General features: G+C 61.5%; 43 protein-coding genes (1 of these 43 running past the window's edge). 24 read left to right on the top strand and 19 right to left on the bottom strand.

All coding sequences use genetic code 11. The features are described from left to right. The 7 genes from uvrB to B071_RS0109045 form a co-directional block, all read left to right on the top strand. On the top strand, positions 1-182 hold the final stretch of the coding sequence (gene uvrB / locus B071_RS0109080; protein ID WP_018526785.1) for an excinuclease ABC subunit UvrB. It extends 1,801 nt beyond the left edge of the window; 182 of the gene's 1,983 nt are visible here — the last part of the coding sequence; its start codon lies beyond the left edge, outside the window; it ends in the stop codon at positions 180-182. 298 nt (positions 183-480) lie between these two features. Continuing rightward, entirely contained in the window at positions 481-2,010 is a 1,530-nt protein-coding gene (locus B071_RS0109070) for a DUF445 family protein (RefSeq protein ID WP_438829670.1), read from the top strand. Next, entirely contained in the window at positions 2,007-3,110 is a 1,104-nt protein-coding gene (gene murG, locus B071_RS0109065; RefSeq protein WP_018526782.1) for an undecaprenyldiphospho-muramoylpentapeptide beta-N-acetylglucosaminyltransferase, read from the top strand. The genes B071_RS0109070 and murG overlap by 4 nt, the downstream gene beginning before the upstream one ends. A 15-nt stretch (positions 3,111-3,125) precedes the next feature. Continuing rightward, positions 3,126-3,602 carry a CvpA family protein gene (locus tag B071_RS0109060; RefSeq protein WP_018526781.1) on the top strand — a complete coding sequence of 159 codons (477 nt, stop codon included), beginning with the start codon at positions 3,126-3,128 and terminating at the stop codon, positions 3,600-3,602. Between the two features lies 1 nt (position 3,603). Further along, positions 3,604-4,803: a DNA polymerase III delta subunit-related protein gene (locus B071_RS16830; RefSeq protein ID WP_018526780.1), complete on the top strand. Its 1,200-nt coding sequence runs from the start codon at positions 3,604-3,606 to the stop codon at positions 4,801-4,803. Beyond that, positions 4,804-6,012 carry a two-component system sensor histidine kinase NtrB gene (locus B071_RS0109050; protein ID WP_018526779.1) on the top strand — a complete coding sequence of 403 codons (1,209 nt, stop codon included), beginning with the start codon at positions 4,804-4,806 and terminating at the stop codon, positions 6,010-6,012. Then, positions 6,009-7,364: a sigma-54-dependent transcriptional regulator gene (locus B071_RS0109045; protein ID WP_018526778.1), complete on the top strand. Its 1,356-nt coding sequence runs from the start codon at positions 6,009-6,011 to the stop codon at positions 7,362-7,364. The genes B071_RS0109050 and B071_RS0109045 overlap by 4 nt, the downstream gene beginning before the upstream one ends. Before the next feature lie 121 nt (positions 7,365-7,485). Here the strand turns inward: B071_RS0109045 and B071_RS0109040 are convergent, their stop codons facing one another. Both B071_RS0109040 and asd read right to left on the bottom strand, forming a co-directional pair. Beyond that, positions 7,486-8,853, bottom strand: a complete 1,368-nt coding sequence (locus B071_RS0109040; protein ID WP_018526777.1) for an aspartate kinase — start codon at positions 8,851-8,853, stop codon at positions 7,486-7,488. Then, positions 8,850-9,902, bottom strand: a complete 1,053-nt coding sequence (gene asd / locus B071_RS0109035) for an aspartate-semialdehyde dehydrogenase (protein ID WP_018526776.1) — start codon at positions 9,900-9,902, stop codon at positions 8,850-8,852. The genes B071_RS0109040 and asd overlap by 4 nt, the downstream gene beginning before the upstream one ends. 57 nt (positions 9,903-9,959) lie before the next feature. Between asd and B071_RS16825 the strand changes: the two genes are divergently transcribed. Further along, positions 9,960-12,716, top strand: a complete 2,757-nt coding sequence (locus B071_RS16825; protein WP_083914750.1) for a helicase C-terminal domain-containing protein — start codon at positions 9,960-9,962, stop codon at positions 12,714-12,716. Here the strand turns inward: B071_RS16825 and B071_RS0109025 are convergent. Then, on the bottom strand, positions 12,713-12,979 hold the full coding sequence (locus B071_RS0109025) for a co-chaperone GroES (RefSeq protein ID WP_026245115.1): 267 nt from the start codon (positions 12,977-12,979) through the stop codon (positions 12,713-12,715). The genes B071_RS16825 and B071_RS0109025 overlap by 4 nt on opposite strands. A 371-nt stretch (positions 12,980-13,350) precedes the next feature. Between B071_RS0109025 and B071_RS0109020 the strand changes: the two genes are divergently transcribed. The 6 genes from B071_RS0109020 (at position 13,351) to B071_RS0108995 (ending at position 23,324) form a co-directional block, all read left to right on the top strand. Then, positions 13,351-14,229, top strand: coding sequence for a sigma-70 family RNA polymerase sigma factor (locus tag B071_RS0109020; protein WP_018526773.1), 879 nt, complete (start codon positions 13,351-13,353; stop codon positions 14,227-14,229). 142 nt (positions 14,230-14,371) lie between these two features. Next, positions 14,372-17,041 (top strand): pyruvate, phosphate dikinase, encoded by a 2,670-nt coding sequence (gene ppdK, locus B071_RS0109015; RefSeq protein ID WP_018526772.1) that lies wholly within the window; start codon positions 14,372-14,374, stop codon positions 17,039-17,041. 166 nt (positions 17,042-17,207) lie between these two features. Continuing rightward, positions 17,208-19,406: a SpoIID/LytB domain-containing protein gene (locus B071_RS20180; RefSeq protein WP_026245113.1), complete on the top strand. Its 2,199-nt coding sequence runs from the start codon at positions 17,208-17,210 to the stop codon at positions 19,404-19,406. A 96-nt stretch (positions 19,407-19,502) separates the two neighbouring features. Continuing rightward, the gene (locus tag B071_RS0109005; RefSeq protein WP_018526770.1) at positions 19,503-22,217 is read left to right on the top strand and encodes a valine--tRNA ligase; all 2,715 of its coding nucleotides are present in this window, start codon (positions 19,503-19,505) and stop codon (positions 22,215-22,217) included. Between the two features lie 7 nt (positions 22,218-22,224). After that, a complete protein-coding gene (locus B071_RS16820; protein WP_018526769.1) occupies positions 22,225-22,794 on the top strand; it encodes a chromate transporter in 570 nt (189 codons plus the stop codon). Further along, on the top strand, positions 22,791-23,324 hold the full coding sequence (locus tag B071_RS0108995) for a chromate transporter (protein WP_018526768.1): 534 nt from the start codon (positions 22,791-22,793) through the stop codon (positions 23,322-23,324). The genes B071_RS16820 and B071_RS0108995 overlap by 4 nt, the downstream gene beginning before the upstream one ends. Here the strand turns inward: B071_RS0108995 and B071_RS0108990 are convergent. Next, on the bottom strand, positions 23,319-25,190 hold the full coding sequence (locus tag B071_RS0108990; protein ID WP_018526767.1) for a histidine kinase N-terminal 7TM domain-containing protein: 1,872 nt from the start codon (positions 25,188-25,190) through the stop codon (positions 23,319-23,321). The genes B071_RS0108995 and B071_RS0108990 overlap by 6 nt on opposite strands. A gap of 20 nt (positions 25,191-25,210) precedes the next feature. After that, complete coding sequence (locus B071_RS0108985; protein WP_018526766.1) at positions 25,211-26,419, bottom strand: PP2C family protein-serine/threonine phosphatase; 1,209 nt, start codon at positions 26,417-26,419, stop codon at positions 25,211-25,213. A 127-nt stretch (positions 26,420-26,546) separates the two neighbouring features. Here B071_RS0108985 and B071_RS19640 point away from each other — a divergent pair, with 127 nt between their 5' ends. Next, positions 26,547-27,710, top strand: a complete 1,164-nt coding sequence (locus tag B071_RS19640) for an ROK family protein (RefSeq protein ID WP_018526765.1) — start codon at positions 26,547-26,549, stop codon at positions 27,708-27,710. Here the strand turns inward: B071_RS19640 and B071_RS19150 are convergent. From B071_RS19150 to B071_RS0108950, 5 genes are all read right to left on the bottom strand, one after another. After that, the gene (locus tag B071_RS19150; RefSeq protein ID WP_157703109.1) at positions 27,604-28,416 is read right to left on the bottom strand and encodes a YihY/virulence factor BrkB family protein; all 813 of its coding nucleotides are present in this window, start codon (positions 28,414-28,416) and stop codon (positions 27,604-27,606) included. The two genes, B071_RS19640 and B071_RS19150, sit on opposite strands and share 107 nt — an antisense overlap. An 87-nt stretch (positions 28,417-28,503) precedes the next feature. Continuing rightward, on the bottom strand, positions 28,504-29,988 hold the full coding sequence (gene gnd, locus B071_RS0108965) for a decarboxylating NADP(+)-dependent phosphogluconate dehydrogenase (RefSeq protein ID WP_018526762.1): 1,485 nt from the start codon (positions 29,986-29,988) through the stop codon (positions 28,504-28,506). A gap of 82 nt (positions 29,989-30,070) precedes the next feature. After that, positions 30,071-31,597, bottom strand: coding sequence for a decarboxylating NADP(+)-dependent phosphogluconate dehydrogenase (gene gnd / locus B071_RS0108960; RefSeq protein ID WP_018526761.1), 1,527 nt, complete (start codon positions 31,595-31,597; stop codon positions 30,071-30,073). 10 nt (positions 31,598-31,607) lie between these two features. Then, positions 31,608-32,651 (bottom strand): PfkB family carbohydrate kinase, encoded by a 1,044-nt coding sequence (locus B071_RS0108955; RefSeq protein ID WP_438829673.1) that lies wholly within the window; start codon positions 32,649-32,651, stop codon positions 31,608-31,610. A 77-nt stretch (positions 32,652-32,728) separates the two neighbouring features. After that, complete coding sequence (locus tag B071_RS0108950; protein ID WP_026245110.1) at positions 32,729-33,598, bottom strand: MurR/RpiR family transcriptional regulator; 870 nt, start codon at positions 33,596-33,598, stop codon at positions 32,729-32,731. Positions 33,599-33,928: 330 nt separating this feature from the next. On the opposite strand from B071_RS0108950, the gene B071_RS0108940 reads away from it, so the two are divergent. The 3 genes from B071_RS0108940 (at position 33,929) to B071_RS0108930 (ending at position 37,325) form a co-directional block, all read left to right on the top strand. Further along, positions 33,929-35,005: a Bug family tripartite tricarboxylate transporter substrate binding protein gene (locus B071_RS0108940; RefSeq protein WP_018526758.1), complete on the top strand. Its 1,077-nt coding sequence runs from the start codon at positions 33,929-33,931 to the stop codon at positions 35,003-35,005. Between the two features lie 102 nt (positions 35,006-35,107). Then, a complete protein-coding gene (locus tag B071_RS0108935; RefSeq protein ID WP_018526757.1) occupies positions 35,108-35,617 on the top strand; it encodes a tripartite tricarboxylate transporter TctB family protein in 510 nt (169 codons plus the stop codon). Positions 35,618-35,777: 160 nt separating this feature from the next. After that, entirely contained in the window at positions 35,778-37,325 is a 1,548-nt protein-coding gene (locus tag B071_RS0108930; RefSeq protein ID WP_018526756.1) for a tripartite tricarboxylate transporter permease, read from the top strand. A gap of 53 nt (positions 37,326-37,378) precedes the next feature. On the opposite strand, the gene B071_RS18480 is transcribed toward B071_RS0108930, so the two are convergent. The 5 genes from B071_RS18480 to B071_RS0108900 form a co-directional block, all read right to left on the bottom strand. After that, complete coding sequence (locus tag B071_RS18480; RefSeq protein ID WP_157703108.1) at positions 37,379-38,182, bottom strand: substrate-binding periplasmic protein; 804 nt, start codon at positions 38,180-38,182, stop codon at positions 37,379-37,381. A gap of 1,190 nt (positions 38,183-39,372) precedes the next feature. Beyond that, positions 39,373-41,457, bottom strand: coding sequence for a chemotaxis protein CheA (locus B071_RS0108915; RefSeq protein WP_051075280.1), 2,085 nt, complete (start codon positions 41,455-41,457; stop codon positions 39,373-39,375). A gap of 2 nt (positions 41,458-41,459) precedes the next feature. After that, the gene (locus B071_RS0108910) at positions 41,460-41,771 is read right to left on the bottom strand and encodes an STAS domain-containing protein (protein WP_018526752.1); all 312 of its coding nucleotides are present in this window, start codon (positions 41,769-41,771) and stop codon (positions 41,460-41,462) included. 7 nt (positions 41,772-41,778) lie between these two features. Continuing rightward, a complete protein-coding gene (locus tag B071_RS0108905) occupies positions 41,779-42,201 on the bottom strand; it encodes a response regulator (RefSeq protein ID WP_018526751.1) in 423 nt (140 codons plus the stop codon). Further along, the gene (locus tag B071_RS0108900) at positions 42,198-43,454 is read right to left on the bottom strand and encodes a hybrid sensor histidine kinase/response regulator (RefSeq protein ID WP_040587972.1); all 1,257 of its coding nucleotides are present in this window, start codon (positions 43,452-43,454) and stop codon (positions 42,198-42,200) included. The genes B071_RS0108905 and B071_RS0108900 overlap by 4 nt, the downstream gene beginning before the upstream one ends. Positions 43,455-43,782: 328 nt before the next feature. Between B071_RS0108900 and B071_RS0108895 the strand changes: the two genes are divergently transcribed. Then, positions 43,783-44,649, top strand: a complete 867-nt coding sequence (locus B071_RS0108895; RefSeq protein WP_018526749.1) for a YitT family protein — start codon at positions 43,783-43,785, stop codon at positions 44,647-44,649. A 30-nt stretch (positions 44,650-44,679) separates the two neighbouring features. On the opposite strand, the gene B071_RS0108890 is transcribed toward B071_RS0108895, so the two are convergent. The 3 genes from B071_RS0108890 to B071_RS0108880 all read right to left on the bottom strand — a co-directional run bounded on the left by B071_RS0108890 (position 44,680) and on the right by B071_RS0108880 (position 51,338). Beyond that, positions 44,680-47,136, bottom strand: coding sequence for a PAS domain-containing hybrid sensor histidine kinase/response regulator (locus tag B071_RS0108890; RefSeq protein ID WP_018526748.1), 2,457 nt, complete (start codon positions 47,134-47,136; stop codon positions 44,680-44,682). Positions 47,137-47,138: 2 nt separating this feature from the next. After that, positions 47,139-49,670, bottom strand: a complete 2,532-nt coding sequence (locus B071_RS0108885) for a response regulator (RefSeq protein WP_018526747.1) — start codon at positions 49,668-49,670, stop codon at positions 47,139-47,141. Between the two features lie 84 nt (positions 49,671-49,754). Next, positions 49,755-51,338, bottom strand: coding sequence for a xylulokinase (locus tag B071_RS0108880; RefSeq protein ID WP_018526746.1), 1,584 nt, complete (start codon positions 51,336-51,338; stop codon positions 49,755-49,757). A gap of 211 nt (positions 51,339-51,549) precedes the next feature. On the opposite strand from B071_RS0108880, the gene B071_RS0108875 reads away from it, so the two are divergent. The 5 genes from B071_RS0108875 (at position 51,550) to B071_RS0108855 (ending at position 56,294) form a co-directional block, all read left to right on the top strand. Next, positions 51,550-52,269 (top strand): FadR/GntR family transcriptional regulator, encoded by a 720-nt coding sequence (locus B071_RS0108875; RefSeq protein WP_018526745.1) that lies wholly within the window; start codon positions 51,550-51,552, stop codon positions 52,267-52,269. 63 nt (positions 52,270-52,332) lie between these two features. Next, positions 52,333-53,340: a sialic acid TRAP transporter substrate-binding protein SiaP gene (locus B071_RS0108870; RefSeq protein ID WP_018526744.1), complete on the top strand. Its 1,008-nt coding sequence runs from the start codon at positions 52,333-52,335 to the stop codon at positions 53,338-53,340. Positions 53,341-53,435: 95 nt separating this feature from the next. Beyond that, positions 53,436-54,005 (top strand): TRAP transporter small permease, encoded by a 570-nt coding sequence (locus tag B071_RS0108865; protein WP_018526743.1) that lies wholly within the window; start codon positions 53,436-53,438, stop codon positions 54,003-54,005. Beyond that, positions 54,002-55,291 carry a TRAP transporter large permease gene (locus tag B071_RS0108860; protein ID WP_018526742.1) on the top strand — a complete coding sequence of 430 codons (1,290 nt, stop codon included), beginning with the start codon at positions 54,002-54,004 and terminating at the stop codon, positions 55,289-55,291. Before B071_RS0108865 ends, B071_RS0108860 begins: the two co-directional genes overlap by 4 nt. A 79-nt stretch (positions 55,292-55,370) precedes the next feature. After that, positions 55,371-56,294 carry a dihydrodipicolinate synthase family protein gene (locus B071_RS0108855; RefSeq protein ID WP_040587960.1) on the top strand — a complete coding sequence of 308 codons (924 nt, stop codon included), beginning with the start codon at positions 55,371-55,373 and terminating at the stop codon, positions 56,292-56,294. A gap of 103 nt (positions 56,295-56,397) precedes the next feature. Here B071_RS0108855 and B071_RS16810 read toward each other — a convergent pair whose 3' ends face one another. Beyond that, positions 56,398-57,345 (bottom strand): ATP-grasp domain-containing protein, encoded by a 948-nt coding sequence (locus B071_RS16810; protein ID WP_018526740.1) that lies wholly within the window; start codon positions 57,343-57,345, stop codon positions 56,398-56,400. Between the last annotated feature and the right edge of the window lie 326 nt (positions 57,346-57,671).

Here is a 57,671-nt window from a genome sequence, read left to right as displayed (position 1 = left end):
AGATTCGGGACGAGGAGAAACAGCTGGAGATCCTCAAGGGAAGTTATAATATACTGGTGCCCACGCAGCGGAACAAACTGATCAAGCTTCTGGAGAAGGAAATGCTGGAACACGCGAAAAACCTGGAGTTCGAACAGGCNGCTNTGCTCCGGGACGAGATAGAAAAGCTGAGGAACATGTGAAGGGGCTGGTCTTCCGGGCCGTTGCCGCTCTCTTTCCGGGAGTTCTGCCCAGAGTGCTGGCTGGAGTGCTGNCGGGAGTGATGGTTCTGGCCCCGGCGGTATCGCTCGTCTCGTGCAGGGATACACGGCCGGATCTGGAGCTTCCCCAGACGTCGGTACTGGTCAATCGTGACAGCGTGGCCCTGGTATCGGTGGAGTACGCCCGGATGCACCGGGAACCATCGATCGAGAGCCTCGTCATGGTGCACAGTCGCATGGGCGATATCCTCTTCGTTTCGGACCGCACTCCCGACGGACAGTGGTTCCTCCTGGTGGACCAGGGAAGAAAGAGCCAGGGAAGAGAAAGCCAGGAAGAAGCCGACCAGAGAAAAGAAGGCTGGGTTCACCGGGGGGATGTGGCGCTCTACATGAGCGAGGCCCAGGCGAACAATGCCCGACGCCAGTTGCGGCGACCCGGCGAGGAGTGACGGTTCCCGTGATCGCGACGATTTTTCCCTGGGCTCTTCCCGTGGTGCTGGGGGCAGCCATCGGGTACCTGACCAACAGTCTGGCCATTCGCATGCTCTTCCGGCCCCTGAGACCCGTTATGGTGTGGAAGATCCCCCTGCCCTTTACGCCGGGCGTGATACCCCGGCAACGGGGCGAGCTGGCCCGGAGCATCGCCCGCATGGTTTCCCGGGATCTCCTGTCCCGGGAGGTGCTGGACCAGCGGTTTTCGGCGGGGTCCTTCCGGTCGGGGCTGGAGGGCGCGCTCTCCCGGGGGGTAGGGGCCCTCTCTTCCATGCCCCTGGTCAGGGTGACAGAGAAAATTCGGGCAGAACAGCTCCTTCGGCAGCTCGACAATCGGGCCATGGAGTTCCTCGAGGGCGATGCCGGCCGCTCCCTGCGCGAGAACCTCGCCCGGCGAGCCGCCCGGTGCCTCTCGGCCAGNGCTGCGGATATCGCCCCCCTTCTTCTGGAGGAGTTCTCCGGGGTCAAACCCCTGGAGAGGATCTCNCCGGAGAGGGCGGGGCTCCTGGTGGACGCCTGNTGGCCCGATGTGGCCCGGGCAGCGGAAGCGCTTCTCCAGCGCCAGNAGGTCCGGCACGAGCTGGCCCGGCGTGTGGAGGGGCTCCTCTCCTTCGCNCTGGATCAACTCAATCCCCTGCAGCGTNTGCTGGTGGTGACGGTACAGTACGACCGNCAGCTGGCAGAGATGNCGCCCCTCCTGGTAGAGCGGATTATCGGAGAGACCCAATCCTTTGTGGAGAGCGGGGCCTGNCGGGAAATGGCGAAGGGGGCCCTGATCCGGTGGGTAGAAGAACACAGGGGGAGCACCGGCAGNGATCTTCTCCCGGGAGATTCGGNCGCCGAGGTTTTCCTCGTTCTCGGTGAGTCCCTTGAAGAGGCCCTNGGGGATTCCGATCGTCTGGCCTCGTGTCTGGAGCGTCACCTTCAGGCCCTTCCCGGCCGTGTCGCTCGTCCTGATCCCGTGGCCGGCAGGGAGACTCCCTGGGTCCGGGCCCTTCTCGCCTGGATCGGGCGTCGCGGGCAGGTCCCGCTGGGAGAGGTTTTTCCCGTACTCCACCGGCGAGAGAGGCTCATCAGCCGATGGGGAGCCCGGAGGATTCAGGGCCTTCTCCGAAGCGTGACCCGGGAAATCCTGGACCACCTGGACGTGGAAGAGCTGGTGGTGAGCCGTATCGACAGCCTTGAGGTCGAGCGGGTGGAGTCCCTGCTGATGGACATCATCCGCAGGCATTTGCGCTGGATAAATGTTTTTGGGGCCTTCCTGGGGGCGGTGATAGGTGCTTCCCAGGTTCTGCTCCGTCTTATGGAGGTTGTGTGAGCACCATTGTCTTTACCGGTGGCGGTACGGGGGGCCACGTTTACCCGGGACTTGCCGTGTACCGGGAACTTCCCCGGGAGCAGCAGGAGCGGGTTCTCTGGATCGGATCCCGTCGGGGGATCGAGCGGGGGATCGTCGGCGACCAGGGCATCCGCTATCGGGCTATTCCCACGGGCAAGCTGCGCCGGTATTTTGATCTACAGAACTTCCTCGATCTCTTTCGGGTAGCGGCGGGGTTCTTCGTGGCGTTCTGGATTCTCAAGCGCGAAGGGGCCCGCCTGGTTTTTTCCAAAGGGGGCTTTGTGGCCGTCCCCGTGGTCGCGGCAGCCCGCGTGGCCGGGGTGCCCGTGGTGATCCACGAGTCCGATGCTGACCCTGGTCTGGCAACCCGGCTGACGGCACCGCTGGCGCAGGTGATCTGTCTTCCCTACGAGGAATCGATCCAGGCCTTCTCTCCGTCCCTGCAGAAACGGGCGGTGGTTACGGGGAACCCCGTGCGGGAAGAGTTTTTTTCTGCTTCTGCGCGGGACGCGCTCTCCCTGGCGGGGCTTCACGACGAGGGAGGGCCCGTGGTGTTTGTTACGGGAGGTTCTCTGGGTGCCCGTCAGTTGAACCAGTACGTGGGGGAACAGATCGGGCCGCTCACGGAGATGGCCACGGTGATACACCAGACGGGAGAGCACGGAGCTGATATGATCCAGGAGATCGCTGCCGCGGCCCGGCCGGGCCGGTATGCGGGGTTTCCGTCCCTCTCCGGGGAGTTTGCCCCCCTTCTGCGGAGAAGCGATCTGGTGATATGCCGGGCCGGGGCGGGGGCAATCTGGGAGCTGGCCGTGACGGGGACCCCGGCGGTGCTGGTTCCCCTCAGCTCGGCCTCCTCGCGGGGCGATCAGGAACGGAACGCCGCACGCTACGCTGCCTCCGGAGCCGCCCTGGTCTTCTCGGAAGACCAGGGCGGCTCCGAGGCGTTGCTTCTGATGGTGCAGACCCTTCTCCAGGACCCCGCCCGGCGGGAGTCCATGGCCCGGGCTGCCCGGGCCTTTGCCGGAGACAACAGCGCCAGGAGCATTGCGGGAATAATCGGGCNCATTATAGAATAGCTATGGAGAGGAGCAGTGGTGGATTTATCGGGTCTTGATATCGTCTTTTTGATCATCATCGTCTTTCTCGCCCTTCGGGCAGCCTTCCGGGGGTTTGTCCGGGAGTGTCTGTCCATGGCTGCCGTCATCCTGGGGATCGGAGTGGCCGTGATCTTTTCCGGGGTCGTGGCCGTCTACGTTCAGCCCTGGACCGGTTCCGGCGCCTGGTCGCAGGTGCTCTCCTTCCTGGGGCTCTTTCTCCTGGTATATCTGGTGGTAAAGATCTTCGAGAGCGCCCTGGACCGTCTCGTGGAGAAGATCCATCTGGAAAGTCTGGATCGCGCCCTGGGATTCTTCCTGGGGATCGCCGAGGGGATTCTGCTTTCCTTTGTGCTGGTGNTGATCCTCCAGCTCCAGCCCGTCTTCGATGCCCGGGCGATCATCGCAGAGAGTCTCATGGCTCAATTTCTCCTGCCTCTGCTCCCCTACGCAGAGCGGCTGATCAGCGGATAGGATGTTCGAAAACGCGCTCGGCCTGGAGACCGTCACCGGTGAGCTCGCCCGGGAGATTAGCCGGGGTGAACTGCCTCCGGCGATCCTGCTGGCGGGGCCTCGCTACGGGGGGAAATCAACGCTGGCTCTGGAGATTGCCCGGGGGCTCTCGTGCCGTCAGGGGGGGGACTGGAACTGCCGGTGCCATTCCTGCGGCCTCCATCGAACGCTCTCGCATCCGGGGCTGGTCTGTGCCGGGCCCCGCTATTTTGATCTGGAGATCGCCGCCGCCCTGGAAGCCTACCGGCGGGAACCCCGGGGGGGCACGCTCTTCCTTCTGATCCGGGCGGTCCGCAAGGCCACCCGGCGCTTCGATTCGGCCCTCTGGAGCGAGACCCGTCTCAAGAAGATACTGCCTGCCCTGGAACCGGTAGAGGCGATCCTCCAGGAGATGGAGCCNCCCCCGGGGTCGGTGGAGGTCCCGCCGGAGGGTGTTTCCGGGGCCACGCTCAAGAAACTCGAGGCTGCCCTGGTCCGGTTCCAGCGGGCTCTTCCCCACGANCTGGTCCCGGTGGATCTGGTGCGGGCTCTGGCGGCCTGGTCCCACGTGAGCAGCTCCGACGGTGTGAAGGTGGCGATCATCGAGGAGGCCCATACCCTTCAGGAGAGCGCCCGGAACAGCCTGCTCAAGCTTCTGGAAGAGCCCCCCCGGGGGGTGTATCTGGTACTCACTACCTCGCAGCGCAGCGCCGTGATCCCCACGCTTCTCTCCCGGTTNCGCACCTATTACCTTCCTGACCGTCCCCGGCATGTCCAGGATCGGGTGCAGGAAATGATCTTCCGGCAGAACTCCGGTGAGTATCCCTCGCTGGCCTCCTTCTTCCGGGCTTCCGGGGGGGGAGATGCCGCCCTGCGTCGTGATCTGGTGGAGCGGGCCGTGGACTGCGCCCTTCGGGGGGAGGTCGAGGGCGAACTTCTGGAGGCTCTTGGCAGGGAATACGCCCAGGGGAGCGCNGCCACCAGCAGCCATCTCTTTTTCGAGGAGTTCTCCGAGGTCGCCCGGGACCGCCTCCGAAGAGCCTCCCCCGGNGAGCTGCCTCGCCTGCAGCGCTGGGGACCGCTCCTTCGTGCCTATCGTTCCCGCATAGAGATCAGAAACATGCATCCCGTAACCACCATCACGGGATTTCTGCTGGCCATTCAGGGAAGTCAGGGGGCGTAAATGCGCGGCTTGGTGAAGCGGGCTCTGGAAAAAATATCGAAACTGGACAACGAGCAGATTGAACAGCTCCTGGTGGTGATGGCCGAGGAGAACGAGCGTCTTGCCGTGACTCTGGACTCCATGAGCGACGGGGTATTAATCACCGATCCCGCGCATCGTCTGGTCCTGGTCAACAAGGCGGCAGAGCGNATGATCCCCCTGGCCACGGGCAAGCCCATGGGAGAACGCTTCCTCTGGGACGTGATTCTGGATCGGGATATCGCCACCTTCACCGAAGCGATCCTCTCCCGGGAAGATACCGCATCGGATCAGGAGTTCGCCCTGGATCACGGAGGGGACACCCGCATTCTGAGCTGCAGCATTCTCCCCATGGTGAAGGACGGCCACGTGAGGGGGAATATTCTCCAGGTGGTGGATATCTCCGAGAAAAGAACCCGCGAGGCCCGGCTCCGGCGGGCCGAGAGNCTCGCCAGCCTTACCACCCTGGCGGCAGGTGTGGCTCACGAGATAAAAAACCCCCTGGGATCGATTGGTATCCACGCCCAGCTTCTGGAGAAGAGCGTGGCCTCCCTGGATTGTTCCGATTCCAGGGTCATGAAGGAATATCTGGAAGTCATCAGCGAAGAGATCGAGCGGCTGAACCGCATCGTGGTGGACTTCCTCTTTGCGGTGCGCCCCATGGATACCCAGCTGGAGCCGGCCGACCTGAACCAGCTCTTGGAGGAACTCCTTAATTTTCTGCGCTACGAGCTGGAAGAAGGGGGNATCAAGCTGGAACGCGATCTCGACCCGGGGGTCCCCGAGCTGGATCTGGACCGACGCTACTTCAAGCAGGCCCTTCTGAACATCGTGAAAAACGCCATGAGCGCCATGCCCCAGGGGGGCACACTGCGGGTCATTACCCAGGTCCGGGGAGACGAGGCGATGGTTCGTATCAGCGATACCGGCCTGGGGATGTCCCCCGAAGTCCTGGAGAAGATCTTCGAGCCCTATTTTACTACCAGGGATTTCGGCAGCGGGATCGGACTGACCCTGGTGTACAAGGTGGTGAAAGAACATATGGGCGATATCTCTGTCCACTCCCGGGAGGGCCAGGGTTCCACCTTCAGCATAACCCTGCCCGTGCCCCAGCGGGAGCAGCGGCTGATCACCTGGGACGGCCAGCCCGTCCCCGGGGTCGACGAGCCAGCGGGAGGTTCCGGACCATGAAGTTCAACGTTCTCATCGCCGATGACGAAAAAAACATCCGGACAGGCCTGGGCAAGGCCCTGGAGATAGACGGCTACGCCGTCTTCCTGGCAGCCGACGGCCAGGAGGCCCTGGAAATTATCGAAGGCGAAGAGGTCGACCTGGTGATCGCCGACCTGAGAATGCCCCGCCTGCCGGGAGAGGAGCTGCTCCGCCGGGTTGTCCAGAACTACCCCACCGTGCCGGTGATCATTCTCACGGGCCACGGGACGATCGAAACCGCCGTGCAGGCCATGCGTGACGGGGCCTACGACTTCCTGACCAAACCGGTATCGCTGGATCGGCTCTCCCTCCTNGCCCAGCGGGCCCTCTCCTCGCGGGAGCTGGTACTACAGCACCGCCAGCTGCAGCAGGAACTCGAGCAGCACAGAAAGACCTCGGAGATCATCGGAAAGAGCACCGCCATGCAGCGCCTCNTGGACGTGATCCGCCAGGTTGCTCCCACCAAAGCCTCGGTTCTCATCACCGGCGAGAGTGGCGTGGGAAAGGAGCTCGTGGCCGATGCGATCCACCGCCTCTCGGACCGGGCAGAACGGTCGCTGATCAAGGTTCACTGCGCGGCGCTCTCGGAATCCCTGCTGGAAAGTGAGCTCTTCGGACACGAAAAAGGGGCTTTCACCGGTGCGATCGGACGGAAACGGGGGCGTTTCGAACTCGCCAACGCCGGAACGATCTTTCTGGACGAGATCGGAGAGATTAACCAGAGTCTGCAGATCAAGATTTTGCGGGTTCTCCAGGAGAAAGAGTTCGAACGAGTGGGCGGGGAAGAGACGGTGAGCGTGGACGTCAGAATCGTCTCGGCCACGAACCGGGACCTGCGCAGGGAGATCGAAAAAGGGGCCTTCCGGGAGGATCTCTTCTATCGCCTGAACGTGGTGAACATCCATGTCCCCCCGCTGCGGGAGCGGAAGGAAGATATTCCCCTGCTGGTGGCCTCCTTTGTGAAGGAGTTCGCCCGGGAAAACAACAAGGCCGTGGAGGGGGTCGATGTACGGGCCCGATCGGCCCTGCACGGCTACTCCTGGCCGGGGAATATTCGGGAGTTGCGTAACAGCATAGAGAGCGCCGTGGTGATGTGCAAGGGATCGATTATCACCCTGGAGGACCTGCCCCCCGCTATCAGCCAGGTCGAGGATGGGGGGGATTCCGTCCGGGTTCCCCTGGGGAGCACCATGGCCNGGGCCGAACGGGAGATCATNCGGGCNAANCTGGCTCACCACAAGGGAAACAAGACGCGCACCGCCGAGACCCTCGGTATCGGCAGNAAAACCCTGCACCGCAAGATCAGCGAGTACGGTCTCGACCAGGAGTAGGGGAGGGGCTGACCGGCTCTCCTTCAGGGGGAACCCGGCGCCCCGGTGCGGCTCGGAGGGTTTTTCCAGGAGGGCAGCCCTTCAGGAGAGCTGCCTTTCAGGAGGGCCTCCCGGCCTCTCTTCAGGCCGGGGTAAAGAACCGCCGGTGGATCTCCTTCATGACCGGGTCCAGCTGGTCCTGGGGAATTACCAGGGAGAGGTTCGTCTCGGAGGAGCCCAGGCTGATCATCTCTACCCCGGCGGGTTCGGAGAAGACCGAGGCCACAGAATCGAAAACNTCGCGTATCCGNTCCGGACTCTTCCACATACCCTCTCCCACCAGGGAGAACACCGCCTTGTCGCGGTCGACCTGGACAGACCCCAGAATTGCCAGCTCCTGGAGGAGTGCCGGTGGCGGATCGGGGAGGTCCAGGGAGACCGACACCGAGACCTCGCTGGTGGCGATCAGGTCCACGCTCACCCGGTTCGTCTCGAAGACGCGGAACATGCGGCTCAGGAATCCCCAGGTATTGAGCATGCGGCTTGAAAAGACGGTGATGATCGTCACGCCCCGGCGACCTGCGATCGCGCGGAGNCCCGCCCGGGAGGGGCTTCGCAGGATTCTCGTCTTGGGCCCCCCGGGGTTGTGGGTGTTGCAGACCAGCACCGGGATATCCCGTTCAACCGCNGGAACCAGCGTGGCCGGGTGAATCACCCGGGCGCCGAAGTAGGCAAGTTCGGCAGCCTCGCTGTAGCTGATCTCGGGAATGGTCCGGGCCGAGGAGACCACCCGGGGATCGGAGGTCATGATGCCGTCCACGTCGGTCCAGATCTCGACCTGCTCGGCCTCCAGGGCCGCTCCGAAGATGGTGGCGCTGAAGTCGGAACCGCTCCGGCCCAGNGTGGTGGTTACCTCATCGCTGGTGGAGCCGATGAACCCCTGGGCGATGTAGAGGTGNCCCGGACGGGGTGAGACGCGGGATGTGATNCGCCGGGTCGTCTCGGCCAGGTCGGGCCGGGCAGCGCCGAAGTCGGNGCTGGTGAGCACCAGTTCCCGGCTGTCCAGCAGGGTCGCCGGGATGCCCCGGGCCCGGGCCGCNGCAGCGATTATGGTGGTAGAGAGAAGTTCTCCGAAGGCGAGCAGGGNATCCCGGGAGCGGGGGCTCGCCTCGTGGACCAGCCCCATGCCCTCCACCAGCACGGCCAGGTCATCCAGGAGTTCCTCGAGCCGGGCCTTCCAGGGCNCGGCCTCGTCCGGATCAAGCGAGCTGGTTGCCTGTTCCAGGGCCTCCCGATGGGACGAGGTGAGTTCTTCCAGAAGGGCCTGGGCAGTCGCAACCTGGCCCTCCACCGAGGCCCGGGCGATCCCGATGAGGGTATCGGTGACCCCGGCCATGGCAGAACTCACCAGCAGGGGCGCCTGGTCCAGGCGCTCCTCGGCGATCTTCAGGGTGTTTCCTATCCAGTGAGCGTCCTTGACGCTGGTACCGCCGAATTTCAGGACGATCACGGGCGGTCGTCCAGAAGGCCCTGGGCCAGGAGGGCCTCGGCGTTGAGGATCGCCGCCCCGGCGGCGCCGCGCACGGTGTTGTGCCCCAGGATAACCATCCTGATGCTCCCGATGGGGTCCCTGCGAACCCGCCCGATCACGGTGGACATGCCCTGGTTNCACCAGACGTCCCGCGCGGGCTGGGGCCGGTCCTGATNGGGAAGAACCACCAGGGGCTGGCTGGGTGCCGAGGGAAGGTTCATCTCCTGGGGAAGGCCCCGCCAGGACGAGAGGGTCCGGATGACCTCCTCGGGCGAGGGGTCCACCCCCGAGGGGAACTTGACGGTCACCGTTTCCAGGTGGCCGTCCACCACGGGTACGCGGGTACAGGTAGCGCTCACACAGAAGGGCGCGGGAGTAATTCCCTTGTCCGTGAGCGTTCCCAGAATTTTCTGGGCCTCCTGCTCCACCTTTTCCTCCTCCCCCCCGATGAAGGGGACTACGTTCCCCAGAATGTCCAGGGAGGGAACGCCGGGGTATCCGGCCCCGCTTATCGCCTGGAGGGTTGTAACCTGCACCCACTCGATCCCGTAGGTCCGGTACAGCGGCGCCAGAGCCATGGCAAGAAACATGGTGGAGCAGTTGGAGTTTGTGATGATCGCCCCGCTGCGGCCCTGGCGGTGGATCAGCTCGAAATGATCGGGGTTGATCTCGGGGATGACCAGAGGTACATCGGGGGCCATGCGGTAGTTGCTGGAATTGCTGATTACCACGTGGCCGGCTCTGCTGTAGCGATCCTCCACCTCCCCCGCCACGGAACTGTCCAGCCCCGAGAAGAGCAGGGGTGCCGTGAGGGTAGAAGAGGTATCCTGAACGGTCATGGTGGCAACCGCAGGAGGGATCGGGACATTCTGTTTCCACGAGGTGGCTTCGTGGTAGGGCTTGCCCGCGCTGCGGGGGCTCGCCACGAGCTCGACGATCTCAAATTGCGGGTGATCCTGCAAGAGGGTGATAAACTTCTGTCCTACGGTGCCCGTTGCACCCAGGATCGCTACGGGAGTTCTCTTCATGGGCTGATCGTATGGCAGGTGAAACTCTACTGTCAACAGAGGTGCCAGGGAACAGCGATGTCAGACAACAGAGGTGCCAGAGAACAGCGATGTCAGACAACAGAGGTGTTAACAGAGGCCCGAAAGGTGGTACACTTCTGGTCAGTGAGTTCACAGATTCAGGACCGCCTTGGGGTCGCCGCCCAGATGGCGCTGCGCACAGAAATACTCCGCGCCCAGGGTCAGGAAATTGTATGTATCGGCCACCCCGACCGGACGGGGCGGATCGCGCGGATAGAGGTCTGCGCCCGGGGTAACTACTCCAGCGTTGCCGCTGCGGGAATCGATCTGTGCGAACCGGGCGACATGATTATCCATAACCANCCCTCGGGGAATCTCAGCCCCAGCGACGCCGACGTAGCCGTCTCGGCCAGGCTCGCCGGCTACGGGGTGGGNTCGGCGATTGTGGACAACCAGGTGAGCGCCATCTACGTCCTGGTAGAGCCCGTNCCACCCCGGGAGATTCGGCCCATCGATGCTGACGAACTCCAGGATATCCTCGCTGACCAGGGGGCGATGGCAGCGCTTTTGCCCGGCTTCAGGGAACGGCCCAGCCAGAAAGAGATGCTCCNTCAGGTTGCCCGGGGGTTTAACGAATCCCTGGTGGTGGTGGCCGAAGCGGGTACGGGCGTGGGCAAGTCCTTCGCCTACCTGCTCCCGGCCGTGGCCTGGGCTGCCCAAAACGGAGAACGGGTCGTGATAGCCACGGCCACCATCACCCTCCAGCAGCAGCTCCTTGAACGGGATCTGGTGCTGGTGCAGCGGGCCCTGGGGACAGACCTCAAGACAGCCCTGGTAAAGGGGCGGGGGAACTATCTCTGCCACCGCCGCCTCGACGAGCGTCTCGAGGAGGCCGAGCTTTTTGATGACCGGGAGACGATCCAGGCGATCCGGGAGTGGTCCCTGACCAGCCCCGAGGGGTCCAGGAGCGATCTTCCCTTTCACGTGAGCGACGAACAGTGGAACCGGGTGAACAGCGAGGCCGACACCTGCTGTGCCCTGCGCTGTTCCCGCAGGGAGGGCTGTTTTGTTCTCCGGGCGCGGCAGCGTGCGGCCGGNGCCTCCCTGCTGGTGGCGAATCATCACCTCCTCTTCAGCGATCTGGCGGTGCGCAGCGCCGGGGTGGGGTGGGACGCCACGGCGATTCTTCCTCCCTTTTCCAGACTCGTCCTCGACGAGGCGCACAACCTCGAGCGGTCGGCCACATCCTTCTTCTCGCACCAGACCAGCGGTATTGCCCTGCTTCGGCTGGGCGCCCGGGTGCTGCGAACCCGCCGGGGGCGGCGGTTCGGGCTGCTGGAACGGGTGGTTCCCCTGGGGGCCTCCGCTCAGGGAATCGCCAGAGCCGAGGCATCTCTCCAGAGAGTGCGCGACGAGGCCTCGCGTCTGAACGCGGGGCTCCTGGCCTTTCTGGGAACAGAGAACTCCTGGCGCCTTGTGGAGAAAGAGGNCGATCGTCTGGCGGACCATCTGGGCGGCGTCCTCTTTGATGCCCAGAAGGCAGTGCTGGCCGTGGCGGAAGATCTGGCCTCGATTATCCGGGAGATTCCCGAGAACCTTCGGGAGGAGCCCCCCCTGATAGAACTGGCCTCGACGATCCGGCGTTTTGAGGAGGTCTCGGCCCTCTGCGAGCGGTTCGCCGCAGCGGAGATCGAGGCAGACTGGATCCTCTGGATGGACCGGCGCCGGGACAGCCGGGGGGAACCCTTCGTGGCGCTCTGCAGCACTCCCCTGGATATCCGCGAAGTCATGGAAGAATCGCTCTTTCAGCCCCACGAGACGGTTGTTCTCACCAGCGCTACCTTGAGCGTGAACGGAAGCTTCCTCTTCTGGGGCAAACGCCTGGGCGTACCCCTCGATCAGGGAGAATCCCTGCAGGGACTCTTCCCCTCGCCCTTCGACTATCCGAACCGGGTGATGCTGGCCGTCCCCTCCGACGCGCCCGCCCCGGAGAGCCCCGACTACGGCCGTTATCTGACGGTGTTGATCCCCCGGTTAATCAACGCTTCCCGGGGAGGGGCGCTCGTGCTTTTTACCTCCTATCGACAGCTCGAACTGGTGTACCAGGCCGTGGCACCCGATCTGGAAGCGCGGGGGTTCTCCTGTTACCGTCAGGGGAGCGAGGACCGGTCCCGCCTGCTGGAGCAGTTCCGCTCCGATCTGGCCAGTGTGCTCTTTGCAACCGACAGCTTCTGGGAGGGGGTCGATGTGCCCGGAGAATCGCTGCGACTGGTGGTTGTCTGCCGCCTTCCCTTCAGGGTTCCCACAGAGCCGGTGCAGCTGGCCCGGGCCGAAGCGGTGGTCGAGGCAGGGGGGAACGCCTTTTTCGAGCTGAGCCTGCCCCAGGCNGTAATGAGGCTGAAGCAGGGCTTCGGGAGGCTCATGCGTCAGGCCGACGATTACGGAGCTGTGGTGGTGGCCGACGCCCGGATGGTGCGCAAGCGCTACGGCTCTTTCTTCTGGGANAGCCTGCCCCCGGCACGTCCTCTGGTCGCTCCGGGCGAGGAGGTCGTCGAGGAAGTGCAGTCCTTTCTGGGAGCGCACGGGTCTGCAAAGGATGCTTCTTCTTCCGTGAATGCCCGTTCTCCCGCGAAGGCCCGGGGAGGAAGGCAGCCAGACGATTCGGCGCAGCCCGGCACCCCGATGCAGCCCGGCACCCCGATGCAGCCAGACGATCCTCTGCGGCCAGACGATCCGGTGCCGCTGGCGGCGGAGCAAAAAAAATCCCTCCGTGAACCGGAGGGATACGAAAAACTGGCTCCTCAGGAGGGTTAGGAGACCACTGCCAGGATATCACCCATGGAAAGAATCAGGTGATCCTCGCCGTCGATCTTGATCTGGGTTCCGGCGTACTTGTCGAACATGACACGGTCTTTCTCTTTTACCTTGATCTCGTCCTTGTCGTCACCCACGGCGACAACCACGGCGATCTGGGTCTTCTCCTGGGCGGTCTCGGGAATGAAGAGCCCTCCCTTGGTCTTTTCCTCTTCCTTTTCCATCTTCACAAGCACTCGATCGCCTAACGGTTTAACAGTCATGCTGTCCTCCTGTAATTCTATGTGTGTATAATTCTGTGGAGAAAATATCCGCTCCGAAATATACCGACGGACCGACGCGGGGTCAAGAAAAAACGGTTCTCTACCGGGTTTTCTCCGATAGAGGGGCGAAATCACCCCGGTGAGACCGCTTTTTCCCACCCCGGGGGNCAGAGTGGGCCAAAAAAACCCGCTTTTTTACCCCGNACCGGGGCATGTGTCAAAATGCCCCATCGCCGGAATTAGAGGTCCCCGGGGCAGGAGTGGCTCCTGCTTCTGTAACTCCTTTCTGTGAATAAAATTACGTGCCATATTCCTGTTTTCTGATAAATTGGCATGGAAATTGCTTTATATCTTTCAGGAGGCAATAGGATATGACAGCAACAGCAAGAAAGAATACGACCTTGAACACCGCTCCTCGTGATGACGAGAACGTGCTCTCCATATATCTGAAAGAGATCAACCGCATACCTCTCCTCACCCGGGAAGAGGAAGTGGAACACGCCCGGCGCGTAGCCGCTGGCGACGAGGCCTCCAAGGAGGTGCTGATCAACGCAAACCTCCGCTTCGTGGTGAACGTGGCAAAAAAATACCAGAACCAGGGCCTTCCCCTCTCGGATCTCATAAGCGAGGGTAACATCGGTCTTATGAACGCCATTGACCGCTTCGACGTAGAGAAGGGGTATCATTTCATCTCCTACGCCGTCTGGTGGATTCGCCAGGCGATCCTCAAGGCGATCTGCGAGAAATCGCGCATGATCCGGTTGCCCCTGAACCGGGCTAACGAGCTGGTGCAGATCGAGAAGGTTCGCAAGGAGATCACCGGCACCAGGGGAGAGGAGGCGGAGCTGCGCGAGATCGCCCGTACTCTGGATATGACCCCCGAGCACGTGGCCGATCTGGTGGGAATCTCNCGGGACATGATCTCCCTGGAGACACCGGTNTACAACGAAAAAGACTCCTCCATGCTGGGGGACTTCATCGAGGACAAGCAGTACGTCCAGCCCGAGGCACTCATGATCGAGCGGGCGCTCAAAACCGATATCGACAGGGTTCTTACCACCCTCACCGAGAAAGAGGCCGATATCATACGCTTCCGCTTTGGCCTGAACGGACGAAGCCCCCTCTCCCTGAAGGAGATCGGCGATCGTTACGGCCTTACCAAGGAACGCATCCGCCAGATCGAGAAGAAGGCCCTGCGGCAGCTTCAGAATCCCCGGCGGGCGCAGTATCTGGAATCCTACGTGGCCTGATTCCGGTTCTCCGGCGGGCCAGCCGAACACACCGGGAACCCCCTGTCAAATCAGACGTTGACAGCAGGGGTTCCTTTCGTTTACTGTTGCAATTGTATCAAGCGTTTTGTGCAACCATTACATTCCAGGGGGAAATTTTTTCATGGCAGAGAAGAACGTCTATTTTTTTGGTGGTGGAAAGGCCGAAGGCACCGCAGACATGCGGGAGCTCTTGGGCGGAAAGGGAGCAAACCTGGCGGATATGTCCAGCGCGGGTGTTCCCGTACCGGCAGGGTTCACGATTTCTACGCGGGCTTGTGCAGCCTACTACGAGAACAACAAGGAGCATCCCGAGGCCCTGAAGAAAGAGGTGGCAGAGCACCTGGCCCGCCTGGAAGAACTCATGGGCAAGAAGCTCGGCGATGGCACCGATCCCTTGCTGGTCTCGGTTCGATCGGGCGCCGCTGCCTCCATGCCGGGAATGATGGACACCGTCCTGAACCTTGGAATGAACGATAAAGCTGTCGAGGGGCTGGCCAAGGTCTCCGGCAACGAGCGCTTTGCCTGGGACGCCTACCGCCGCTTTCTCCAGATGTTCGGCGACGTGGTAAAGGGCTGCGACCACGAGAAGTTCGAGGAAGCCCTCAACTCCGTCAAGGCGGCAAAGGGTGTGGAAGAGGACCTGGACCTGGACACGGAGGACCTCAAGAAGGTCGTCGAGAAGTACAAGGCCGTCTACCGCGACCACGTGGGAACAGACTTNCCCCAGGACCCGGTGGAACAGCTCTGGGGCTCCATCAACGCCGTGTTTGACTCCTGGCACAACCCCCGGGCCGAAAAATACCGGAAACTCAACAACATCAAGGGCCTCATCGGAACGGCTGTGAACGTCCAGTCCATGGTCTACGGAAACCTGGGGGACACCTCCGGAACGGGTGTGTGTTTCACCCGCGACGCCTCCACGGGAGAAAACTACTTCTACGGTGAGTACCTGATGAACGCCCAGGGCGAGGACGTGGTGGCCGGTATCCGGACACCCCAGCCCCTGCAGACCCTGGCTGACGCCAACCCTGAGATCTACAAGCAGCTCGACGACATCCGGTCCAAGCTCGAGAAGCACTACCGGGACATGCAGGATCTGGAGTTCACCATCCAGCAGGGAACCCTGTACATCCTCCAGACCCGGAACGGAAAGCGCACCGGTCTTGCCGCAATCAAGATCGCCGTGGACATGGTCGCCGAGGGGCTNATCACAAAGGAAGAGGCCGTGAACCGGGTAACCCCGGAGCAGCTCGATCAGGTGTTCCACCCCATGATCGACCCCGCAGCCCGCAAGAGCGCCCGCGTTATCGCCAAGGGACTCAACGCGTCCCCCGGTGCAGCGGCCGGTGAGATCGTCTTCACCGCCGACGAGGCCGAGGACTGGGTAAAGAACAAGGGCAAGAAGGTTCTTCTGGTTCGCCGCGAGACCAGCCCCGAGGATATCGGTGGTATGCACGTGGCCGAGGGAATCCTCACCTCCACCGGAGGAATGACCAGCCACGCCGCCGTTGTGGCTCGTGGAATGGGCAAGCCCAGCATCGTCGGGTGTAAGGCCCTGCAGATCGACCACGCAAAGAAAACCCTCACCATCGAGGGCAAGGTCTACCAGGAAGGTGATTTCTTCACCATGGACGGTACCGCCGGTGAGGTCTTCGAGGGGNCGCTTCCCCTGATCAAGCCCGAGCTCAAGGGTGAACTCGACGAGTTCCTCGCCTGGGCCGACGAGATCCGCGCCACGGCGAACCGCCCCGGTCTGACCGACCAGGTCTTCAAGATCCGNACCAACGCCGACACCCCCGGTGACGCNNCNGTTGCCCGCAACTACGGAGCCCAGGGAATCGGNCTGTGCCGGACGGAGCACATGTTCTTCGAGGAAGACAAGATCGCGATTTTCCGGGAAATGATCGTTGCCAAGGATGTTGAGTCCCGGAAGAAGGCCCTGGCCAAGCTGATGCCCCTGCAGAAGAAAGACTTTGTCGGCATCCTGGAGGCCATGGCTGGCCTGCCCGTCACGATCCGGCTCCTGGATCCCCCCCTTCACGAGTTTGTTCCCCACGAAGCTGCCCAGATCGAGCAGCTCGCCAAGAACACCGGCGTGAGTGTGGATGAGCTGAAGCGCAAGATCGAGTCGCTCCACGAGCTGAACCCCATGCTGGGTCACCGCGGGTGCCGTCTGGGCATCACCTATCCCGAGGTATACGACATGCAGGTCGAGGCGATCATGTCCGCCGCTGTGGAAGTTGCCAAGAAGGGAATGGAAGTGGAGCCCGAGATCATGATCCCCCTGGTGGGCACGGTGAAGGAGCTGTCGATCCTGAAGGCCAACGCCGAGAAGGTGATCGCCCGGGTCTTTGAGGAGGCAGGTGCTACCGCTCCCTACAAGATCGGTACCATGATCGAGATTCCCCGGGCCGCCCTCACGGCGGACGCGATTGCCCAGGAGGCAGAGTTCTTCAGCTTCGGGACCAACGACCTGACCCAGATGGCCTTCGGCTACAGTCGGGACGACGTGGGAACCTTCCTGCCCCAGTACGTGGAGGACGAAATCCTGGAGGATGATCCTTTCGCGGTGCTGGACCAGACCGGTGTAGGCCAGCTGGTAGAGATCGGTGTAGAGCGCGGCCGGAAGGCCCGCCCGGACCTGAAGGTCGGTATCTGCGGCGAGCACGGTGGAGAGCCCAGCTCGGTAGAGTTCTGTTACCGGACCGGTCTCAACTACGTGAGTTGTTCCCCGTACCGGGTGCCCATCGCGCGCCTTGCGGCGGCTCACGCGGTGCTGAAGAACCGCTGAGACTATTCGTCTTAATCCTTCGTAATCAGGGGGCAGGTATTCCGCGAGGAGTGCCTGCCCTTTTTCTTTTTTCCGCTGCCCGCTATGATCGGCCGGGTGTAATCGGTTNGCCATCACCGGCTACGGCAGGCCGGTGGCAATCACGGCGTCAGGAGATGTCCCGTTTATGAGATATGTGTGTTCCTTTGTGGGTTTCCTCTTCGGGGCGGGAGCGTCCCGGTTCATTTTTCTGGTCGCCGGAATGGTCCTGGCGGGCGCATCCCTGCTTTCTGCCTCGGAGCAGGGCTACGCCCGGTGGTATCAGGGCGATCGGGAAGGAGCAATTCGGGATATTTCCCTGCTTCTGGAAGAATCTCCCCGGGATCAGGAGCTGCGTTTGAGCCTTCTGGTTCTGCTCTGCGAGGCCGGGGAACGCACCCGGGCGCTGGAGGTCGCCGCCGATCTGGAGGCGCCCTACCAGGAAGAACGCCGTCTGGTGGAACTTCTCCTGGGGGCTCCCGGGGCGAATAGTCCTGCCTCCCCCTGTGGCGAGTCGGACCCNGGGGGAGATAATTCCCCCGATTCGGGGCAGTGTTTTTTTCTGGAAGGGTTGGCGGCCTTTCTCGCGGGGCAGCCGGACCAGGCTCGCCAGGCCCTGGAGGAGGCGCTGGCCCGGGAAGAACACCTGCCCTACGCCCATTTTCTGCTGGGCCACATCCACCTGGAACACCTGGAATGGACTCCCGCCGCCGAGGCGTTCCAGAGGGCCCTGCGTCAGGATGCGAACCTGACAGCAGCCTTCAGGCCCCTGGCGCTGGCAGATTACGCTCGGGGTGAACGAGCCCGGGCCTACGAACGCCTCCAGCGGGCGGCGATCGCCCTCCCCTGGAACGAGGAGATCGGGGAGCTGCTGACCCGGTGGGAAGAGGAGCACCCCGAACTCGCCCTGGCGCGAACGACCGGTGCAGCAGAGCGCAGAACCATCGCCGAGCCGCCCCGGGTGGCGGTGCGTCAGGAAGAAAACCTGGAGATCCCCCGGATTCGGATCGCCCTCGCCGAAGGGCTCCGCGCCGTTCATCTCAAGACGGGGGGGGATTTCCGGATTTTCCCCGTTCCTTCGGACCTCGTCTATTATCCTGCGGCGGAGCGGCTGGAAATACTCGGCGAGGTTCTGGCCGGAGAACCCCTGGCTCGGGGAAAGGGGGGGATGGTGCTGGAGGTCTCCCTGGATTCCCGGGGGGAGGAGCTGGTGCTCCAGGAGGAGGGCGCGCAGGAACCCCTGTTTCGGGGCGCGGGTCCCCTGCGTCTGGTCTACGATGACCCGGGGAGTACCACGATCGTCTTTGACCTGGCCTACGGCGAGGGACAGTTCTCGGCAGGTCGCGAGGATCGAAGCTATCGTGGCGACATGGAACTCTTTCCCCGGCCCGGCGAGGCCAGGGGGGGCTTCACCCTGATCAACGACCTCGATACCGAGGAATATCTCCTCTCGGTGGTGCCCTCGGAGATGCCCGCCTGGTGGCCCGAGGAAGCGCTCAAGGCCCAGGCTGTGGCGGCGCGGTCCTACACGCTCCACGGGCGCAGCCGTTTCCATCACCGGGGCTTCGACCTTCAGAGCTCCGTGATCTCCGCCTATTATCGGGGTGTCGCGGGGGAACATCCCCGGACGACCCGGGCGGTGGAAGAGACCGAGGGCTACGTGCTCCTCCGGAACGGACGCGTGATCGATGCGGTCTACAGCGCCAACTCGGCAGGGTTCACCGAATCCAGCGAGAGTGTCTGGGGGAGCGTAACCTCCCTGGTGAGCGTGGTTGATCCCCAGCTTTCTCTCGACGGGGAGTATCGTTCGCCCGGAGAGGTCTTGCGGTGGATACGAAGCAGACCGGAAAGCTACTCCTCCCACCCCGATTTTGCCTCGGCCAGCGCCTACCGGTGGACCCTGGCGGTATCGCGTCGGGAGATCGAGGCCAGAAGCNCCGCGGCAGGAGCCGATATCGGTTCGCTTCGCCGGGTTCTGCCGGGATCGCGGGGGACGAGCGGTCGGGTGGAAACGGTACGGCTCGTTGGTACCCGGGGCGAAACCGAGGTTCGGCGCGATGCGATCCGCTCGCGCCTGGGAGGGCTGCGGAGCAATCTCTTTGTGGTGATCCCCTTTTTTCTGCCCGGAGCAGGCGAAGCGGAGAACGCCGAGGGAGAGGAGGNCGGGGAGGGAGANGAGCCGCTCCCCGAGTACTTTGTCTTTCAGGGTGCGGGCTGGGGCCACGGCGTGGGGCTCTGCCAGACCGGAGCAGCCGGGTTTGCTGCCCGGGGAGGGTCCTTCAGNGAGATCCTTGCCCACTACTACCCCGAGAACGAACTCAGCCGCCGCTACGGGGGTGCTGACTGAGGCGGTCCGATTTGTTACTATGGCACCCACACAGAACCCAAACTATCAACCGAGAGTGCAAACCATTCAGGCACCCCGCAGGCACGAGGAGAATCTATGAAGGCCGTTGAGCTGAGCAAGGTGTTTCACGCCGATGACTTTGAGGACCGCATCTACCGGATGTGGAAAGAGAACAACTACTTTGAACCCTCGGGAGACCAGGAGAAGGANCCCTTCGTCATCGTGATTCCCCCTCCCAACGTCACGGGTGTACTGCANATGGGGCACGGCCTGAACAACAGNATCCAGGACACCCTCATCCGGTACTGGCGCATGCAGGGGCGTCCGACCCTGTGGGTTCCCGGGACAGATCACGCCGGCATTGCCACGCAAAACGTGGTGGAGCGTCAGCTCCTGAAAGAGGGAACGAGCCGGGAGGAACTGGGCCGGGAGGCCTTCCTGAAGCGGACCTGGCAGGTCAAGGAAGACCACCACGCCACGATCACCCGGCAGCTGGAAAAGATCGGCGCCAGTTGCGACTGGAACCGGGAGCGCTTCACCCTGGACGAGGGGCTGAGCAAGGCCGTGCGGGAGGTCTTTGTCCAGCTCTACGAGCGCGATCTGATCTACCGTGGCGAATACCTGATCAACTGGTGCCCCTGTTGCGGAACGGCCCTCTCGGACGACGAGGTGGAACACGCCGAAAAGCAGGGCAACATCTGGCACCTGCGGTATCCCGTGATCGGCGACGGAACCGACGCGCCCCAGGGGGTGGCCGACGGGAGTGCCGGTTGGATCGAGGTGGCCACCACGAGGCCCGAGACGATGCTGGGCGACACCGCCGTGGCCGTCCACCCCGAGGACGANCGCTACGCCCATCTGGTGGGCCGCTCGGTACTCCTGCCCCTCTGCGACCGNCCCATTCCCGTTGTGGCCGATTCCTACGTAGACCGGGAGTTTGGCAGCGGCGCGGTAAAGATCACCCCCGCCCACGACCCCAACGACTGGGCGATCGGCGAGCGCCATAACCTGGAGCGNATCAACCTCCTGACGGCCTCGGCCCGAATGAACGAAAACGCCCCCGAGCGGTATCGGGGCATGACCGTCACCGAGGCCCGTGNCGCCGTGGTGGAAGACCTGGAATCCCGGGGNTTCCTCGTTCGCATCGGCGAGCACACCCACCAGGTGGGGCACTGCTACCGGTGCAGCACCGTGGTGGAGCCCTGGGGGAGCACGCAGTGGTTTGTCCGCATGAAGCCCCTGGCCGAGAAAGCCCTGNGCGCCTGGCGCGAGGGAAAGGTCCGGTTTTNCCCTCGCCACTGGGAGAACACCTATTCGCACTGGCTCGAGAACATTCGCGACTGGTGTATCAGCCGCCAGCTCTGGTGGGGCCACCGCATCCCCGTGTGGTACGACGATGCCACGGGCGAGGTGATCGTGAGCCGCACGGACCCCACCACAGATCCCGCCTACCAGGGGCGGACCCTGCGTCAGGATCCCGACGTGCTGGATACCTGGTTCTCCAGCTGGCTCTGGCCCTTCAGCACCCTGGGGTGGCCCGAGAAAACCCCCGATCTGGCAGCCTACTACCCCACCACAACTCTGGTGACGGGCTACGATATCATCTTTTTCTGGGTGGCCCGGATGATCATGGCGGGCCTCGAGTTTATGGGAGAGGTTCCCTTTCGGGATATCTACATCACCGGGCTGGTCCGGGATGCCCAGGGCCGCAAGATGTCCAAGAGTCTTGGGAACGGTCTGGACCCCCTGGACATCGTGGCAGAATACGGGGCCGACGCCCACAAGTTCACCCTGGCCTACCTGAGCGTGCAGGGTCAGGATATACCCATCGCATCGGAGAGCTTCCAGCTGGGGAGCAAGTTCGCCAACAAGATCTGGAACGCCAGCCGATATCTCCTGATGAATCTCGAGGGACGCACCCTGATCCCCCGGGAGGAGATCGCCCTGCGTGACCTGGATCGCTGGATTTTCTGCCGCCTGAACCAGGCCGTGAAGACCGTTGAATCGGCCATGAAGAACTACCGCATGGACGAAGCGGCCCGGGCGATCTACGATTTCTTCTGGAACGATTTCTGCGACTGGTACATCGAGGGAAGCAAGCTCAGCCTCTACTCCCGGGACGGAGGCGAACAGGACCGGGGCGTCTCGCTCCTCCTCTACGTCCTGGAAGAGGCCCTGCGCATGATGCACCCCTTCCTGCCCTTCATTACCGAGGAGATCTACCAGAAGCTCCCCCGGGAGCTCACCCCCGCCAGGGCCGTCATCACGGGGCGCTACCCCCAGGTGCTGGCCGAGAGGGAAACGCCCCGGGCCCGCGCCGCAGCGGCGGGATTTGGAGCCCTCCAGGAGCTCGTTCGGGGAATCCGGACGATGCGGAGCGAGTTTACCATCCCCCCCAACACCAAGTTCGATGTCTACGTCTCCACCGCACCGGAGCGTCCCGAACTGGCCGGGTTCTTCCAGGAGAACCGGGATCTGGTGGTCCTCCTGGCGGGAACGGGCGGGATCGAAATCGGTACCGACGCCGAACGTCGCCANGGAGCCGTCACCGTGGTGGGAAGCGGTTTCGAGGCCTACCTCTCCATCCTGGACCTGATCGATGTGACCGCCCAAAAGGCCCGGGTAGAGAAGCAGATCGCCAAAGCGGGGAAGGCCCTGAAGCAGGCCGAGGGAAAACTCCAGAGTCAGGGATTTCTCGCCAAGGCCCGGCCCGAAGTGGTGGAGGCGGAACAGCGCAAGGCCGGGGACCTGCGGGATCAGCTCGCACGGCTGGAAACGGTTCTGGCGGAACTGACCCGGGGCACGGCGTAGTTTTATCGTGCTCCAGGAGAAGTCCGACGCACCGGCCCGGCCCGTCTCGGTGCCGCGCCTCTTTCTCAGTTTCCTCCGTATCGGAGCCTTCACGATCGGCGGGGGCTACGCCATGGTNCCNCTGATCGGTCACGAGCTGGTGAAAACCAGGGGGTGGCTCCGGGAAGAGACCTTCGAGGAACTGCTTCTGGTGGGGCAGTCCGCACCGGGCCCCATAGCGGTGAATACGGCCCTTCTGGCAGGTTATCGTCTGGCGGGAATCCCCGGGGCACTGGCCGGTGTTCTGGGGACGATCACCGCGCCCTTCTTCATCATCCTGATCGTGGCAGCCTGGGCCACGGAGTTCCTTCATCTCCCGGCGGTGGCCTCGGGCCTGGCGGGAATCCGTTCCCTCGTGGTCTCCCTGATGGTTCTGGCCGCCTGGCGGATGGTTCGCAGGAACCACGGAGCTCCCGTGATGATCGCTACGGGCGGTCTGCTGGCGCTCCTGATCCTGACCGATCTCAGCCCCTTTCTGGTGGTCCTGGGGGCGCTTCTTGCGGGCGCCGCTCTGGGGGCCCTGCGGGGGCGCTCGTGACGATCCTGACGCTTTTGGGGCAGCTCTTTTTCTCCTTTTTCTCCGTCGGGTGGGTGAGCTTTGGCGGGGGCTACGCGATTCTTCCCGTTATTCAGTCCGTGGTGGTGACCGGTCGGGGCTGGCTTACCACGGGGGAGTTCGTCGACCTCATCGCGATCTCCCAGATGACCCCGGGGCCCGTGGCTATCAACACCGCCACCTTTGTTGGGTATCGCATGGCGGGAGTCCCCGGAGCGGCCCTCGCCACGGTGGGGCTCATTACCCCTCCCGCGATCGTCTCGTCCGTGCTCTGTCTGCTGATGCGCCGCCACCGCGATACCGCCGTGGTTTCGGGGATGCTGGCCGCTCTCAAACCCGCCCTGATCGCCCTGATTCTCTACTCTGCGGTGGTGGTGGGCCAGGTGGCCTTCACCGGATACGCGACGGTTCTGGTCGCCCTGGCGGGGCTGGCGGTCCTCTTCTTCTCGGGGATACACCCCCTCTGGGTCATCCTGGCCTCGGCTGGAGCAGGGGTCTTTCTGGGGCTATAGCGCCGCCCGGGGCAGCTCCATCACGAAGGTTGTGGCCTCACCGGGCTCGATATACTCGATATACAGAGCCCCTCCGTGCCTTCGGGTAACTACGTCCCTGGCGATACTCAATCCCAGACCCGTCCCCTTACCCGTCTCCTTGGTGGTAAAGAAGGGCTCAAAGACCTTTTCCCGCAACTCCCGGGCTATGCCGGGGCCGCTGTCCCGGAAGGAGCAGCGGATCATCCCCTGGTCTGTAGCGCAGGTCTCTATCCTGAGNGAACCCGGGTAGGCNCCCCCCGCGCGGTAGACCTCCTCAACGGCGTGGAGCGCGTTCAGCAGGAGGTTCAGAATCACGTTGCTTATCTCGCCGGGAAAGCAGAGGATTCGGGGAAGGGGTCGATCGTACTCTTTCTGGACATTCAGCTTTCCCCGCAGGGCCGGTGCGGCCAGTTCCAGCGTCGCCTCGATCAGCTCATTCAGGTCTGCCTCCTCGGGCTCNTGGTCGGGCAGNGGGCGCGAGAGCCGGAGCAGACTCTGAAGGGATTCCCTGATGCGGGAAAAGCCCTGCTCGAAGTCCCGGAGGATGATTTGGCGCTCCTCTTCTATCTCCTGGCGCTCGGCCTCCTCCAGCGCCTCGGGAGGGACCAGGGGGAGTAACTCCGAGAGATACCGGCTCATGGCCAGGAACCCGCTCTGGAGAAAGGTGAGGGGGTTGTTCAGGTCGTGGAGCATGCCCGCCGTGAGCTGCCCCATGGTGGCCAGCTTGTCCTGGCGCATCAGGGTCAGCTGGAGATCCTGGACCCGCTCGTTGCGCTCCTCCAGCTCCACCAGGGCGGTGCGCCACTGTTCGCTCAGACGAACCCGCTCGGTAATATCGTGGATCGTTACGATCGTTCCCACGGTCTTTCCGGTCTTCTCCTGAATAGGGCAAACCCAGACCTCCAGGGAGAGCTCCTTTCCATCGCTCTGAAACAGAGTCGTCTCGAAGTTATAGCGTTCCCGCAGGGGTACCCCCTCGAGAAACTGCCGTATTTCCCGGTTCTCCCGCCAGGGGGTTCCGATGATCCGGGGATGGCTCACCTGCAGAATAACCTCGGTGGCCTCGTTGCAGTCGATGATGTTGTCNTCCAGATCGATCACCAGGACACCGCTGGCGATATCGCGCAGAACCAGCCGGTGCGCGATGGGGGTGATACGAAGCAGCCCGAAGCGGTGGACCCCGACGAAGAAAGCGAACCCCGAGAGGGCAAACCCGATGGGGGTAAAATCCTTTCGCAGCCAGGGCAGGAACTGGAAGGTGTAGAGAAGATTAAGGGTAATGGGGATGAGCGAGCCCAGGACTACCGCCGATGACTGGTTCCGGTAGAGCGCCTTGCCACCCCCCCAGCTCCCGATGATCAGCACCGCCCCGGAGACGAGCAGGACGTAGACGTAGACCCCGTTTATCCAGAACCAGGGGCCGTAGGACCCCCGAACCGTTAAAAACGGCCCGCCGTGAAAAAAGTGGAGATCTTTCCAGAAGATGCTATGAAAGGGGTGTGTAAAGATCAGGAGAACCGAGATGGCGGGCAGGAGAAGAAGCAGATAGGGCTTCCGCGATGCCACGAGGTGCTCGAACCCCGCGTAGGCCAGGGCAAAGATAAACCAGGTAATAGCGATAAGNGGATAGAAGACATGGGCTACCTGTACCCAGAACACCGAGGCCACCTGGCTGGTAGAAAAGAGCTCGAGCATGTTCCCCAGAAGAAAGCAGGTCACGGCAATCAGGTAGCCCAAGAGGGCCCGGGAGATCAGTTTCCGACGGTAGGGCCAGACCGCGTGAGCCGCCAGGATCAGCAGGCAGATCGCCACGGGCGCCACGGCGACAAAGACGATGTAGTCCATTCGTGACTCCCCGGTGGTGTCTAGAGCGGCCCCAGGCTGATGATCTTCGCCGAGAGCAGGGTAAAGTCATCGTGGAGTTGAAGATCCTGCGATTGCCGGTCCAGCAGAAGATCGGCCCGCAGCAGGCCTTCCACGGCAGCGATGAACCCCTCCGATCTGTTCTCGGCCCGGATAAAGAACGCTTGCAGCCGTTCCTGGTGATACCCGCTCTTTTCCAGGGTCCTGTCGTCGAAAAGTCCGTCGGTAAAGAGCACGACCCGGTCCCGCTCCTGGAGGGAGAAGGAGCTTTCGGGGTATTTCCAGGGCCCCTCCATGCCCAAGGCGGGCCCGCAGGCGGGGTCAAAGAGGCAGGTCCTGCCCCGCAGGATAAAGGCCGGGGGATGGCCGGCGTTCGCCTGGAGAGCCTCCCCGGTCCGGAGGTTCAGAACGAAGGCGATGAGCGAGACGAAGACGTCGGACTGGTCGGGCAGCTGCTGCACCANGGCGTCGTTGAGACGGGAGAGGAACCGGGCCGGCGAGAAGGATTGGGGATCCATCCTCTGGACCTCCTCCCGCGTGAGCAGCTTGACGATTCCCGTGATAAAGGCTGGCTTGATGCCATGGCCCGCCACATCCCCCAGGAGGAGAAGGTAGCGGTCCTGGTCCAGGGGGATCGCATCGTAATAATCACCCTGGACGTGCATACCCGGCCGGGGATAATCGGCCCGATCGAGGCGAAACCGGGAATCCCGGGGCGGGTCGAGGCGCAGGTAGCTCTGCTGAAACTCGCTGGCCGTGCGCAACTGTTGCTGGATGTGATTATAATACTGCTCATTGTTGCGACGGGTCTGGACGTACTCGAGAAAGCGCTCGAGCTCCGCCTCCAGNAGCGAGGGGTTCCAGGGTTTCTGGAGCAGCCCCAGTATNGATGCCGTTACGGCCCTGCTGATCTCTTCCATGTCGGAGTAGGCCGTGAGCAGNACCAGCCCCAGCCCGGGATAGCGCTGGCCGATGGTCAGGAGGAGATCACTCCCTTTCATGGAGGGCATGCGGAGATCGGAGATGACCAGGCTGTATTGCGAAGAGTCCTCCTCCAGGAGTTCCAGGCAGGCCTGACCGGACTCGACGGTATCGAGGCGGATGTTCCGGCTCTTGAGCCAGGGACGCAGATCCCTGCGAAAGGCCCGCAGAACCTCGGGTTCGTCGTCAACGTAGAGAATCGCCTGACCTCGCGCCTCTTTGCCGTTCACAAAAGCCTCCTTGCTCGGGTTCACAGCTGACCCTGGTCCACCTGTAAACGGTACACCCGGATATAATCTATGGTCAAGAGATTATCAAAATCTGGAATATTTCGAATAACTAGGGTACCATGGGGCCATGTCGTTTCTTGTGGCTATCGATATCGGGGCGGGCCAAAGCACCAAGGTGGCGCTCTGCCTCACGCCCCACGAGATCATCCGGGAGGGTGAGTTTCCCGTGGACCGCTACGGCGGGGGATGGAACAGCTATTGTACGGGCCTGATCGCCACGGTTGACCGGCTCGTGGCCGAGGCCGGCCTGGCCCGGGATGGCCTCGAGGGGATCGGGATCGCCACGGCGGGAATCCTTTCCCGGGACGGGTCCTTTCTGCTGGTCCATAACATACCCTTTCTCCAGGGTCATAATCTCTGCACCTGTCTGGGCAGTTACTACGGTGTGCCCGTGGCAATCGACAACGATGCCAATGCAGGAGGGCTTGCCGAGTGGAGCGTCTTGCAGGTGGAGCTTCTCTACTGGGTCTTTGGCGGGGGCTGGGGCGGAGCCTGGATCTCCCGGGAGGGGGAGGTGCAGTACCCCGCCACAGACTGGTCCGGTGACGATAGCGAACTGCACCCCACGGCAGAGCCGGGCTATTCCATCGGCCTGGAAAAAATCATGCTCCGTCAGGTCTTTCTGGAGGTGGGAGCCAGCTTCGAGCGCTTCGAGTTCCATCTGCGGGAGGAATACGGCCAGGACCTGTCCCATCTGGCCGGGCCGGGAGGGGACCCCGATTCGCTCCGGGCAGAGATGATCCTGAGTGGTCCCGGCCGACTGCGGCTCTTTCGGGCGGTGGTGGGGGACGATGATTTCTATACGCGGTTCNTGGACTTTGATGAGGTGGCAGGGCTGGATAACCCCGGAGAAGCGGGGAAATACATCAGCAAGCTCTCGAGTATGCGCGTCGAGGCGGCGGTGAACGCCGACCGGCTCTACGGAAAGATCCTGGCCCACGCTACCCGAACCATGGTGAAGCGGGCCGTCGCGGACGGCCTCACCCCGGGGGTTCCCATCTGCCTGGGGGGAAAACCCAGTTACGCCCTGCCTTATTTCGGCCCCAGCACGCAGCGGTTCCTGGGGAAGTTCGGGCTCATGAACTACCTGCGGCCCAGCGTTATCGACGAGCGGGGGCTGAACGCTAACGTGGTNGGGGCGGGGGTTCTTGCCCGGAAGGCGGCTCAGACGGGTGTAGCAGAGCTGTCCAGAGCGCTGCCTGCAGCAGGATCTCCGCATAGATCCTGGTGAGNGCCAGCAGGGAGATAGCCGAGGCCAGGACCCCGTAGACCAGTACCCGCCGGCCGGTGGAGACCACCACCTCGGCCATGATCCAGGATGCTCCCTGCCAGGCGCCTGCAGCCAGGAACGCCACGGGAATGCTCCGGGTGATCTTCAGGGGCAGCCCCGAGGAGAGACGGAGCATGCTCCAGATAACAGCCGTCTGGATCGCCAGGGCGCTCAGGCGGGCCGCCAGCGAGAGAAGCCAGGACGGTCCTGGCAGGTAGGATCCCGCCAGGGCCACNGCCAGGGTAATGAGGGCGCTCAGGTAGATCAGCAAAAGAAAGACGCCGTTCAGCGCGAGTGCCCTGAGGCGTGCCGTTCCCCGTACCAGAGGGAGCCCGAAGGCTGCGCGGATGACCCGGTGAATATCAAAGAACAGGGTATGAACGGTGTAGAGAAAGACCCCCAGGGTAATGANCGAAAGCGAACCGGGAGCACTGGCGTAGCGCTCCAGCCCCAGCATGATCGATCTTTGGGCNCCCACGGGAAGAACGTAGAGGATCTCCTGNTCCAGNAGGGCCTGGACCTTGGGGGTGAGGGCAAAGCTGCCCGCCAGGGTAAGAAGGAATAAGAGGGGCACCACCGCAAAGAGAGCCGAGAAACTCAGCCCCTTTGCCAGCAAGGGGCCGTGGATATCCTTGTAGCGACGGTAGATTTCCTTGAGATATTCCACCACGCTCCAAGTATACCCGTTTCACGGCCNCAGCGAAAGATGATCCGCCAGGGGATACCAGGTATCAGACGCCCCGGGATCAGCCGATCAGGCGTTATAGGTTCCGCTCGCCACGTCTCCCCCCGTGCCCGTCCAGTTGGTATGGAAGAACTCGCCCCGGGGCCTGTCCACCCGTTCGTAGGTGTGGGCTCCGAAGTAGTCCCGCTGGGCCTGAAGGAGGTTTGCCGGAAGCCGGTTGGAGCGGTACCCTTCAAAGAAGCTCAGAGCCGACGAGAGAGCCGGCACGGGCAGGCCCCCTTCGATGGCCCGCACGGCGGTGCGGCGCCACGAGGGCAGGGCATCCCTCATGATCTTCGCAAAAAAGGGCGCCTGCAGGAGGCTTTCCAGGTCCTGTTTCTCCCTGAAAGCGGCGGTGATGTCCTCCAGAAAGGCGCTCCGGATGATACATCCTCCCCGCCACATGGCGGCCACCGCCCCGTAATCGATCTCCCAGGAATATTCCCGNGCCGCTTCCCTGATCAGCATGAACCCCTGGGCGTAGCTGGTGATCTTCGCTGCGTAGACCGCCGCCTCGAGATCTTCCAGAATTCGGGCCTTCTCTGCCTCGTCCAGGTCGGGTGGGGCGGGAGAGAGATCTCCCAGAATGGCCGATGCGCGCTGGCGTTCCTCCGTACGGGCGCTCAGGGAGCGGGCGAAGACGGCCTCGGCGATCAGGGTGACGGGGACCCCCAGGTGNGCCGCGTCCACCACGGTCCATTTTCCCGTACCTTTCTGGCCCGCTGCGTCGAGGATCTTCTCTGCCAGGGGGGACCCATCGTCGTCACGGGTTCGCAGAATGGCTGCGGTGATCTCGATGAGGTAGCTTTCCAGACGGCCCTGATTCCAGGAGTCNAAGGCCCGGGCCATCTCGTCGTAACTCATGCCCAGAAGGGTTCTCATGATGTGATAGGCCTCGCTGATCAGTTGCATGTCGCCGTACTCGATCGCGTTGTGGACCATCTTTACGTAGTGTCCGGAACCGCCGCTNCCCACCCAGTCGCAACAGGGGGTGCCGTCGGCTGCCCGGGCGGAGATCGCCTGGAAGAGGTGCTTCAGGGCAGGCCAGGCGGCGCTGGACCCACCCGGCATGATGCTGGGGCCCTGGCGCGCTCCCTCCTCGCCGCCGGAGACGCCAGTGCCGATATAGAGGAGCCCTCTGCTCTCGAGGAGGGCCGTGCGCCGTTCCGTGTCGGGGTAGTGGCTGTTGCCCCCGTCGATGATGATGTCGCCCTTCTCCAGAAGGGGAAGGAGGCCTTCGATGTAGGTGTCTACCGTCTCGCCGGCCTTCACCATGAGCATGATCTTCCGGGGAGAGGCGAGGCGCCCCACCAGTTCTTCCAGGGTCTCGGCTCCGGAGATGGAACGCCCCGCTGCGGGGCCCTGGAGGAAATCTCTCATTTTGCTGACCGTCCTGTTGTGAACGGCCACGGAGTATCCCCGGTCGCTCATATTCAGAACAAGATTCTGTCCCATCACGGCCAGTCCGATCAGTCCGATATCTGCCGTGGGTGATGTCTCTGCTGTATGTGACACTCTGGGCTCCTTTTCCTGGCTGGATCAATTTTCTTGACGGGAACGATCCCCGGCTCCCGCCGGGATCATCCCTGATACTAATCTACGCATTATAGAGGCTCGAGGAAACTGCTCCTCCGGACCCCGTCCAGTCGGTGTGATGGTACGCACCCGATTCGTCGTCGCGCCTCTGGTAGAGGTGGGCTCCAAAATAGTCCCGCATGGCCTGAATCAGATTCGCCGGGAGGCTGCGGCTTTTGTAGCCGTCGAAAAACGTGAGGCCCCCNGCCAGAACGGGCAGGGGAATCTCCGCCTCGATCCCCGCAGCCACGAGCCGCCGCCAGCCCGAAGCAGCTCTGCGAAGGGGNTCCGCCAGAGCCGGGGAGAGCAGCAGATCGGTCGGTGGGGGATCGGCACGGCAGGCCCGGGCGATCTCTTCCAGAAGGGGTGTTCTGATGATGCATCCCCTGGTCCAGAGCAGGGCCAGTTTCCCCAGGTTTGTTCCCCACCCCTCCTGTCGCGCCGCAACGTCGATGATCTCGAATCCCCGGGTATAGGTGATGATTCTGCTCCCCAGGAGTGCCTGTTCCAGATCCTGGAGCAGGTCGCTCCGTCGGGCTTCTGTCAGGCTTCCCCGCAGGGATTCCCCCGGGATCGAGGGGAAGATTTCTGCCGCCCGGCACCGTTCGTCCCGGAGCGAAGAGAGCTGTCGCGCCGAGACTGCGGCATTCACCGAAGGAAGGGGGACGTTCCGGTCGAGCCCCTCCAGGACTGACCATTTTCCCGTTCCCTTCTGTCCTGCCTGATCGAGTATCTTCTCCAGCAGGGGTGACCCGTCCCTGTCGGGGTGAACCAGGATGGAGGCGGTGATCTCCATGAGATAACTCTTCAGCGGGCCCTCGTTCCATCGGGAAAGGGTCTCGTGCATCGCGCCGTGGTCCAGGCCCAGGAGATCTTTCATGAGGTGGTATGCCTCGGCGATGGCCTGCATCTCGGCGTACTCGATGGCGTTGTGTATCATCTTGACAAAATGGCCGGCTCCGCCGCTGCCCACCCAGGAGCAGCAGGGGGTTCCCTGCGCCGAGACCGCTGCCAGAGCCTGGAGAACGGGGGCTGCCAGGGGCCAGGCCGCTTCGTCCCCGCCGGGCATGATGCTGGGGCCGAAGCGGGCCCCCTCTTCGCCGCCCGAGATNCCCGCCCCGATAAAACGGATTCCCCGGGCCTTCAGCGTTTCCGATCGCCGGGCGGTATCCTGGTAGTAGCTGTTCCCCCCGTCGATCACGATATCGCCCGGGGTCAGGTGCGGGGTCACCTCGTCCAGAAGCTGGTCCACCGGATCTCCCGCCCTGATCATGAAGAGGATTTTCCGTGGCCTGGTCAGGGCCTGGAGGAACTCTTCCAGAGAGGAGGCCGGGATCAGGGGGATCTCCCGGCCCGCCTGGTCTGCAAGGGCCCGCACCAGGGATGGGTCCCGGTCGTAGACCGCCACGGTGATGCCTTTTTCGCAGGCGTTCAGGGCCAGGTTCCGGCCCATCACGGCCTGGCCGATGATCCCCAGTTCGGCCTGGAGGGGCTGTTGGTGTTCCCCCGGGGAGCCGTGGGGGGCGGGTTTCTCCTTGATTCGTTCCATCGGTCTCTACCTACCGCTGGATGCGGGCGGAGCCTCCCGCAGCAAAGGCCTGGACCTGCTCCCGGGTAGCCATGGTGGTGTCCCCGGGAAAGGTGGTGAGCAGCGCGCCGTGGGCCCAGCCCGTGCGGAGCGCCTCTTCGGGGCTCTGGCCCGAGAGCAAGCCGTAGAAGAGGCCCGAGGCGAAGCCGTCGCCACCGCCGACGCGGTCCAGGACATCGAGCTCGCAGACCGGTGCAACCAGGGACTCTCCGCCTATCCACCCGGCGGCGCTCCAGCGGTGACGGTTTGTGGAGGCCACCTCCCGAAGGGTTGTGGCCACCACCTTCATCCGGGGATAGCGCTGGCGCACGTCGTCGATCATGGAGAGAAAGGTCCCCGGATCCAGCGAGGCCTTTTCCCGTTCCGCCACACTGGGGCCCGCGATGCCCAGCCCCATCTGGAGGTCTTCCTCGTTGCCCACCAGAACATCCACNTGCTCCACGATCCGGTGGAGTACCTCCCGGGCCTTCTCGGGGCCTCCCCGGAGATTCCAGAGTTTTTCCCGGTAGTTCAGGTCAAAGGAGGTGACCGTTCCTGCCTGGCGGGCGGCTTTCATGGCTTCGATGATCACCTCGCCGGTGGTCTCCGAGAGGGCGGCAAAGATTCCCCCGCTGTGGAACCAGCGGATTCCNCGGGAGAATATCTCCTGCCAGTCAAAGTCCCCCGGTTTGAGGGCTGCGGCAGCCTCGTTGGAGCGATTGTAGAACACCACAGGGGGACGCACGCCCTGTCCCCGGTCGCTGAAAACGGTGGCGATGTTCGGCCCCGTGACCCCGTTATGGTCAAAATCCTTGAACAGGGGGGTCACGCCCATGGCACGGAGGCTTCGCCTGACACGGTCTCCCAGAGGGTAGTTCACCATGGCCGAGGCTATTCCTGTCCTGAGCCGAAAGCAGTCGGCCAGGTTTGCTGCGCAGTTGTACTCGCCGCCGCTCACGTGGGCCTCAAAGTTCCGGGCGGTGTGGAAGGGGCGTATTCCCGGATCGAGGCGGAGCACCAGGGCTCCCAGGGCCATGAAATCGAGGGTTCCCTCGGGTTTGATCTGTAACGTCATCGGTTCTTCCTTTCTCTGGAGATGATTGTCTTCGGGNTTCAGGCGATCGATGTATCGCCCCGCAAGCGCCGACGGGATATGGCCTCCCTCATTCGCGTGATGCTCTCCCGTCCTTCGTCTCCCAGGTGGTTCATGAGACTCAGGTAGAGCGCGTCGATGATCGAGAGTTGGGTTATGCGGGTGGAGAAGGCCTCTCTGACGCAGGGGGGAGGGCATCGCTCGGAAAGCAGAAGGATGTCAGCCATTCTGCACAGGGGCGCGTTGGAGTTGCTGGTCATGCCGATGAGGGTTGCCTTCCGTTCCTTCACCCCCTCGGCCAGGGCCAGGGCATCCTTGTTTGACCCGGAGTGAGAGACGATCAGCACCGTCTCGTCGGGCCGCAGTTGGGATGCCTGCATGAGCTGGAGATGGAAATCGCCGGGAGCGCTGCACCGGATCCCCGTGCGCAGGAACTTGTGGTACGCATCCTGGGCGATCAGGCCCGATCCCCCCAGCCCAAAGAGATATACCCGGGAGGCGGTGATGATGCTCTTCACGGCTCTCTCGAAGGACTCCCTGTCCAGGGTGTTCCTGATGTGCTCCAGGGCGGCGATGTTGGTATCGAAGACCGTTCGTATCGCCGACGATGCGTCGGTTGCATCCTCCTCGGTGTCGTAGACCGCTCGGGGGGGCTCCACCGTCTCCGTCGCCAGGGCGATCCTGAAGGAGCGGTAGCCGTCGTAGCCGATCTTCTTTACGAACCGGAAGAGGGCAGATTCGGAGACCCCGATGGTGTCTGCCAGCTCCTGGAGCGTGGGATAGACCGCGGCCGAGGGGTTCGAGAGGATAAACTCCCCGATCTGACGCTCCTTGCTTGAGAACTCGTCCAGAAGCGATGAAATGANATACAAACAGCTTTGGCTTTCCATCATACCAAAAACGATAACACGAAAGAAAATTTCATGCAACGAAAGAATTTTTCTTTTTTTCTTGACCCCCCGGATTTTCGGGCCCATAATGCTCNGAGGTGGAGCGTGTGGTTGTGCACGGCCGCGCGGTGTGGTTCGTGGCNTCCTGATGGATGCCGCCGGAGCTGATTCCACAGAAAGGGGTTCTGCGGGGAGGGCTTTCTGCAGGAGCAGTATCCCCGGGAGAGCGATCCTGGAATGGAGCCCGGTGATCAGAACCGGGTGATCAGAACCGGACAATCAAAATCGGTGCCCAGAAACGGGTAANCAGAAAGAGGAGGGTTTGATACCATGAAAAAAACAGGAATTGCGATGATCCTGGTGTGCTTCCTTGCTTCCCTCGCCTTTGCAGGCGGCCAGGGGGAGAAGGGAGCCGATGCCTTTCCGTCGAGAACGCCCACGATCGTGATCGGCTACGGAGCGGGAGGTGGAACAGATACGGCAATTCGTCCCATCGTGGCGGAGATGGAGAAATTCTTCGGCCGGTCAATCACGGTGGTCAACATGCCTGGTGCAGACAGTGCCGTTGCAGCCGATTACGTGCTGAACCAGAAGGCCGACGGCTATACCTGGTTCGGAACGGGAAACTCCGCGCTGGCGGTCATGCTGAAACTACGGGGCCTCTCCAACACGGACTGGCGTGAGTGGGAGACTCTTATGACCGTTATCGGCCCCTCGCTGCTGGTTGTTCGCAAGGATTCGCCGATCCGGACGATGGACGACGTGATAGAATACTTCCAGCGGGAAGATGTCGTTGCCGGTGTCACTGGCCTGGGATCTGAACCCCATCTCTTTATTGACGAGGTTCACAGCCTCTCCGGGGGCCGAAGCATCACCTACACCCCCTACGGAGGGTGTCATCCGGCTGCTGTAGCGGTGATCCGCCGCGAGGCCGATATCGCTCCCGTGGCGATGAGTGCGGTCCTCGACTTTGTGCGCGCCGGCGAGGTTCATCCCATCGCGGCTTTCGGAACCACCGAACCGGTGGAGATCGAGATCGATGGAAAAACGGTGAGCATTCCCAATATCGGGGCTGCCTATCCGCCGGCGGCTCACCTTGAGAACATCCAGGAGAGCTGGCCCATCTACGTCCCCCGGTCGGTACCGGTGGAGATCCGGCGCAAGATTCGCGAGGCCTTCGAGTGGGCCGTGCAGCAGCCGTCGGTTCAGGAGTTCGCCGACAGCCGGGGACTGCTGGTCTCGGGAGTGACGGGAGAAGAAGCTGACAGGATCATGTCCTTTGTGGAGTCCAACGTGGGCTGGGCCCTCGAGGCGGCGGGGATCGCCGAGCACTCCCCCGCTTCCTTTGACATACCCAAGCCGGAAGACTGGGTGTGGCCCCCCGCAGGATGGAATGTCGAGTACTGATTGCAGGGTAGTGGTCCGGGGGATAAGGTCCCCCGGGCTATCCTGCCGGGCTGTGTCGAGTGCCTGTGTGCGATACCCTGTGTGTAACAGGAAGGAGTTTTTATGAATCAGGAGAAAGACGCGACACCCGGTTCTGCCCGGCCCGCCGATGTGGTCGGGGCAGACCTGGTTTTTTCGGTATTTCTTATGGCCGGGTCACTGTGGACCTTTTCCCAAGCCCTGGGAATGAGGGTCTACGGGAGGCTCCTCGATGCTCCGGGGATCTTCCCTATGGTTCTCTCGGCGAGCATCTTTGTCATGGCCCTGGTGATCTTTGTGATGTCCCTGAAAAAGGGAGGGGCCCGAAAGGCCGTTCACACCCTTTCCCGTCCCCTGGAGGTTTTGCGCAACCAACGTCTGATCAGGGTCAGCATCATCGCCACGATGATCGTCCTCTACGGGTTTGTCCTGATTCCTCTTCTTTCCTACGGTATTGCCAGTTTTATCTTTCTGTCTTCGCTGCTGTGGTATCTCAAAGCGGCAAAACCCCTGGGTATCGTGGTTATCTCTGCTTCGACTGCCCTGATTATCGTCTTCCTCTTCCGGTCGGTTCTTCACATTCCCCTGCCGTGAGACCTNTGCCGTGGGAGTCCCCCGTAAGGCGGGGTGTGATGAGGCGGGGCTGGAGAGGATCGCCGCACCCGACGAGGAATCGTAGCGGGGCCAGCGGGCTCGGGAAACAGGGAGATACGGGCGGTGACAGCCGCCAGAGAATACACGAAGGGAAACAGGTATGACTAATTTTTTTCACTTCCTTCTTCAGGAATGGTCGCTCCTGGCGGGGGTATCGCAGGGAGTCTTCCAGTGGCAGGTAATTGCCATGGTTCTTGCCGGAACCTTTCTGGGGATCATGGTCGGGACCATCCCCGGTCTCACCGCCACCATGACCCTGGCGCTTCTGGTGGGTCTNACCTACGGGCTGGGATTCAACAGCGCCATTGCCATGTTGATCGGAATCTTTGTGGGAGCGATCTACGGCGGGTGCATCTCGTCGATNATGATAAATATTCCGGGCACGCCCTCGGCTGCGGCCACTGCTCTGGACGGGTTTCCCATGGCGCGGCGTGGCGAGGGAGGGCTCGCCATAGGTTTGGGAACGGTAACGTCCTTTCTGGGAATGCTCTTCGGGATCTTCTGTATGGTCCTGGTGACGCCCCTGATCTTGCGNCTTGCCCTTACCATGGGAGCCTGGGAGTTCTTTCTCCTTGCCCTCCTGGGTATCACGCTCTGCGGTACGCTCTCGAGCAAGGAGCTCGCCCTGAAGGGGTGGACCGTGGGGTTTCTGGGGCTTCTCATCGCTACGGTAGGTCTCGATCCGATCTACGCCTATCCCCGCTACACCTTCGGAAACATGCAGCTCATGAGCGGCGTTGCCCTGGTGCCGGCGCTGATCGGTGCCTTCGGAATTTCCGAAGTTCTCATGGTTCTCAAGGAGGAGAACCCCTATGAGATAAAGACCAGGGCGNGAAGGATCGTTCCCCCGCTGCGGGAGATCGTGCCGCTCATTCCCACGACGATCAGATCGGGGATCATCGGAGTGATCATCGGGGCCATTCCCGGTGCCGGTGAGGATATCGCGGCCTGGGTTGCCTACGGCGTTGCCAAGAAACGTTCAAAGCGGTCAGAGACGTTCGGGAAGGGGAATCACGAGGGGATCGCCGCCGCCGAGACGGCGAACAACGCCGGTATTGCCGGTACGCTGATCCCGATCATCACGCTGGCGATTCCCGGCAGCGGGGCGTCGGCGATGATTCTGGCGGCCCTGGTGATCCACGGAGTAAGGCCCGGTCCGATGCTGGCCATGGAGCACCCCGGTTTTACCTACCATCTGGCGCTGCTCCTTCTTCTGGCCACCTTCGCCATGCTCTTTCTGGGGCTGGGACTGGCAAAATTCTTTGTGCGTCTTCTTACCGTCTCCAGGCGGATTCTCATGCCCGTTATCGTTGCGGTGTGCGTGATCGGTTCCTTCGCCGGCCACTTCCGGTCCTTTGATATTCTGGTAATGATCACCGTTGGTATCATCGCCTATATCCTGCGGGAGATGGAGTATCCCATAGCACCCCTCGCGCTGGGGCTGGTTCTGGGGCCCATGGCAGACTCCGAGTTCCGGCGAGCCATGCTCTCCTCCCGGGGCGATGTGACAGCCGTGTTTACCCGCCCGCTGAGCGTGATCATCATCGTGGTGATCCTGGGAACGCTCCTCTTCTCTTCTTCGGTCGTCTCGGATCGTATCAGGGGGATCTGGCTCCGGTGGCGGGGCGCCACGAAACAAAACAGCTGAGCCCCCCCTGCTGGTGGGTCCCCGGGAGGGAGTCGTCTCCCGGAACCCTCCGCTTACTCCGGGGTCGGGAGGGGGAATCCTGCCGCAGCGATCATGCCCAGCCCGAAGAGGTAGCGCCGGTGGATCTCCTCCAGGACCCCNTCCTGGTGGAGTTCCCGGGCCGCGGTGCGGAGGCGCAGAACCATATCTTCCGGCGTGTCGGGGCTGCAGGCCATCCAGACCACGTCGCTATCCAGGGTCAGTACGGGGGTTATCTCCTCCCAGGAGAGCCCCAGGTCCTGGATCTCCACGGCCGTGGGCATCTCCCGGCCCGCCATGAGATCAATCCGGTCGTGGAAGAGCTTGGAGATGTTCTGGTCGTTGCGGACCACCGGGTCCAGCTGGGCCGGTTCGGAGAACCCCCGGGCCAGGAGAAGCTCGTGGAGGTTGTTCCCCCGCACCACGCCCACTCGGTANGGCCGGGCATCGTCCAGCGTCTCCAGCCGGATATCGTCCCGCCGGGCCAGGCNGAAGAGGACCGATGTGATCGGNGGGCTGCTCGGCGCGATCCAGTGAAACGCTTCTTCCCGTTCNGGTGTGCGGAAGACCGTCATGATCATGACCCGGGGTTCTTCCCGCACCAGGTGCATCGCCCGCGAGACAGGGTNCTGGGTTATCTTTTCAGGGATCCGGGCCCGCTCGAGGACGGCCCTGACAAACTCCGTGGTAATGCCCGTGANNTCTCCCCTGTCATCGGTGTAGACGTAGGGAGGAAAGCTGCCCGAGGCAACCACGCGCAACTCCTCTGCAAGGATATCCCCGGGAAGAAAGACCGCCACCCCGCACAAGACCAACANCCGGGAAATAATTCGTTTCATTCTGNCCCCTGTACCTGGCTGTTCCATATTGTACCTGACTGCGGTGACGCCGACCCCGCTGAACCGCGATGGTTCACCAGGCCCCAAGGGGACACCGCCACCTTTCATTGTAATAAGGTAACGATCTTCGTGCCAGCGGCATAGCCGAACATACCCGGGAGNCACAGAAAANAGAAACCNGTCGACTCTGGCTGTTTTGCGGTTGAACTGCGGGGCGGACTCTACTAGAATTCTNCAGGATGGCCGGATCCGGAAAAATCGGTGTGAGGGCAACGCTTCTGGCGGCCTGGGTTCTCGCTCCGGGGGTGGTCTGCGCCCGGGAATATCCCAAACCACTGGCTCTGGTGAACCCCCTTCACGGTGTTGGCCACGGCTCCTCGCTCTGGATGCCCGGAGGTGACTACGAGTTCGGTCACTGGCGGTACGACCTGCGCGGGAGCGACTACGATCTTTTTGAGGCCCGGGCCGGGGGTGCGGCGACGCTCTTCCAGCTTCGCGGGGCCTTCGCCGGNGGTGTCTTCTTTCGTTCGATCCTCACCTCGGGACCGGGGCCCGAGGACTGGGATCCTCCCACCCGGGTGGAATGGCGCATGGACGCCGTGCAGTTCGAGTACGGCGCCACCGCTGCGGCGCGGCTGGGTTCCGGCAGCCTTCTTGCCGAGTATTCCCGCTCCAGCTTTCATCCCTTCCGGGACGACGCCGAGGAAAACTACGAGGTCACCACCACGGATTATCTGCGNCTGGGCTACGCCCCCGATCCGGTCCGGCTGGGCAGGTGGNGGATAGCGGGNGCGCTCCGGGGGGGGTATCTCACCCTTCTGGAGATGTGGAACGCCCCCTACGACAAGCCCCGGGCCCGGTTCAAGGCCACCCTCACCCTTCAGGGGCAGGAGATGCCCCCCGGTCTCCCCCCGGGATCGCGGGGGATAGCCGGGGATCGTCCTCGATGGTTCGTTCTGGTGGAGTCGGCGGTGCTGGCGCTCCGTTCGGGCGGTATCGATCTGGATCTCTACAGCGAGGCGGGGCTGCGTTTTTCCGGCGATTTCGGCAGGACCGATCTCTTTCTCCACGCTACCCGCTACGGCGATATCGAGGAGGTCGAGGAAAAAGAGGTGGCGGTCTTTCTTTTGGGAGTGGCCATCCGGTTTTCCGTGAGCTCCGGGGCGGTGGCGCCTGGTCCCTGATCCAGGTCAGGTTTGAGCGGGTTGCTCGCTGAGCCGGGTCAGGCGATCCACATCGAGGACCAGAGCCGGCGTTCCGTCACCCAGGATGATCGCCCCCCCCACACCCTCGACGCCATCGTAGAGGCTGCCCAGGGGCTTGATAACGGACTGGTAGGTGTCGTGGAGGGCATCCACCACCAGACCGATCCGCTGATCCCCCGCCGAGACCACCACCACGTGGCGGTGAGGCGGTTCCTGGTCTGTGGTGAGCCGGAAGTATTCCCGCAGATCCAGCAGGGAGACGATCTCCCCGTTGTAGTCAAAGAACATCTCTCCCCTGCGTCGGGGGATATCGGCGAGATCGAGGCATCGTTCGATGTAGCTCAGGTTGATCAGGTACAGGTTGTTTCCAATCCCCGCCAGCAGGCCCTCCACAATGGCCAGGGTGAGGGGGATCCGCAGGGTGATGGTGCTGCCCTCGCCGGGAACCGAGGTAACCCGCACAGAGCCGGAGAGCTGTTCCAGATTTTTCTGAACCACGTCCATGCCGACCCCCCGGCCGGAGACGTTGGTTGTTTCCTGGGCCGTGGAAAACCCGGGTGCAAAGATGCACTGCAGGATCTCCTCCTGGCGGTAATCCTGCCCGGGTTCCAGGAGCCCCTTCTGCTCCGCCTTGGCCCGAATCCGGTCGGCGTCCATGCCGCCACCGTCGTCGGCGATGGTGATGAGGACCTGCGCGCCTGCGTAGGCGGCGCTGAGGGTGACCGTTCCCTCCGGGGGCTTCCCCCGGGTTCGGCGCAGGTCGGGGTCCTCAATCCCGTGATCCAGGCTGTTGCGGATAATGTGCATCAGGGGGTCTTTCAGAAGGTCGATCACCGTTTTGTCCAGCTCTGTCTCGCCCCCGCGCGTAACCAGGGAGACCTTCTTGCCCAGCTCCCGGGAGAGATCCCGCACCAGCCGAAGGAACCCGCTAAAGAGGAGCTGGATGGGAACCATGCGCATCTCGATCGCCGTGGTCCTGAGTTCCCGCACCAGACGGTTCATCTGTTCGCTCATCTGGAGGAAGGTATCGTTCTCGGTGGTCTCGGCCGTGTGGGCCAGGTGCGCCTGGAGCGCCACGAACTCTCCCACCAGGTTTACCAGGGTTCCCAGCTTTTCCGTGCTTACCCGGATGGAAGAGCCNGCCTCGGCGGACCGGCGCTGCTCCCGGTGCTTCTGGACGTACCGCTGTTCCTCCAGGGCCGACTGGACCCGTTCGGGCGAGACAAAGCCCTGCTCCACCAGTTTTTCGCCCAGATAGGCCCGCTCGCTGATGGCAGACTCCAGGGCTGCGGCGTCGATGTCCCCCCGTTCGAGGAGGATCTCGCCCAGTCGCTTGTAGGGGAGCTCTGCCTCGGTCACGTCGTCCACCAGGGTGATCTCTACCCGGGCGTCATCGCCGACAAAGATGAAGATCTCCTGAAGTTCCTGTTCCGTTGCCGTGGTGGTNAGCAGAACCTGCCAGGTCAGGTAGCATGTCTGGGGGTCCAGTTCTTCCAGGGATGGTACCTGGTCGGAAAAGCCCATCACCAGGGCAGTCCCCAGATCGGTGAGCTCCTGCAGAAGCAGAAGGGGATTGTTGCCGTGACGCAAAAATTGGGGGCCCGGGGTAATATGAACACGCCAGGTTCGCTCGGTTCGNTCCCCCGTTCCCGGCTGCGCCGGGGAGGAGGAATCCTCCCGGGAAGGGCGTTGCGCAGCGTGATCGTAGAGGGCGAAGGCCTCCTTCAGCTCCTGTGCCCGCTGCCGAAGGGCCTCCTCCGGAGGGTGGTGTGCCAGAAGGTCCCCCAGGATGTCCTTTGCCTGGAACCCCAGCGAGAGCAGCCCCTGCGAGGCCTGCTCCTTTCCGTCTCGCACCAGGGCAAAGACCGACTCTACCTGATGGGCCAGCTCCACCAGAACATCCATACCGAACATGCCGGCAGAGCCCTTGATGGTGTGGAGGTTGCGGAAAGCTGCCCCCATCATCTCCTGATCGGAGGGGGTTTCTTCCAGGGCGAGAAGGTTCTGTTCCAGCGCCACCAGAAGTTCCCGGGCCTCATCGCGGAAGGTTTCCAGGGGGTCGGTGTGCATCGTCATGGCTGGTCGCTCCCCAGGGGTGCGAGCCCGGCAAAGCGGAGCATCTTGTCGATCCGCGGCGCGGCCTCTCCCTGATCGATGGTGCAGTCCCATCCTCCCTCCCGGGCTGTCCGGAAGAGCGAGAAGAGCACCTGAATCCCCGCCAGATCCAGCGATTCTGTCCCGGTCAGGACCAGGTGGAGCGTGCCCCGGAGGGGGAGGGCCTCTTTCAGGGCCTGGTGCAACTGCGGGGCCGTGCCGTAGTTCAGGCTCCCCGCGATGGTGATCACCGTCCGGTCCTGTTCCTGCTGAATCTGGAGGGAACTCATGGCCGCCTCAGAACTCCAGGGTTCGGGTAACCTTGGAGACCACCTGAAGCAGAGCCTCCTTCTCCACCGGTTTTGTGAGCCACGCCGTTGCCCCGGCCGCTTTGGCCTCCTGCTTCCGGGCGTCCTCGCTCTCGGTGGTAACCATCACGATGGGAACCGCCGCGTTGATCCTCCCCTGACGAACNCGGCTGATAAAATCCACGCCGTTCATATTGGGCATATTGTAATCGCAGAGAATCAGCTCGGTCTGATCGTCCAGCAGCTTCAGCCCCTCGGGGCCATCGGCGGCCAGAACCGGCTGGTAACCCGCCCCGGAGAGGATAATCGAGATAATTTGCCGCATGGAGATCGAGTCATCCACCACCAGAATTTTTTTTGCCACAGTTTTTCTCCCTTCCTCGTTCAGGTCCTTCTGCCTGGTACAGGTCATTCGCTCAGGGGTAACCGCAGGGTAAGCCGTACAAAAGACCGGGGGGGGTCGGCGGTATAGTCGATCCCGTTCCCNGCGGCGATCCATCCGCCGTGGCGTTTTGCCAGTTTTCGTGCCACATACAANCCTGTGCCGTCGCCCCATTTTTCCTGGTCGCTCCGGACCGGAAAAGCCTCAATCGTATAGAAGATATCAAAGACCAGCTCGCTGTAGTCGTAGGGAATCCCCACCACGGGCTGGCCCGATTTATCTCTGGTGGTCGTCTTTTTTGAATCGTTCTGCAGGATAATCTCGAGAATCTGCTGCCCCGTTTCCGGCGATGTGGCCAGCCCCATCTCCAGAACCACCCGAGATCCCTCGGGGGAATATTTCAGGGCATTGATCAGAAGTTCCCGCAGGATATCCTGGATCTTCTCCCGGTCCAGCGTCACCGTGCCGGGGATATCGGTCCGGGGAGGAACCTCNGCGAGGGAGCGCTCGGGGTCGGCCGTGAGTTGGGGAAAGAGTTCCCGGCAATACCGGAAGAGTTCTTCCGTCACGGCCTGGGCCGGGAGGCGATGGAGGTCCAGCTCCAGCTTGTCCAGCTCCCCGATGAAGGTAATGTACTGAAAGATGTCCCGCTGCGCCCTGGCTGCCGTGAGAATCATGGTGTAGAGCTCGGACCCCAGAATAACACCCTGGCCGTCGTCGGTGGGGGTCACCACGCTCTCCAGGAGATCCAGCCACATGAACCCCCCGGCTTGGTTGACGGTGCGCGAGAGGAGCCCCACCATCTGCTCGGTCTGGGTGATATCCTTTGCTGCGTAGAGCTGGCGCCAGTTTGCAAGCTGCTTGTTTTCCAGTTCCAGGAGCTTGCGCTCCTGCTCAACCTGGCGGATCAGGCGCTGCTGTTCCTTCTCCTTCAGGGTTTTCCCGACCCGGAAGAGAAGATTCTCGGGAATGATGGGCTTGGTGATGTGGTCGTCGGCACCCTGCTTGACCAGGTTCACGGCCAGCTCCAGATCGGTGTTGCCCGTCAGAAAGACAAAAGGAATCTCCTCGTCCCGGGAGCGGACCTCCTCCAGGAACTTGTCCCCGTTCATTCCGGGCATATAGTAATCCGAGAGAATCAGGTCAAAGTGATCCAGACAGAAGGCGTCCAGGGCCGATGCGGGAGAGAGGTGGGCCGTTGCCTCGTACCCCGCCTGTTTCAGGACCTTCTCGACCAGGAGAAGGCTCGCTTTATCGTCGTCCACGACGAGTATTCTGCTCATGGTTGTTTTCTCCGGCCCTCCCGGGGCCACGTGCTCTTTCGGAGCTGCTGTATCAAGGCCCATGGAGGCGACCACTGCCTCCGGGACCAGCTCTGCTATCCACCGACAGCTCCGCCACTCAGTGCCAGACCTGTCATTCAGTGTAAGACCTGCCGGCGAGTGATGCAAATCGCTGTAAGGCTGCAGCANCGGTTGCACAAACCCCCGGCAACCGCGCAGTATGAGAGCCGCCGGGCAGGCCTTCCAGAGCTCCCCGGCGAAGCAACCACCGGCAGAGGCCCCCTTGGCAGAGGGCCCCCGGCTGTACCACGGAGGGGCCGCACACATTATGTCGACCATGGTAACCCGGACAGCCCGGACCCTGCAATCGTATTTGTTCCTCACGGGGGGGCTCGCCCTGGGGGCCGCAGGGTGGGCGGGGTTTATTGTTCCCGCAGGGATTATCGGCGGGGGAGCCACGGGAATGGCCACGGTGCTCCATTTTCTTGCGGGTCTCGATATCGGAGCGGCAGCCCTGGCGATCAACCTCGTGCTGATCGCACTCTCCATAAGGATCATCGGGGCATCCTTCGGGGTCAAGACGATCTACGCGATCACGGTCTTCTCCCTCTTCCTCTCCCTGGTGAGCCGCCGGGTGGAGGGGCCCATACTCACGGAGACGATGATGGCCATGGTGACGGGGAGTATTCTTGCCGGGGTGGGAAGCGGGATCGTCTTTCTCAACGGTGGAAGTACCGGCGGTTCCGATATCATCGCCATGATCATCAACAAGTACCGCAATATTTCCCTGGGGCGGTTGCTCCTGTGTATCGATACGGTGATTATCAGCAGTTCCTTTCTCCTCTTCCGCTCCCTGGAAACGATGATCTACGGCTTTGTCTGCATGGCGATTCTCACCTACACGGTAGACCTCATCATCAACGGAACCAACGAGACGGTGCAGTTCTTCATCTTCTCCCGGCGCCACCGGGAGCTGCAGCACCACATCATTCACGTGGCGCGGCGGGGGTTGACGATACTTCCCGGGGTGGGCGGGTATTCAGGCCAGGAGGTGAAGGTGCTCATGGTGATCGCCCGCAAGAGCGAGAGTCAGGTGGTGCTCCGTCTGATCAAGGAGATAGACCCCGAGGCCTTCATAACCATGGGGACCGTCTCGGGCGTGTACGGCCAGGGGTTCGACACAATCAAGGCGTGATCCGCAGGCCCCCGTCCCCGCGCTCACCCGTCACGGCGCGATGTCCGGGGGCAGCCAGCGCGCCAGGCAGGCCCGGAGCGTGGCCGAGTCTAGCGGTTTTGCCAGGACGTCGTTCATGCCGGCCTGAAGGCATTCCTCCCTCTGTCCCGCCGTGATTCCCGCAGTCACGGCGATAACAGGAACCGTTGCGCCCCGGCTCCGGCTTCGTATCTGCCGCGTCGCCTCGCGGCCGTTCATCCCGGGCATGGCGATATCCATGAGAATAACCGCAGGCTCCACAAAACGTACGGCGTGGATCGCCTCGGCCCCGGTGCGACAGCTCAGGATCTCGGCTGAGGGCATGATCGTGTCTACCTGGGTCTGCATCAGCAGGAGGTTCGTCTCGTCGTTTTCCACGATCATCACCAGGGGTTTTTTCCGGTCCTGATCGCGGCCCTGGTCCGGCAGGGAATCCTCCTCCGGAGGGGCGTTTCGGGGTACGTCGAGTTTTTGAAGAATCTCTCCCAGCACCGCGAGTCGGACCGGCTTGGGGAGAACCCCGCCGGGGGGATTTTCCTGTATCTCGAGACTCGTCCGGGTCATTTCCAGAGCCGGCGGCAGCAGAACCAGCCGCTGGCCGAAGCGCGAGGCAAAGCCGGGCTTCTGCAGAAGCTCTCTCGCTGTGGCCACGGGAAGGAAGATGAGGTCCGGTTCTCCGGGGCCGCGCCGGTCGGGGGTGGACCAGTACTCCAGGGCGGCATCGGGGCTGGTCTCGATCTCCGGGGAAATTCCCGCCCTGGTGAGATATTCCTCGAGAACTCTCAGGGCAGCGGGGCTGGAATCGCTCAGGTAGGCCCGGTGCAGGTGGGAGAGTTCTGGCAGGGCGGGAGGGGGCCCCGCCTCGTGGCACCGCAGCGGGAAGGAGAACTCGCTCCCCCCGCTCTGGGTGCTCTCCACGGAGATCCCCGGGCCCACCGTTCTGGCGAGCCTGTCGGCGATNGCCAGCCCCAGGCCCAGACCTTCGTGTTTTCTGGTGCTGGATGAGTCGGTCTGAAAGAAGGGCTTGAAGAGATTTCTGCGTTTTTCCTCGGGGATTCCGGCCCCGGTATCGCGGACCCGGATGTGGAGAAACCCCACCGTGTCCGGTTCGTCATCGGGGAGGGCTGATTCTTCCCGGGGCGTGTAACCAACGCTGATCTCGATCTCCCCCCGGTCGGTGAACTTCACGGCGTTCCCCAGAAGATGAACCAGAATGTTCAGGGCCTTTGTCTCGTCTGCCACCACCGAAGCGGGAACCTCGGGGGCAATGCGCAGAATCAGCTCGAGCCCCTTCTCCTGGGCGGGGTGCAACACCGAATCGGTGACGGAATCAAAAAAGGAGAGGGTATCGATCCTCTCTGGCCGGGGCTCGGTCTCCTCTCCCTGGAGGGAGCCGTCGAGCCGGACAAACTCCAGGATCTGGGAGATGATCTTCAGCAGGGACCGGGAGGAGTTCTGGAGATACCCCAGATACTGAAGCTGGTCCTCCCCCAGGGGAGTATCTGCCAGAAGATCGGCAAAGCCCATGATCCCGTTCAGGGGGGTTCGCAACTCGTGACTCATATTGGAGATAAACTCGCTCTTGGCTCTGGTGGCCGCCTCGGCCTCGCGCCGGGCCATCTCCAGACGCAGATTCTGAAGCTCCGTCTGCTCCACATAGCTGGTGAGTTTCTCCTCGGCGCGCTTGCGGTCAGTGATATCGATCATGAGGCCGTCGATAAACCATTCCTGTCCCAGGGGGCTATACCAGACAAAGCCGCTCTCGCAGACCCAGCGAAGGTCCCCCGATTTATGGAGAATCCGGTATTCGGTGGTGTAGTGATGGTCCTCATGGTGGGCGATCTGGCGCGTTCGGGCGTGCTCCCGTTCCCCGGTGATCCGGGGAAGGTCCTCGGGGTGGATCAGGGCCTGCTCTCCGGGGTCTGCCTGGAGCAGCTCCCCGGCGGTGTAGCCTGTCAGGGCCTGAACCTTGCCGCTCATGAAGGAGAGCCCCCGGGGGCCGGAGAAACGGATCCGGAAGATCGCGCCGGGAATGTTCTCGGTGAGCGAGAGGAAATGCTGCTCGTTCTCACGCAGGTGCCGTTCTGCCACGTAGCGTTCCGAGATGTCCTCCAGGGAAATGTAGTAGCGGTCGCCCTTGCAGAAGGAACGCCACTGGCAGAACCGGAGCGATCCATCGGCCGCCTGGAGGCGCAGTATGCACCGCTGGGGGATCTCTTCCGGGGAGTTTCCCGGCGGATCTTCCGGCGACGGGCGCGGGGGCTCCATCATGTTCCGGAAGGTCTGCTCTGCCTGAAGGCGGTCATCGGGAAAGATGAACTCCCGGTAATGCCTGCCCCGAACCTCTTCGGGGGGAATGTCGAGAAGCCGGAGCCAGCCCTGGTTCGCCTCGAGAATCGTCCCCGAGGCGTCGGTAACGCAGAGGAGCCGGGGATCCAGAGGAGCAAAGCTTTTCAGAAGATCCGTCATGGTTATCGCTGCTCCTTCTGCAGATAGGTGCGAAGCGATTGCTCCAGCTCCTTGCGATCGATCGGTTTCGGGATGAACCCCTCCATGCCTGCGTCAAAACATCGCTCGCGTTCTTCCGTGGTGGCCCCCGCCGTGAGGGCCAGAACGGGGACGGACCGTTCCGCCTTGATCCTCCTGGTTGCCTCGAGGCCGTCGCATTCCGGCATCTGCACGTCCATCAGGACAAGATCCAGATGAACCTTCAGGGCGATCTCGATAGCCTCCAGGCCGTTTGTTGCCTCGTGGATGACCCAGTCCGGCGAGAGCTGGCTGATAATCGCCTTGACCAGCATCATGTTGGTGCGCGTGTCTTCTGCTACGAGGATGTGTTTGCGTCCCGAGCCGCCGGGGACGGAGGGGGGCGGTGGTTCGGTCTGGTCGGCCCGGGTTGCCCCTTCCGGGTGAGACTCTCGGCAGAGTTCTTCCAGACAGCCCCGAAGCTCTGTAGCCCGGACCGGTTTGGTGAGGATTCTGGTGATTCCCAGCTCGCGGGCCTCGCGGGTAATTTCCGGGGCCTCCGAGGGGTTCATCAGCAGAATCAGCCCCATCCTGGAGAGGTCCCGGCCCAGATCGTCCCGGAGGTGGCGAACCATCCGGAGCCCGTCCATCACGGGCATGCGGTAATCCAGGATGATCAGGTCGCACCGGGAGGATTCTTCCAGGGTGCGCAGAGCCGAGAGCCCGTCGGCACAGGCCCTGGCCTGGATGCCCCAGGATCCCAGGAGCTCCTTCAGAATCGAGCGGTTCGAGGCGTTGTCGTCGATGATCAGGGCTCTGTCGGGAAGGGTGCGCAGCGCCCCGGTGGGGGAGGGCTGGTCCGGGAGCAGGGGCAGCTCCAGGGTGAAGGTGAAGGTGCTGCCCCGNTCTGGTGTGCTTTCCAGAAAAATATCCTCTCCGCCCATGGCCCGGACCAGGGAGTTGGCTATGACCAGTCCCAGACCCGTCCCGCCAAATTGCCGGGTTGTGGCTACATCACCGCGCGAAAAGGCGCGGAAGAGCTGGTTCTGCTGGTCGGGGGAGATGCCGATCCCCGTGTCGCGGACGCGAAAGGTGTATCGCCAGTGTCCGGTTCGGGCCTCTGCCCCCTGCAAGGAGAGTTCAACCTCGCCCCGAGGGGTAAACTTTACCGCATTACTCAGGAGATTTACCAGTACCTGTTTCAGCCGTTCCGGGTCGACCCGGACCCCCCGGGGAAGTTCGGGATCGACCCTCACCAGCAGTTCCAGATCCTTCTGGAAGGCCTGCCAGGAGAGAATGTCTGCTGCCTCGGCGGCGGTTTGGAGCAGGTCGGTCTCCAGGGGGTCCAGTTCCAGTTTCCCCGCCTCGATTCTGGAGATGTCCAGGATATCGTTGATGATCGCCAGCAGGCTTTTGCCCGAGAGGACGGCTCGTTCGGCGTACTGCTGCTGGGTATCGTCCAGCTCTGTGGTGAGGAGAAGCTCCGTGAAGCCGATCACCCCGTTCAGGGGGGTGCGGATCTCGTGGCTCATCGTGGAGAGGAAGCGCGATTTGGCCTTGTTGGCCTGCTCGGCCGCTTCCTTGGCCTGGAGGAGCGATTCCTCGGCCTGGAGTCGCTGGAGGGCGCTGGCCAGGGTGTTGGCCAGGACCTGGAGCAGGGAGATTTCCCGATCGCTCCAGTGGCGGTGAATCCGCACCGCGTCGAACCCGAAAAAGCCCTGGACGGCGGTTCCCACCACCACGGGTACGCAGAGCAGGGACCGTATTCCCTGGCGCCGGAACTCTTCCTGTTCCGCCCGGGCCTCCCGGGGAAGGTTGTCCAGGTCCCCGATAAAGAGGACCTGCCCCTGCAGGAGCTGGCTGTGGGCCCAGGGGAAGGTCTCCAGCGGCAGGTTCTGGCGCTTCTCCCGGAGGGACTCGACCCCCGGTGCGCACCATTCGTGGCTGTTGCTCAGCTCGGGGTTGTCAGGAGAAAATTCAAAGAGGTAGCTCCGGTCGGCGCCAAAAAAGTGGCCCGCTTTCTCCAGCATGGACTGGAGTGTTTCGTAATAGCTCCCCCGGGTAAGGCCCACGAGGTCGGTGGAGATCTCGCTCACCATTTGCTGGAACCGCGTGGATGCTTCCAGTTCCAGCTCGATCTCCTTGCGCGGAGTGATATCCCTGATCAGGCCCAGCACCTTCGAGGGGGTTCCCCGGCCATCCCTGACGACTCCCACCGATTGCTCCACCCAGCGCAGTGTTCCGTCGGCGCGGATGATGCGGTGTTCGCAGTTCAGGGGCACACCCTCGGGCATGGTTGTAACGGGCCGGTTGAGTTTGAGCACCTTTGCCCGGTCCCGGGGGTGAATCCGCCGGAGAAAAGCCCCCAGGGTTCCCTCGAAGGAGCCCTTCTTGAGCCCGAAGATCGCTTCGCACTCGGGGGACCAGAAGAGGTGACTCGTGGCAAGGGTGAGTTCCCAGAACCCCGTGGCGGTAAAGTGGTGGAGCAGGGTTATCCGGCGCAGCTTTTCTTCGGGTGAATCCTGGAACTCTTCCATCACCCTCCAAGTCTAAGAGGTCAGGCGACTTTTTCGCCAGCCCCCAAATCCGTCAATCTGCCACCCCGCCACACCTGGAAGATATCAGGTCAGGGCGTCAACGGCGCTCCGCTCGGCGGCCAGGGCTGCCTTGTACCGGCGGTAATAGGTTGCAAAGCCCTCCAGATCCTCCGGTGCGGGCGAGACGGTCTGTACCGAGGCCCCGGAGAAGACCTTGTCCAGATAGTCAGGAAGATTCCCGCCCCGGTCTTTCAGGAAAGCTGCAAGCAGAGCCATCCCCCAGGACCCACCCTCTCCTGCGGTTTCCATGACCGAGCAATCGCATCCGATAACTGCGGCAGCCATCTTTTGCCCCACCTCGGGGGTGGTGAAAAATCCCCCGTGACCAGTGATCCGTTCCAGGACGGCCCCCTCCCGATCGCGCAGAACATCGAGGCCGATACGCATGGCGGCAAGAGCCGAGAAGAGGTGCGCCCGCATGAGGTTTGCTACGGAGAACCTTGCGTCGGATGAGCGAAGAAGCAGGGGGATACCATCGGTGAACCCCGTCAGATGCTCGCCCGAGCGGTAGGGGATCACCGTGAGCCCTCCGGCATCGGCCTCTCCCTGAAGCGCCAGGGGGAGCAGCCGCGAGAAGCTGTCTCCCTGGGAGCACTCGCCGCCCGTGGAGGTCTGTGCCCCCAGGATGCGCGAGCTTTCGGTGAGCAGGGAAATCCAGTCGTTGAGATCGGAGGTGCAGTTGTTCGAGTGAGCCATGGCCACGCTCTCGCCGTGGGGTGTCAGGAAGACATCGATCGCTTCGTGATGGCCCGAAAGGGGGTGCTCCAGGACCACCATGGCAAAAGCCGAGGTGCCGGCAGAGACATTCGCCGTCCGGGGGCGGATGCTGTTGGTGGCGATCATTCCCGTTCCCGCATCACCCTCGGGAGGGCACAAGGGCGTCCCCGCAGCGAGGGTCCCTGCGGGATCAAGATCGGCAGCCGCCTCATCCAGAATCTTCCCTGCCTCCGTACCGTGGGGGAGCACCTCGGGGAGCAGGTCCAGGAGCCGGAAGGGAAGGTGGGCCTCTTCGAGGAGCTGGTCGAAGCGTTTTACGTACTGTGCGTTGTAGGTCTGCGTGGCGGGATCCACGGGGAACATCCCCGACGCCTCGTTGATGCCCAGGACAAACCGCCCCGTGAGCTTGTAGTGAATGTATCCTGCCAGCGTGGTCAGGCGGGCGAGGTGAGGAACATGGGCTTCCTTGTTGAGTATGGCCTCGTAGAGGTGGGCGATACTCCAGCGTTGGGGGATGGGGAACTGGAAGAGCGTGCTCAGTTCCTTTGATGCTCTGTGGGTCTTGTTGTTGCGCCAGGTGCGGAAGGGAACCAGCAGATTGTCCCGGGCATCCAGGGCCAGGTAGCCGTGCATCATGCCACTGATGCCAGCCGCAGCGATGCGCGGGGTTGTACCGGGAGAGCCCTCGGCGTAGTTCCCCAGGAGGGTCTGCACGGAGGTTTTTAACCCCTGCCAGGCATCGTCCAGGGGGTAGGACCAGAATCCATCGACCTGGGAATCCTGCCAGGTATAGGAGCCCGACGCGACGGGTTTCCAGTTCGAATCGATCAGGACTGTCTTTATTCGTGTTGATCCGAGCTCAATGCCAAGAACCAGCTCTTGTTCGTTCATCGTGTTTTCTCCTCGCTATGACCGGTTCCCCGGTATGATCGGGGCAGTTCCTCCGGAGGAACCCCGCAGAATGATAGCACGGGACGGGAGAAACAGGTACAGGGCAATCTTCGAAGAAACATGTTGACGGATCAGAAAAGCCATGTGACTATAACCTGTATGACAGGTGAACAGGTAGACAGATTTTTTCCGGGTATTTTGAGGAGATGTGGTGGTCGAGACAAACTATGAAATAAAGAGGACGAACCTGTATGAGCAAATCGCGGATAGCCTGGAACGGGCAATCATCGCGAAGGACTCAGACCTGATCCGGAAATTACCGTCGGAGCAGGAGCTGGCCAAGCGCTTTCAGGTGAGCCGTACCGTGGTCAGGGAGGGGCTGAAGATTCTCAAGGAGCGGGGTCTGATCGATCTTCGCAACGGGGGTGGGTCCTATATCACAAAGCCAAAACTGGAAACAGTTTCGAGTGCCCTCCAGCGGATTATCGAGATCGATGAAGTTAATAACGAGGATCTCCACGAACTGCGACATATTCTGGAAGTGGCTGCTTGCCGTCTTGCCGCGGTTCATATCACCGCCGAGGAAGTCGCCCGGTTACGGGAGATCGTTGCGTGTATGGAAGATCGAAGTCTTTCTGTAGACGAGAGGGTCGAATACGACTCGTCTTTCCATATTGCAATCGCTCGGGCGGGTAAAAACATTCTCCTCGAAATGTTCGTCGAAGTGATGACTACGCTGACTCGTGAGTATATGAGTAAAGGTGTGTTGCTTCGGGGAGGGATAGAAGATTGCCTGAAACACCATAATCTGGTTGTTAACGCCATTGAATCAGGAGATCCTGATAAGGCAGAAGGTGCTATAAGCAACCATCTCCGCGCTTCTCACGAAAATGTAACTATATATGATTCAATTAAAAATCCAGATAAATAAGCGATAAATCAGAATCAAAAACGTTATTTTATAACGATAATTACCAGAATTTGGGAGGTTGTTTTGAAAAACTATTTTGTTGCGGTGCTTGCTCTCTTGTTTGTATCCTTTTCTGTCTTTGCGGGCGGAAGCGGTGAAGCCTCGTCGGAGAAACCGATCGAGATCATTTACACAATGACAGCAGTTCCCGGAGATGCCCACACTCAGGCCATGTATGTCTTCAAGGAGACTGTGGAGAAGCTGTCAGGAGGAACAATTAAGGTTCTGGCCTACGATTCTGCTTCCCTCTTTCGCCAGGAACAGGAGCTTTCGGCTGTGCGATCAGGGCAGGCCGATATGACAGCAATCGCGGCTCCCTGGTTGACCGATGGTTCTCCCTGGGTCTCCATGTTTACTGCGGGATACATGTTTGGCAGTTATGGCCATATGTCGGAAGTCCTGAATGGGGAAGTAGGACAGGAAGCCTTTGACCGGATCGCCCGGGAGCAGGGAATTCGTCCCCTGGGAGCGCAGTATCTCGGAACGCGGCAGATCAACCTTGTTGAGGATCGCCCCGTAAAAACTCCTGCTGACTTGCGGGGGGTAAACCTTCGGATGCCCAACTCCGATGCCTGGTTGTTTCTGGGCCGTGCTCTGGGTGCAAACCCGACGCCAATCTCTTTCTCCGAGCTCTACATGGCGTTGCAAACCCGGACGGTGGATGGTCAGGATAATCCGCTGCCCACAACGCGAAATGCAATGTTCTATGAAGTTACCCGCTCTATCAGCCTTACCAACCATGTCGTTGACAGTGTGTGGCCTGCAATCAATGAAGCAAAATGGCAGTCCCTGAATGATCAGCAGAGAGAGTGGATCCTGGAGGGAGTTCGTGCCGGAATTGCACATTGCGATGCAACGAACCTCCAGGCTGAGGCAGAGTTGATCGAGTACTTCAGGAATGCAGGAATGAAGGTCTACGAGGCTGATATCGATGCCTTCCGCTCACATGTACTGGGGCAGTATCTGGAATCTCCCTTTTCCAGATCCTGGGACATGGATCTCTTTGAGCGGGTCCAGGCTGTAGATCGGTAAATCTACCGAGATTGTTGGTTTCGGCAGGAATCCTTCCGGGATCGGGGAAGGTTCCTGCCAGTTGTTTTTTTGGAAGAGGAAGAAGAGTTAATAGAATGCTGAAGAACGCCTTGCGGCTCATAACAAATTTCTTTGAGATATACGTACCGATTGGGGCATTTCTTGTCATGTTCGGTACTTTTCTCTTGCAGGTCTTTTTTCGATATGTCCTTCGTTCACCCCTGACCTGGACTCAGGAAGTAATTGTTCTCAGCTTTGTCTGGGTTGTGATCTTTGGTGCCAGTTACACTATGAGGGAAAAAGGGCATGTAAAGTTTACCATGGTGTACGACATGGCACCCCCCCGGGTCGCGGCTCTCCTGAGGTTCATCGGAAACGCTCTTATTGCACTCGCCCTGGCGTTGTTAATCGTGCCATCGTTTAAATACGCCCTCTTTGTGGGATTTCAACGCACAGCTGTATTCAGGGTATCTTATACCGTGGCTTTTCTCCCTTTTTTATATTTATTGATTTCTTCTATCTGCTATATCGTCCCCGAACTGTACGAGGACATACGTGTTATGCGGGGTGATATCGAAGATAGTCCCGATCATGCGGTATCAGAAATTATCCGGGAATCTGTGGAAGCTTCCCAGAATATCGACGCGACGGAGATCTTTCGATGAGTTTGCCAGTATTTGCCGCCCTTGTGTTGTTCGTTCTGATTTTCTTTTTGCGAATGCCGATCGCTCTGGGGATGCTGGTTTCTTCAGTCGGATATTTTATCCTCCGGGGTGCAGATCTCGGCATGGTTGTGAATCAGGTGGTGAACACCTATTTTACAAACTTTGTTATCATTGCGGTTCCTCTCTTTATCTTTACGGCAAATGTGATGAACTCCGGAAAGATTACGGCGATGATCTTCCGGTTTGCCGATGCCCTCTGTGGAGGGATGCGGGGGGCTCTGGGTCACGTGAATGTCCTGGCATCGCTCATTTTTGCCGGTATGACAGGTTCCGCCATTGCCGATGCAGCGGGATTGGGAAAGATCGAGATAGAGGCGATGAACGACGCGGGGTTTGATCCACCCTTCTCCTGCGCTATCACAGCTGCCTCGGCTACGATCGGGCCGATTTTTCCACCCAGCATTCCCCTTGTAATCTATGCAATGCTCTCGGGAACTTCCGTGGGGGCCCTCTTTCTGGGAGGAATGATCCCGGCTCTATTGCTCACGGTTTTCCTGATGGTTTACATCTCGATTATCGCCGCCGTCAGGAGCTATCCGCGCGGGAAGTGGCTGGGGCTTCATCTTTTTCTCGCGCTGACGTTGCAGGCCCTGCCCGCACTGCTCACGCCGGTTATTCTCCTTGCGGGGATCTATACGGGAGTGATGACGCCCACCGAAGCGGGCGCAATCGCCGGGCTCTACGCGTTGATCGTCTCGGTGGGTATCTATCGGGCCCTCGGCTGGAGTGACCTCTGGCAGATCATGAAGAACTCGATCCGCGATATTGGCGCGACCAGTATCATGATAGGAGCTGCAGCGGTCATCTCCTACATCGTTGCGAGGGAGCAAATTGCAGCTTCCCTGGGGACGTGGATCCTCTCTATATCAAACAGCCCCTGGGTCTTTCTTCTTCTGGTCAACGGTGTGATCCTGCTTTTGGGAATGGTTATCGATACATCGACAATCCAGCTGATTTTTGTTCCCATTCTCATTCCCGTGGCACGCGCTTTGGGAATCGATTTAATACACTTTGGACTGGTTGTGACTTTTAACATGATGGTCGGTTTGTCCACTCCACCCTTTGGCATGCTCTTGTTTATCACATCGTCAATATCGAATACTTCGCTGAAAGAGGTGATGCGTGAGATTCTTTTTCCAGTGCTGGCTATGATAGGGGTGCTCTTGATAATTACCTATGTTCCCGATGTTGTGCTTTTTCTGCCAAGAAGATTCGGAATGATGTAAGCGGAATATTCTGGAAATCATCATATTATTCGCATTTTTTGTGCAGACAGATTTTTAACGGTTTTAGAGGAGAATCTCTGTGAAAAAATTCAAGGGTTGCTGGCCGACAATGATAACTCCCTTTACAGAGGATAATCAAATCGATTATCCCGCAGTGGAAAGACTGGTGGAGTGGTATATTCAGCGTGGCTGTGATGGTATCTTCGCCGTCTGTCAATCGAGCGAGATGTTCTTTCTTGCCGAGGACGAGAAAAAAGAGCTTGCCAAAGCTGTCGTATCGCTGGCGGGAGGGCGAGTAAAGGTTGTCGCTTCGGGGCATACTGCAGAGGATCCTTCCGAACAGATCGATCAAATTATGGCGATGTCCGAGACGGGAGTTGATGCGGTTGTCCTCGTCAGCAACCGCCTGGCAGACCCCGATCAACCGGAAGAGCTTTTCCAGGAGCGAGCGGAGGCAATTTTTGCCGCCACCAGGGGAGTGCCCCTGGGAATGTACGAATGTCCCTATCCCAAATTGCGTCTCCTGGGCACGGCCTTTCTGCGCGACGCCGCCCATGCGGGGAAACTGGTTTTTCTGAAGGATGTGAGCTGTTCCGGGGAGATTCTTCAGGAGAGGATACAGGCCGTGGCAGGCAGTGGTCTGGCTTTGTTGAATGCCAATACGGCAACGTTGCTCGATTCACTGATCGCCGGGGCGGATGGATACAACGGAGTGATGGGGAACTTTCATATCGACCTCTATAAGTGGTTGTACGATAATTTCAGGAAGGAACCCGGTCTGGCGCGCAAGGTAAGTGATTTTCTCACCGTTTCGGCCATCATCGAGGCGCGAGCGTACCCGGTGAGTGCCAAACACCATTTCAACATCACGGGGGTTCCCATGGAAACCTGTTCCCGGGCACTGGATTCTGCTACTGTTCTTAATGAGAACGGGCTTCGTGAGATCAACAGTCTGATCAGGATGGAGAGCGCCCTCCGGCACGAGTTGGGCTTGCCGTCATAACTGCCAGAGATGCCCTGCACCTCCTCTCTCCCCGGGGCAGCAGGGCCAGGGGAGAGAGATCGGGGAGAGCTCGGGGAGAGCTCGGGGAGGGAGAGGCGCCTCTCTAGGAAGTGTGCTCTGCCGTGGTGTTTTCCGCGCGCTGTTCGGGGAACATTCCCAGCCGTATCTGCAGGTAGTGGAACACCTCTTTGGCGATATCCACGGTACAGGCCTTTTCCAGCCCGTCGAAACCGGGCGAGCTGTTTACCTCGCAAATCTTGAAATGTCCCTCATCGAAGAGGAGATCGACCCCGGCGATCTCCAGTCCAAGAATCCGCGATGCCTCCACGGCGAGCCATTCGATCTCTGGTGTCATGGGGTATTCCCGGACCATTCCCCCGCTGGAATAGTTTGCCTTGAAGGCCTCCCCATTGGTGTAGCGCTCCATGCACGCCACGGCGCGCCCTCCGATGGTAAACACTCTCAGGTCCCGTCCATAACTTGTCTGGATGAACTCCTGGATAATCATATTAACCTTGGAGTTGGTAACCTCGATCAACTGAAACAGATCGGAACAGGATTTGCGGTCCTGCGCGAGGAAGACGCCCTTGCCTTGCGATCCCGAGAGCGTCTTGATCACCGCGGGATAGCCGATATGCTTTTCCACCAGCCTCTCGTCAATCGGGAACTTCACGAGCATTGTTCGCGGTACGGGAATGTTGTTCTCGGCCAGAATCTGCTGCGTATATAGCTTGTCCTTGACGGTCTCGATACTGTGGGCTGAGTTGAAGGTCGGTACTCCCAGCCGTTCCAGATGACGGATCACGGCCAGCGCAAAGTAGGCGGTGCCAGCACCCATGCGGGGCAGAACAAAATCGGGCAGATCTACAGGTTCCCCGTCGAGCAAAATGCTCTTGCGATCTTCCCTGGTCACGACCAGATCTATCTGTTCCGGTCGAATCACACGCAGTGCTATGTCGAGCTCGCGGGCCCGTTCCTGGAAGCGCCCGATCTCGTACATTTCAGGTTTTATCTCGCTCTCATTGGCGCGATACAGAATCCAGCCTTTCACATAATCTCCTCGGATGCAGGGTGGGGCTCCCCCCTGGAAGCCCGATGGGGCATCCACGGTCGTGGCGCTGGTTTACAGAGTCTGTGCGTTGGGGGAGAGTCAGGGGCCCGTTTCTGCGGGCACCGCCGTGAATATTATCGAGGTACCGAGCTCCGCACAAGCAGTTTTATGCAAACAGGTCTGTCCAGTCATCACGGGCGCTCCAGGTACGGCGATTTTTCTTGCGCGATGGTTCCCGGGATTTTTCCCGGAAACAGTGAGCATAAGGCTGCCCTGATGTGTATAATTATTCCATGGAGCGCCCCCACAGACCCGCCGCAGTGACG

Origin of the sequence: Alkalispirochaeta alkalica DSM 8900 (assembly GCF_000373545.1) — a bacterium.
GTDB lineage: Bacteria > Spirochaetota > Spirochaetia > DSM-27196 > Alkalispirochaetaceae > Alkalispirochaeta > Alkalispirochaeta alkalica.
The sequence above is the reverse complement of the archived record's forward strand: the minus strand, read 5'-3'. Positions and strand labels throughout refer to the sequence as shown.

What these genes read in the sequence shown, in the direction of transcription:
- B071_RS0109025 (WP_026245115.1), bottom strand. Translation starts at nt 12,979, where the DNA reads ATGACTGTTAAACCGTTAGGCGATCGAGTGCTTGTGAAGATGGAAAAG.
- B071_RS0108940 (WP_018526758.1), top strand. Translation starts at nt 33,929, where the DNA reads ATGAAAAAAACAGGAATTGCGATGATCCTGGTGTGCTTCCTTGCTTCC.
- B071_RS0108935 (WP_018526757.1), top strand. Translation starts at nt 35,108, where the DNA reads ATGAATCAGGAGAAAGACGCGACACCCGGTTCTGCCCGGCCCGCCGAT.
- B071_RS0108910 (WP_018526752.1), bottom strand. Translation starts at nt 41,771, where the DNA reads ATGAGTTCCCTCCAGATTCAGCAGGAACAGGACCGGACGGTGATCACC.
- B071_RS0108895 (WP_018526749.1), top strand. Translation starts at nt 43,783, where the DNA reads ATGTCGACCATGGTAACCCGGACAGCCCGGACCCTGCAATCGTATTTG.
- B071_RS0108880 (WP_018526746.1), bottom strand. Translation starts at nt 51,338, where the DNA reads ATGAACGAACAAGAGCTGGTTCTTGGCATTGAGCTCGGATCAACACGA.
- B071_RS0108865 (WP_018526743.1), top strand. Translation starts at nt 53,436, where the DNA reads ATGCTGAAGAACGCCTTGCGGCTCATAACAAATTTCTTTGAGATATAC.
- B071_RS0108860 (WP_018526742.1), top strand. Translation starts at nt 54,002, where the DNA reads ATGAGTTTGCCAGTATTTGCCGCCCTTGTGTTGTTCGTTCTGATTTTC.